At 67.0% G+C, this 55,173-nt stretch carries 54 protein-coding genes; 35 read left to right on the top strand and 19 right to left on the bottom strand.

Going from position 1 to position 55,173, the window contains the following annotated elements:
* Window positions 1-67 precede the first annotated feature (67 nt).
* Window positions 68-868, bottom strand: a complete 801-nt coding sequence (locus RQI28_RS13015; RefSeq protein ID WP_311222324.1) for an SDR family oxidoreductase — start codon at window positions 866-868, stop codon at window positions 68-70.
* 161 nt (window positions 869-1,029) lie between these two features.
* On the opposite strand from RQI28_RS13015, the gene RQI28_RS13020 reads away from it, so the two are divergent.
* A complete protein-coding gene (locus tag RQI28_RS13020) occupies window positions 1,030-1,554 on the top strand; it encodes a winged helix DNA-binding protein (RefSeq protein WP_311222325.1) in 525 nt (174 codons plus the stop codon).
* A gap of 113 nt (window positions 1,555-1,667) precedes the next feature.
* On the top strand, window positions 1,668-3,104 hold the full coding sequence (gene pyk, locus RQI28_RS13025; RefSeq protein WP_311222326.1) for a pyruvate kinase: 1,437 nt from the start codon (window positions 1,668-1,670) through the stop codon (window positions 3,102-3,104).
* Here the strand turns inward: pyk and RQI28_RS13030 are convergent.
* Entirely contained in the window at window positions 3,082-3,852 is a 771-nt protein-coding gene (locus tag RQI28_RS13030; protein WP_311222327.1) for a phosphatase PAP2 family protein, read from the bottom strand. The two genes, pyk and RQI28_RS13030, sit on opposite strands and share 23 nt — an antisense overlap.
* A 75-nt stretch (window positions 3,853-3,927) precedes the next feature.
* On the opposite strand from RQI28_RS13030, the gene RQI28_RS13035 reads away from it, so the two are divergent.
* The 9 genes from RQI28_RS13035 (at window position 3,928) to RQI28_RS13075 (ending at window position 14,877) form a co-directional block, all read left to right on the top strand.
* Window positions 3,928-4,620, top strand: coding sequence for a response regulator transcription factor (locus RQI28_RS13035; RefSeq protein WP_311222328.1), 693 nt, complete (start codon window positions 3,928-3,930; stop codon window positions 4,618-4,620).
* Between the two features lie 5 nt (window positions 4,621-4,625).
* Window positions 4,626-6,038 carry a histidine kinase dimerization/phospho-acceptor domain-containing protein gene (locus RQI28_RS13040; RefSeq protein ID WP_311222329.1) on the top strand — a complete coding sequence of 471 codons (1,413 nt, stop codon included), beginning with the start codon at window positions 4,626-4,628 and terminating at the stop codon, window positions 6,036-6,038.
* Window positions 6,039-6,129: 91 nt separating this feature from the next.
* Window positions 6,130-7,194, top strand: a complete 1,065-nt coding sequence (gene fba / locus RQI28_RS13045; protein ID WP_311222330.1) for a class II fructose-bisphosphate aldolase — start codon at window positions 6,130-6,132, stop codon at window positions 7,192-7,194.
* Window positions 7,195-7,445: 251 nt separating this feature from the next.
* The gene (locus RQI28_RS13050; RefSeq protein WP_311222331.1) at window positions 7,446-9,050 is read left to right on the top strand and encodes a Re/Si-specific NAD(P)(+) transhydrogenase subunit alpha; all 1,605 of its coding nucleotides are present in this window, start codon (window positions 7,446-7,448) and stop codon (window positions 9,048-9,050) included.
* Between the two features lie 41 nt (window positions 9,051-9,091).
* Entirely contained in the window at window positions 9,092-10,513 is a 1,422-nt protein-coding gene (gene pntB / locus RQI28_RS13055) for a Re/Si-specific NAD(P)(+) transhydrogenase subunit beta (RefSeq protein ID WP_311222332.1), read from the top strand.
* A gap of 141 nt (window positions 10,514-10,654) precedes the next feature.
* The gene (locus RQI28_RS13060; protein WP_311222333.1) at window positions 10,655-11,200 is read left to right on the top strand and encodes a phenylacetic acid degradation protein; all 546 of its coding nucleotides are present in this window, start codon (window positions 10,655-10,657) and stop codon (window positions 11,198-11,200) included.
* Between the two features lie 202 nt (window positions 11,201-11,402).
* Complete coding sequence (locus RQI28_RS13065) at window positions 11,403-12,122, top strand: hypothetical protein (RefSeq protein WP_311222334.1); 720 nt, start codon at window positions 11,403-11,405, stop codon at window positions 12,120-12,122.
* A 159-nt stretch (window positions 12,123-12,281) separates the two neighbouring features.
* Window positions 12,282-13,964 (top strand): long-chain-fatty-acid--CoA ligase, encoded by a 1,683-nt coding sequence (locus RQI28_RS13070; protein WP_311222335.1) that lies wholly within the window; start codon window positions 12,282-12,284, stop codon window positions 13,962-13,964.
* A gap of 151 nt (window positions 13,965-14,115) precedes the next feature.
* Window positions 14,116-14,877, top strand: coding sequence for a 5'-methylthioadenosine/adenosylhomocysteine nucleosidase (locus tag RQI28_RS13075; protein WP_311222336.1), 762 nt, complete (start codon window positions 14,116-14,118; stop codon window positions 14,875-14,877).
* A 183-nt stretch (window positions 14,878-15,060) separates the two neighbouring features.
* Here RQI28_RS13075 and corA read toward each other — a convergent pair whose 3' ends face one another.
* The 4 genes from corA to tsaB form a co-directional block, all read right to left on the bottom strand.
* Window positions 15,061-16,050 carry a magnesium/cobalt transporter CorA gene (gene corA / locus RQI28_RS13080; protein ID WP_311222337.1) on the bottom strand — a complete coding sequence of 330 codons (990 nt, stop codon included), beginning with the start codon at window positions 16,048-16,050 and terminating at the stop codon, window positions 15,061-15,063.
* Between the two features lie 214 nt (window positions 16,051-16,264).
* The gene (locus tag RQI28_RS13085; protein ID WP_311222338.1) at window positions 16,265-17,041 is read right to left on the bottom strand and encodes a uracil-DNA glycosylase family protein; all 777 of its coding nucleotides are present in this window, start codon (window positions 17,039-17,041) and stop codon (window positions 16,265-16,267) included.
* The gene (gene rimI, locus RQI28_RS13090) at window positions 17,038-17,523 is read right to left on the bottom strand and encodes a ribosomal protein S18-alanine N-acetyltransferase (RefSeq protein WP_311222339.1); all 486 of its coding nucleotides are present in this window, start codon (window positions 17,521-17,523) and stop codon (window positions 17,038-17,040) included. The genes RQI28_RS13085 and rimI overlap by 4 nt, the downstream gene beginning before the upstream one ends.
* Window positions 17,520-18,257 (bottom strand): tRNA (adenosine(37)-N6)-threonylcarbamoyltransferase complex dimerization subunit type 1 TsaB, encoded by a 738-nt coding sequence (tsaB, locus tag RQI28_RS13095; RefSeq protein WP_311222340.1) that lies wholly within the window; start codon window positions 18,255-18,257, stop codon window positions 17,520-17,522. Before tsaB ends, rimI begins: the two co-directional genes overlap by 4 nt.
* 126 nt (window positions 18,258-18,383) lie before the next feature.
* Here tsaB and dacB point away from each other — a divergent pair, with 126 nt between their 5' ends.
* The 3 genes from dacB to RQI28_RS13110 all read left to right on the top strand — a co-directional run bounded on the left by dacB (window position 18,384) and on the right by RQI28_RS13110 (window position 21,857).
* Window positions 18,384-19,883: a D-alanyl-D-alanine carboxypeptidase/D-alanyl-D-alanine-endopeptidase gene (gene dacB, locus RQI28_RS13100; RefSeq protein WP_311222341.1), complete on the top strand. Its 1,500-nt coding sequence runs from the start codon at window positions 18,384-18,386 to the stop codon at window positions 19,881-19,883.
* A 112-nt stretch (window positions 19,884-19,995) separates the two neighbouring features.
* Window positions 19,996-21,147, top strand: coding sequence for an SGNH/GDSL hydrolase family protein (locus RQI28_RS13105; RefSeq protein WP_311222342.1), 1,152 nt, complete (start codon window positions 19,996-19,998; stop codon window positions 21,145-21,147).
* 35 nt (window positions 21,148-21,182) lie between these two features.
* Entirely contained in the window at window positions 21,183-21,857 is a 675-nt protein-coding gene (locus RQI28_RS13110) for an OmpW family outer membrane protein (RefSeq protein WP_311222343.1), read from the top strand.
* Window positions 21,858-21,982: 125 nt separating this feature from the next.
* Here the strand turns inward: RQI28_RS13110 and RQI28_RS13115 are convergent, their stop codons facing one another.
* The 4 genes from RQI28_RS13115 to purE form a co-directional block, all read right to left on the bottom strand.
* Window positions 21,983-22,936 (bottom strand): SGNH/GDSL hydrolase family protein, encoded by a 954-nt coding sequence (locus RQI28_RS13115; RefSeq protein WP_311222344.1) that lies wholly within the window; start codon window positions 22,934-22,936, stop codon window positions 21,983-21,985.
* A 274-nt stretch (window positions 22,937-23,210) separates the two neighbouring features.
* Entirely contained in the window at window positions 23,211-24,224 is a 1,014-nt protein-coding gene (locus RQI28_RS13120; protein WP_311222345.1) for an L-threonylcarbamoyladenylate synthase, read from the bottom strand.
* Window positions 24,225-24,235: 11 nt separating this feature from the next.
* Window positions 24,236-25,399, bottom strand: a complete 1,164-nt coding sequence (locus RQI28_RS13125) for a 5-(carboxyamino)imidazole ribonucleotide synthase (protein WP_311222346.1) — start codon at window positions 25,397-25,399, stop codon at window positions 24,236-24,238.
* On the bottom strand, window positions 25,396-25,893 hold the full coding sequence (gene purE / locus RQI28_RS13130) for a 5-(carboxyamino)imidazole ribonucleotide mutase (RefSeq protein WP_311222347.1): 498 nt from the start codon (window positions 25,891-25,893) through the stop codon (window positions 25,396-25,398). The genes RQI28_RS13125 and purE overlap by 4 nt, the downstream gene beginning before the upstream one ends.
* A gap of 104 nt (window positions 25,894-25,997) precedes the next feature.
* Between purE and trxA the strand changes: the two genes are divergently transcribed.
* Together trxA and RQI28_RS13140 are read left to right on the top strand one after the other, a co-directional pair.
* On the top strand, window positions 25,998-26,903 hold the full coding sequence (gene trxA / locus RQI28_RS13135; RefSeq protein WP_311222348.1) for a thioredoxin: 906 nt from the start codon (window positions 25,998-26,000) through the stop codon (window positions 26,901-26,903).
* Window positions 26,904-26,910: 7 nt separating this feature from the next.
* Complete coding sequence (locus RQI28_RS13140) at window positions 26,911-27,747, top strand: YbaY family lipoprotein (protein ID WP_311222349.1); 837 nt, start codon at window positions 26,911-26,913, stop codon at window positions 27,745-27,747.
* Window positions 27,748-27,802: 55 nt separating this feature from the next.
* Here the strand turns inward: RQI28_RS13140 and RQI28_RS13145 are convergent, their stop codons facing one another.
* On the bottom strand, window positions 27,803-28,726 hold the full coding sequence (locus RQI28_RS13145) for a phosphoribosylaminoimidazolesuccinocarboxamide synthase (RefSeq protein ID WP_311222350.1): 924 nt from the start codon (window positions 28,724-28,726) through the stop codon (window positions 27,803-27,805).
* A gap of 404 nt (window positions 28,727-29,130) precedes the next feature.
* On the opposite strand from RQI28_RS13145, the gene hpf reads away from it, so the two are divergent.
* The 3 genes from hpf to hprK all read left to right on the top strand — a co-directional run bounded on the left by hpf (window position 29,131) and on the right by hprK (window position 31,123).
* Window positions 29,131-29,487: a ribosome hibernation-promoting factor, HPF/YfiA family gene (gene hpf / locus RQI28_RS13150; RefSeq protein ID WP_311222351.1), complete on the top strand. Its 357-nt coding sequence runs from the start codon at window positions 29,131-29,133 to the stop codon at window positions 29,485-29,487.
* A 165-nt stretch (window positions 29,488-29,652) separates the two neighbouring features.
* A complete protein-coding gene (locus RQI28_RS13155) occupies window positions 29,653-30,120 on the top strand; it encodes a PTS sugar transporter subunit IIA (protein WP_311222352.1) in 468 nt (155 codons plus the stop codon).
* 49 nt (window positions 30,121-30,169) lie between these two features.
* The gene (hprK, locus tag RQI28_RS13160; protein ID WP_311222353.1) at window positions 30,170-31,123 is read left to right on the top strand and encodes an HPr(Ser) kinase/phosphatase; all 954 of its coding nucleotides are present in this window, start codon (window positions 30,170-30,172) and stop codon (window positions 31,121-31,123) included.
* Window positions 31,124-31,149: 26 nt separating this feature from the next.
* On the opposite strand, the gene fur is transcribed toward hprK, so the two are convergent.
* Window positions 31,150-31,590, bottom strand: coding sequence for a ferric iron uptake transcriptional regulator (gene fur / locus RQI28_RS13165; RefSeq protein WP_311222354.1), 441 nt, complete (start codon window positions 31,588-31,590; stop codon window positions 31,150-31,152).
* Window positions 31,591-31,715: 125 nt separating this feature from the next.
* Between fur and RQI28_RS13170 the strand changes: the two genes are divergently transcribed.
* From RQI28_RS13170 to holA, 7 genes are all read left to right on the top strand, one after another.
* On the top strand, window positions 31,716-32,264 hold the full coding sequence (locus RQI28_RS13170) for an outer membrane protein assembly factor BamE (RefSeq protein WP_311222355.1): 549 nt from the start codon (window positions 31,716-31,718) through the stop codon (window positions 32,262-32,264).
* Window positions 32,265-32,347: 83 nt separating this feature from the next.
* Window positions 32,348-33,169: a 4-hydroxy-tetrahydrodipicolinate reductase gene (gene dapB, locus RQI28_RS13175; protein WP_311222356.1), complete on the top strand. Its 822-nt coding sequence runs from the start codon at window positions 32,348-32,350 to the stop codon at window positions 33,167-33,169.
* Between the two features lie 30 nt (window positions 33,170-33,199).
* The gene (locus RQI28_RS13180; protein ID WP_311222357.1) at window positions 33,200-33,901 is read left to right on the top strand and encodes a MotA/TolQ/ExbB proton channel family protein; all 702 of its coding nucleotides are present in this window, start codon (window positions 33,200-33,202) and stop codon (window positions 33,899-33,901) included.
* A 27-nt stretch (window positions 33,902-33,928) separates the two neighbouring features.
* A complete protein-coding gene (locus RQI28_RS13185) occupies window positions 33,929-34,351 on the top strand; it encodes a biopolymer transporter ExbD (RefSeq protein ID WP_311222358.1) in 423 nt (140 codons plus the stop codon).
* Between the two features lie 115 nt (window positions 34,352-34,466).
* Window positions 34,467-37,160: a leucine--tRNA ligase gene (leuS, locus tag RQI28_RS13190; protein WP_311222359.1), complete on the top strand. Its 2,694-nt coding sequence runs from the start codon at window positions 34,467-34,469 to the stop codon at window positions 37,158-37,160.
* A gap of 12 nt (window positions 37,161-37,172) precedes the next feature.
* A complete protein-coding gene (lptE, locus tag RQI28_RS13195) occupies window positions 37,173-37,673 on the top strand; it encodes an LPS assembly lipoprotein LptE (protein WP_311222360.1) in 501 nt (166 codons plus the stop codon).
* Between the two features lie 104 nt (window positions 37,674-37,777).
* Window positions 37,778-38,830: a DNA polymerase III subunit delta gene (gene holA, locus RQI28_RS13200; RefSeq protein ID WP_311222361.1), complete on the top strand. Its 1,053-nt coding sequence runs from the start codon at window positions 37,778-37,780 to the stop codon at window positions 38,828-38,830.
* 3 nt (window positions 38,831-38,833) lie between these two features.
* On the opposite strand, the gene RQI28_RS13205 is transcribed toward holA, so the two are convergent.
* The 7 genes from RQI28_RS13205 to hemB all read right to left on the bottom strand — a co-directional run bounded on the left by RQI28_RS13205 (window position 38,834) and on the right by hemB (window position 46,803).
* Complete coding sequence (locus RQI28_RS13205) at window positions 38,834-39,124, bottom strand: hypothetical protein (RefSeq protein ID WP_311222362.1); 291 nt, start codon at window positions 39,122-39,124, stop codon at window positions 38,834-38,836.
* A gap of 54 nt (window positions 39,125-39,178) precedes the next feature.
* Complete coding sequence (locus RQI28_RS13210; RefSeq protein ID WP_311222382.1) at window positions 39,179-40,723, bottom strand: DHA2 family efflux MFS transporter permease subunit; 1,545 nt, start codon at window positions 40,721-40,723, stop codon at window positions 39,179-39,181.
* Between the two features lie 100 nt (window positions 40,724-40,823).
* Complete coding sequence (locus RQI28_RS13215; RefSeq protein WP_311222363.1) at window positions 40,824-42,056, bottom strand: efflux RND transporter periplasmic adaptor subunit; 1,233 nt, start codon at window positions 42,054-42,056, stop codon at window positions 40,824-40,826.
* Between the two features lie 152 nt (window positions 42,057-42,208).
* Window positions 42,209-43,777 carry an efflux transporter outer membrane subunit gene (locus RQI28_RS13220; protein WP_311222364.1) on the bottom strand — a complete coding sequence of 523 codons (1,569 nt, stop codon included), beginning with the start codon at window positions 43,775-43,777 and terminating at the stop codon, window positions 42,209-42,211.
* Between the two features lie 33 nt (window positions 43,778-43,810).
* Window positions 43,811-44,317, bottom strand: coding sequence for a MarR family transcriptional regulator (locus RQI28_RS13225; RefSeq protein WP_311222365.1), 507 nt, complete (start codon window positions 44,315-44,317; stop codon window positions 43,811-43,813).
* A 127-nt stretch (window positions 44,318-44,444) separates the two neighbouring features.
* Window positions 44,445-45,710, bottom strand: coding sequence for a magnesium transporter CorA family protein (locus tag RQI28_RS13230; protein WP_311222366.1), 1,266 nt, complete (start codon window positions 45,708-45,710; stop codon window positions 44,445-44,447).
* A gap of 85 nt (window positions 45,711-45,795) precedes the next feature.
* A complete protein-coding gene (gene hemB / locus RQI28_RS13235; protein ID WP_311222367.1) occupies window positions 45,796-46,803 on the bottom strand; it encodes a porphobilinogen synthase in 1,008 nt (335 codons plus the stop codon).
* Window positions 46,804-46,870: 67 nt separating this feature from the next.
* Between hemB and RQI28_RS13240 the strand changes: the two genes are divergently transcribed.
* The 9 genes from RQI28_RS13240 to RQI28_RS13280 all read left to right on the top strand — a co-directional run.
* Window positions 46,871-47,299, top strand: a complete 429-nt coding sequence (locus tag RQI28_RS13240; RefSeq protein ID WP_311222383.1) for a CopD family protein — start codon at window positions 46,871-46,873, stop codon at window positions 47,297-47,299.
* A gap of 33 nt (window positions 47,300-47,332) precedes the next feature.
* Window positions 47,333-48,472: a VanZ family protein gene (locus tag RQI28_RS13245; protein ID WP_311222368.1), complete on the top strand. Its 1,140-nt coding sequence runs from the start codon at window positions 47,333-47,335 to the stop codon at window positions 48,470-48,472.
* A 9-nt stretch (window positions 48,473-48,481) separates the two neighbouring features.
* Window positions 48,482-48,850, top strand: coding sequence for a (2Fe-2S) ferredoxin domain-containing protein (locus RQI28_RS13250; protein WP_311222369.1), 369 nt, complete (start codon window positions 48,482-48,484; stop codon window positions 48,848-48,850).
* A 95-nt stretch (window positions 48,851-48,945) separates the two neighbouring features.
* Window positions 48,946-49,593, top strand: a complete 648-nt coding sequence (locus RQI28_RS13255; protein WP_311222370.1) for a serine aminopeptidase domain-containing protein — start codon at window positions 48,946-48,948, stop codon at window positions 49,591-49,593.
* A gap of 106 nt (window positions 49,594-49,699) precedes the next feature.
* A complete protein-coding gene (locus RQI28_RS13260; RefSeq protein WP_311222371.1) occupies window positions 49,700-50,869 on the top strand; it encodes a D-alanyl-D-alanine carboxypeptidase family protein in 1,170 nt (389 codons plus the stop codon).
* Between the two features lie 304 nt (window positions 50,870-51,173).
* On the top strand, window positions 51,174-51,551 hold the full coding sequence (gene rpsL / locus RQI28_RS13265; RefSeq protein WP_008905797.1) for a 30S ribosomal protein S12: 378 nt from the start codon (window positions 51,174-51,176) through the stop codon (window positions 51,549-51,551).
* 170 nt (window positions 51,552-51,721) lie between these two features.
* Window positions 51,722-52,195: a 30S ribosomal protein S7 gene (rpsG, locus tag RQI28_RS13270; protein WP_056668881.1), complete on the top strand. Its 474-nt coding sequence runs from the start codon at window positions 51,722-51,724 to the stop codon at window positions 52,193-52,195.
* A gap of 86 nt (window positions 52,196-52,281) precedes the next feature.
* On the top strand, window positions 52,282-54,384 hold the full coding sequence (gene fusA / locus RQI28_RS13275; protein ID WP_311222372.1) for an elongation factor G: 2,103 nt from the start codon (window positions 52,282-52,284) through the stop codon (window positions 54,382-54,384).
* A gap of 223 nt (window positions 54,385-54,607) precedes the next feature.
* Window positions 54,608-55,173: GTP-binding protein (locus RQI28_RS13280; RefSeq protein WP_311222373.1), on the top strand; the 566-nt coding region annotated here is incomplete at its 3' end.

Here is a 55,173-nt window from a genome sequence, read left to right on the forward strand (position 1 = left end):
CTGAAGGAAGGGGCAGATGGGGAATGAAGCGCGCCAAGTCCGCGCGAGGGGAAGGCGCGGGGACGTGTCAGGCGACCTGGTAACGCGGGGCGGGTTTGCCGGCCTGGCTGGCTGCGAACAGGGCGCTGCGGGCGGCGTCGTACGTGTCCCACAGACCGGCGTCGGCCACAGACGGCCAGGTGACCGATTCGCCCTGGTCCAGCCCGGCGAGCGCCGCATCGACCATGTGTTCGGTCGTCATGACGCCGTCGGGGCTGAGCGCGGACAGCGGCACGCCGGACAGATCCCACAACTCGGTGGCGGTCGATGCGGGCAGGACGACCTGGACCTTCACGCCGGTGTCGGCCAGTTCCTGCTGCAAGCCGCGGCTGTATTGCAAAACGAAGGCCTTGGTGCCGCTGTAGACCGCGCTGATGGGCAACGCGTGGATGCCCAGAACCGAAGCGATGTTGATGATCAGTCCCTGCTTGCGGGCGGAGAAAGCCGGCACCACGGCCTGGGTCAGGCGCGTGAGGGCGGTGATGTTGAGAGCGATCTGCGCCGCCGCGTCTTGCGCCGTCCTTTGCAACACGGGGCCCAGGCGGGCGATGCCGGCGTTGTTGACCAGCACCTGCAGATCGCCGTGGGTGGAGAGGATCGCTTCGACGCGCGCCAAGTCTTCGGGGCTGCTCAGGTCGGCTACCACCGGCCGGGCCTGAACGCCATGGGTCTTGATCAGCCGGGCGCAGAGGGCATCGAGGCGGTCGGCGCGGCGGGCCACCAGAATAAGATCGTAGCCACGGGCGGCAAGGCGGTCGGCATACACGGCGCCGATGCCGGCGGAAGCCCCGCTGATCAATGCGACTTTTTTGGATGGGGTCTGGCTCATAAGGGGCTCTCCGATAAAATTGAGGGCTCAACTAAATTGGTTGAGGGCTCAAATGTAGGGTTTTGCGCAGCCCTGTCGTGAATAGTGCAGCACTCAACCATTTGGAGAGTATGGGAATTACCAGCCAGTCTGTAGAGGTTTCCTCCCCGTCGAGTCCCGCCTTGGCGGACATCTCGATTCCGCCTGGCGTGCAGGTCTGCACCAACACGGCTGTGCGCCTGGCGGCTCGCCGGCTCGGCCAGCTGTACGACGAAGCGCTCGCGCCGCTGAACCTGAAGGCCACCCAGTTGGCGCTGCTCGTCGAGATTGGCAAGTTCACCCGCGCCGAAGGCCAGGCGCCCGCCTTGCAAGACCTGGCCAACCGGCTGGCCATTCAGCTGTCGGCACTGACCCATGCGTTGCGGCCGCTGGTGCGCGATGGCCTAGTGGAACTGCGCCAGGACGCGCTGGACAGGCGTACCAAACGGGCTGTGCTGACGCCCACCGGCACCAGCTTGCTGTCGCAGGCGGTGGTGCGCTGGGCCGAGGCCAACCAGCGGGTCGAGGCCGTGCTGGGCCCGGCGTCGGCGGCTAATCTGCGGGCGCTGGCCGACCAGGTGTCGTCCGACGATTTTCTGGCGGCCTACCGTGCCGATGGGCCTGCGCCGCCGCCATCCGTGGCGGACGATTCCGGCGCCGACTTCTGAGCGCCGCCCTCGCCCAGACCATGGGCTGCCCCGTGCTTTCGGTAACTCCCATGTAACCGGGCTCGTGCAAGAATTGAAACCCGATTACATCGCCCAAAGAAAGAGACATAGCCATGCAGATTCGCCGCGCTACCAAGATCGTTGCCACCCTCGGGCCGGCGTCCAGCGACCCGCAATTGCTCGAGCAGATGATCCGCGCCGGCGTCAACGTGGTGCGGCTGAACTTCAGCCACGGCAAGGCGCAGGACCACATCGACCGCGCCACGGCAGTGCGCGAGGCCGCCCAGCGGGCCGGGCGTGAAGTGGCCATCATGGCCGACCTGCAGGGCCCGAAGATCCGCGTGGGCAAGTTCGCCGAAGGCCGCGTCATGCTGCAGCCGGGCCAGCCTTTCATCCTCGACGCCTCTCGCATCGAGCCGGGTGACCAGAACGGCGTGGGGCTGGACTACAAGGAGCTGCCGCGCGACGTGAAGGCGGGCGACGTGCTGCTGCTCAACGACGGCCTGATCGTGATGGTGGTGACGGCGGTGCGTGGCGAGGAGGTGCACACCACGGTCAAGATCGGCGGCGAGCTGTCCAACAACAAGGGCATCAACAAGCAGGGCGGCGGCCTGACGGCGCCGGCGCTGACGGCCAAGGACATGGACGACATCAAGACCGCCATGAGCTTTCAGGCCGACTACGTGGCCGTAAGTTTTCCGAAAAACGCCACCGACATGGAAATGGCGCGTCAGCTGTGCAACGTGGCTGCGGCCGAATACCGCCACAAGCCGGGCCTGATCGCGAAGATCGAGCGCGCCGAAGCGGTGCCGCTGCTGGAAGAAATTTTGCGCGTGTCCGACGGCATCATGGTGGCGCGGGGCGATCTGGCGGTGGAAGTGGGCAACGCGGCCGTGCCCGCGCTGCAAAAGAAGATGATCCGCATGGCGCGCGACATGGACAAGGTCGTCATCACCGCCACGCAGATGATGGAGAGCATGATCACCAACGCCGTGCCCACCCGCGCCGAGGTGAGCGACGTGGCCAACGCCGTGCTGGACGGCACCGACGCCGTGATGCTGAGCGCAGAGACTGCCGCCGGCAAGTACCCGCTGGAGACGGTGGAAGAAATGGCCAAGATCTGCGCCGCCGCCGAGGCTGCCGAAGACCCCGAGCGCGATTCCGACTTCATCGGCCAGACCCTGGGCCGCATCGACCAGTCCATCGCCATGGGCGCGCTGTTCACGGCGCACCACCTGGGCGCCAAGGCGCTGGTGGCGCTGACCGACAGCGGCTCGACCGCGCTCTGGATGAGCCGCCACCGCATCCACATTCCGATCTATGCGCTGACCCCGAAGGTGGCCACGCAGCGCAAGATGGCCATGTACCGCAACGTGCGCCCGCTGCTGATGGACACCAGCGTGGACCGCGACACGGCGCTGGAGCAGGCCGAGGGGCACCTCAAGACCCGCAACATCGTGCAGCAGGGCGACCTCTACGTCATCACCTGCGGCGAGCCCATGGGCGCGCCGGGCGGCACCAACATGCTCAAGATCTGCCGGGCCAACTGACCGTGAGCGGGCCGGCCGCCGCCGGCACCGCTCTGCTGCAGCGCCGGCGCACGGCATCCACCGCCCAGCAGGTGGTCCAGCACAGCCAGGCCGTCCAGAGGTTGTGGCTCATGAAGTGCGCACCGCGCATTTGCTGCACCCAGCCCAGCGCCAGGCCGCCCAGCAGCGCGGCGACGAGGCAGGCGCGCGCCAGGCGGGGCGCGTCGTGCCGCCAGGCGAAGTACAGCGACAGAAAGGCGAAGCCCGCCGAGGCATGGCCACCAGGAAAGCAATGCCCGCTGCCACCGTCGCGCAGGCCCCAGCTCCAGTGCGACACATGGCGCGCCACGCCGCCGAACTGCGCCAGGTCCCACGGGCAGCTGGTGTGGCTGAACGCCTTGCCGGCGGAGACGACGGCCAGCGACAGCAGCAGCGCCACCGCCAGTGCCAGGCGGCGCGGCAGGTCGATGCGGCGCAGCGGACCCCAGGGCAGCCAGACGCCCACGATCAGCGCCGTCGCTGCCGCCCAGGCGGCCAGCCGCAGGTCGTCGTGCAGCAGCCGCGACAGCACCCAGTAGTCGCGCAGCGCAAACCCTGCGGCCGTGCCGGACCAGTGCGCCAGCCACAAGTCGAGAGAGGTCATGTCCCACAGCGCCAGCAGCACGGCGGCAACAGGAATGGCGAGCAGTGCGGTGTCGCTGCGCCAGGTGCGGGGCGCAAGGCCGGCGGCGGCAGAGGCCGACGAAATGGGCTGGAGAGGACGGGTCATGGTCGCGCACCTTAACGGCGCGTTCTTAACGCCGTCTTATGGGAGCGAAGACCACCGTGGGCCCACAATCGCCGCATGCGAATCCTGGTGGTCGAAGACGATGCCGGCATTGCCGGTGGCCTGCGCGCCACGCTGCAGCAGCGTGGCTACGCGATAGACGTGTGCGGCAGCGTGGCCGCCGCATGGAGCGCGCTGCGCATGGAGCCCTTCGCGGCGGTGCTGCTCGACCTGGGCCTGCCCGACCTGGACGGCGGCGAACTGCTGCAGCGCCTGCGCGCCAGCCCCGCGCCGCTGGCGGGCGAGCCGGCGCTGCCAGACCCGGCCACGCCGGTGATGATCCTGACCGCGCGCGACCAGGTACACCAGCGCATTGCCGGGCTGGACCTGGGCGCCGACGACTACCTGGCCAAGCCCTTCGACGTGGACGAACTGGAGGCAAGGCTGCGCGCCCTGCTGCGCCGCTCGGCCGGCCGTGCATCGCCCACGATTCGCCATGGCGAGCTGGAGGTGGATCCGGCCGCGCGCACGGTGCGACGGGCCGGCGCACTGGTGGAGATGTCGCCGCGCGAGTTTTCGGTGCTGCGCGTGTTGCTGGAGTCGCGCGGGCGCGTGCTGTCGCGCCAGCAGATCGAAGAGCGCCTGTACAGCTGGCAGACCGCGGTGGAGAGCAACGCCATCGAAGTCCACATCCACCACCTGCGCCGCAAGCTGGGCAACGACCGCATCGTCACCATGCGCGGCGTGGGTTATTTCATTCCTGCCGAGTGACGCGCATGCCTTCTGTCTCGCCCAGCACCGAAACATCCGCGCCGCCCGCAGCCCTGCTGCGCCGCCAGCCGTCCCTGACCTGGCGGTTGCTGTACTGGACGCTGGGCGCGCTGGTGCTGGTCTGGGCCAGCTTCGTCGCCATGGCCTACCAGACCGGCGTGCACGAGGCGGACGAGCTGACCGACGGTCACCTGGCCAGCGTGGCGGCCCTGCTGCTGAACCTCGCGCCCGGCTCGGTGGTGGATTCCGCACGCGCCACGCAGCGGACCGACATGCCGTGGCTGAAGGCGCACGACTACCAGCAGTCGCTCAGCGTGTCGCAGTGGGACGCCACCGGGCGCCTGCTCACCCACACCGGCAGCGCGCCGCTGCCTCCGTTCGAGGCGCCCGAGGGCTTTGCCGACCTGCAACTGGGCCAGCCTTCCGCGCCGGCCTGGCGCGCCTTCTCGCAATGGGACGCGGCCCGCGAGCGCAAGATCATGGTGCTACTGGATCTGCAGGAGCGCGACGACCTGGCCGACGACATCGCCGGGCAGATGGTCGAGCCGGGACTGTGGCTGCTGCCCGTGGTGGCGCTGGCCCTGGGGCTGGCCGTGCGACGCGGGCTGCGGCCGCTGTATTCGCTGTCGGGTGACGTGGCCGCGCTGGACGTGGCCGGCGCGCAGCGCCTGGCCGCACGCACGCCGCTGCGCGAATTCGCGCCGGTGGTGGCCTCCATCAACACGCTGCTCGACCGGCAGCAGGCGGTGCTGGAGCGAGAGCGCCGGCTGGCCAATGAGGTGGCGCACGAATTGCGCACTCCGCTGTCCTCGATCGTACTGAACGCCAATGCGTTGGCCGGCGGCCTGCCGGCCGACCAGCACGCCCAGGCGCTGGACCGCATCGCCAAGGACGCGCTGCGCGCCGGGCATGTGCTGAACCAGTTGCTGGCGCTTGCGCGCACCAGCCGCACCCGGCTGCAGGAATCGGAAACCGTGGACCTGGCGGCGCTGGCCCGCAGCGTGGGCGCCGACTACGCGCAGGCTGCCTGGGAGCACGGCGGCAGCATTGCCGTGACGGCCGAATCGAATGTCACGGTGCGGGGCAACGCGGTGCTCCTAGAACTGGCCCTGCGCAACCTGGTGGAAAACGCCCTGCGCCACACGCCCGCTGGCACACGCATCGAAGTGCAGGCCGGTCCGGCGGCCCTCCGCGCTGAAGCGGGCATGGCTGCGTGGCTGCAGGTGTGCGACGACGGCAGCCGTGCGGGCGCCGCGCCCTGCGCGCCGCCGGTGGACAGCCTGCATCTGGGCCACGAAATCGTCGCCCGCGTCGCACAGGTGCATGGCGGGCAGTTCGGGCCGGCTGCGGCCCCCGCGCCCTTCACCACCTGCTGGCGCATGACATTGGCGAATTCCGCTGACATTGCGGCCGGATAAAATCACGGGTTACCAAGCGGTTACGAAGCCTTGCGGCATCGTGGCCCCGGCCCCGCGGCCCTTCCTTCACCCCCTTTGAATGGACCCACCCATGCCTCTCGTCTCGATGCGCGAACTGCTCGACCATGCCGCTGAAAACAGCTACGGCATTCCCGCCTTCAACGTGAACAACCTGGAACAGGTCCAGGCCGTGATGGAAGCCGCCAAGGAAACCGGTGCGCCGGTGATCCTGCAGGCCAGCGCCGGCGCACGCAAATATGCCGGCGAAGCGTTCATCAAGCATCTGATTCAGGCTGCGGTCGAGGCCTACCCGAACATTCCGCTGGTCATGCACCAAGACCACGGCCAGAGCCCCCTCATCTGCCAGGGCGCCATCGACCTGGGCTTCGGCTCGGTGATGATGGACGGCTCGCTGCGTGAAGACGGCAAGACCCCGGCCGACTTCGACTACAACGTCGACGTGACCCGCCGCGTGGTGGAAATGGCGCACAAGGTCGGCGTGACGGTCGAAGGCGAGCTCGGCTGCCTGGGCAACCTGGAAACCGGCGAAGCTGGCGAGGAAGACGGCATTGGCGCCGACGTGAAGCTCGACCACAGCCAGATGCTGACCGACCCGGAAGAAGCCGCTACTTTCGTCAAGGCCACCCAGCTGGACGCGCTGGCCATCGCCATCGGCACCAGCCACGGCGCCTACAAGTTCAGCCGCAAGCCCACCGGCGACATCCTGGCCATCAGCCGCGTGAAAGAAATTCACCAGCGCATTCCCAACACCCACCTGGTGATGCACGGCTCCTCGTCGGTGCCGGCCGAGCTGCTGGCGATCATCAATCAGTACGGCGGCAAGATGAAGGAAACCTACGGCGTGCCGGTGGAGGAGATCCAGGAAGCTATCAAGCACGGCGTGCGCAAGATCAACATCGACACCGATATCCGCCTGGCGATGACCGGCGCGGTGCGCAAGTTCCTGTTCGAGAACCCCGACAAGTTCGACGCACGCGAGTGGCTCAAGCCCGCCCGCGAAGCCGCCAAGCAGGTCTGCAAGCAGCGCTATATCGAGTTCGGCTGCGAAGGCCAGGGTGCCAAGGTCCGGGGCCACAACCTGCAGGTGATGGCCCAGCGCTACGCCAAGGGCGAACTCTCCCAGGTCGTCAACTGAGAACCTTTTTGCGATCTCCCTGCGAGATCGCAAACCAGTTCTGAGGGCACATGCGCCTTCTCTTGCAAACCGGCAGCCTTCGCGCTGCCGGTTTTGCTTTGTGGGACATTCCCCATGTCCCGTGGGTGCGCAATCGTGCAGGATGCGTCTCCATGCAAGCTCATCGCCCGGCAACGCCGTACGAAGAGCGTGCGCTTTGTGCCGCCCCCATACCGCCCCGTACGGGAGGGCCACATTCCAGGAGACCTTCCATGCAAGCGAGCACCACCCCCACAGCGCAGCGCATAGGCGTCGCGCGGGAAACCTTTGCCGGCGAAAAGCGGGTGGCCACGGTGCCCGATGCGGTCGAAAAGCTCGTTCAACTGGGTTTCTCGGTGGCCATCGAGACCGGTGCGGGCGATGCGGCCCAGTTCAGCGATGACGCCTACCGCGCCGCTGGCGCCGAGGTTTTGCCCGACGCCGCTGCCCTGTGGGCGGCATCGGACATCGTCCTGAAGGTGCGCCCGCCCAGCGCCGACGAGGTGGGGCTGATGCGTGCAGGCGGCACGTTGATCGGTTTCGTCTGGCCGGCGCAGCACCCGGCGCTGATGGCGCAACTGGCCGAGAAGGGCGCCACGGTGCTGGCCATCGACTGCCTGCCGCGCACGCTGAGCCGCGCGCAGAAAATGGATGCGCTGACCTCCACGGCGAGTGTGTCCGGCTACCGCGCCGTGATCGAGGCGGCCAACGCCTTCGGCCGCTACTTCAACGGCCAGATCACTGCCGCCGGCAAGGTGCCGCCGGCCAAGGTGTTCATTGCCGGTGCCGGCGTGGCCGGGCTGGCCGCCATCGGCACGGCAGCGAACCTGGGCGCCATCGTGCGCGCCAACGACACGCGTGCCGAGGTGGCCGACCAGGTCAAGTCGCTGGGTGGCGAGTTCGTCAAGGTCGACTACGAGGAAGACGGCGCGGGCGGCGGTGGCTACGCCAAGGTGATGAGCGAGGGCTTCCAGGCCGCGCAGCGCCAGATGTATGCGCAGCAGGCCCGGGAGGCGGACATCATCATCACCACGGCGCTGATCCCCGGCAAACCCGCACCCCAACTCATCACGGCTGAGATGGTGCAGTCCATGAAGCCCGGCAGCGTCATCGTGGACATGGCAGCCGAACAAGGCGGCAACTGCGAGCTCACGGTGCCTGGCGAGGCCGTGGTGCGCCACGGCGTGACGCTCATCGGCTACACCGATCTGCCTTCCCGCCTGGCCCGCCAGTCGTCCACGCTGTATGCCACCAACCTGCTGCGCCTGGTCGAGGAGCTGTGCAAAGCCAAGGATGGCCAGGCCGTGGTCAACATGGAGGACGACGCGATCCGCGGCCTCACGGTCATCAAGGACGGTACCGTGACCTGGCCAGCGCCGCCGCTCAAGGCCGCCCCCGTGCCAGCGCCCAAGCCGGCCACGCCCGTGGCGGACAAGAAGGCCGGCCACGGCCATGGCAGCAGCGCCCCGCTGCCAGCCAAGACGCTGGCCATCCTCTTTGCATGCGCAGCACTGGCCTTCTGGTTCATCGGCGCCTACGCGCCCGCCGCGTTCCTGGGCCACTTCACGGTGTTCGTGCTGGCCTGCTTCATCGGCTACATGGTGGTGTGGAACGTCAAGCCCGCGCTGCACACGCCGCTGATGAGCGTCACCAACGCCATATCCAGCATCATCGCCATTGGTGCGCTGGTACAGATCTCGCCGCCGCAGGCCGGGGTGAACGGGCGACCTGACGGACTGATCCTGTGGCTGGCCTTTGCCGCATTGGTGCTCACGGCCATCAACATGTTCGGCGGCTTCGCGGTCACGCGGCGCATGCTGGCCATGTTCCGCAAATAACGACAAGAAACGACAAGAACAAAGAGAGGGAGACCCGCACCATGTCCCAAAGTCTTGCTACGGTGGCCTATCTCGGCGCTGCCATTTTGTTCATCCTGAGTCTGGGCGGGCTTTCCAACCCTGAGACGTCGCGCCGCGGCAACCTGTTTGGCATGGTGGGCATGGCGCTGGCCGTGCTGGCCACGGTGTTCGGCCCGCGTGTCGGCCCCTCCGGCGTCGCCTGGATCGTCGGGGCTCTGGTGATCGGCGGCGGCATCGGCCTGTATGCCGCCAGGGCCGTGAAGATGACGCAGATGCCCGAGCTGGTCGCACTCATGCACAGCCTGGTCGGCCTGGCGGCCTGCCTGGTGGGTTTTGCCAGCTACGTGGACACGTCGGCTCCGCTTCAGGGCGCCGAAAAGACCATCCATGCGTTGGAGGTCTACGTCGGCATCCTGATTGGCGCGGTGACCTTCTCGGGTTCGTTGATCGCCTTCGGCAAGCTCAATGGCCGCATCGGCGGCAAACCATTGCTGCTGCCCGCGCGCCACTGGATCAACTTGGCCGCGCTGCTGACGGTGGTGTGGTTCGGCCGCGCCTTCCTGCAGGCCGACACCGTGGCCGATGGCATGGTGCCGCTCGCGGTGATGACGGCCATCGCGCTGCTGTTCGGCGTGCACATGGTCTTGGCCATCGGCGGGGCTGACATGCCGGTGGTGGTTTCCATGCTCAACAGCTATTCGGGCTGGGCGGCGGCGGCCACGGGCTTCATGCTCGGCAACGACCTGCTGATCGTCACCGGCGCGCTGGTCGGCTCGTCGGGCGCCATCCTCAGCTACATCATGTGCACCGCGATGAACCGCAATTTCATCAGCGTGATCGCGGGCGGCTTCGGCACGGGCGGCGGCTCAGCGGCCAAGAAGGGTCAGGCCGGCGATAGCGCCGAGCCGCAGGGCGAAGTCCAGCCCGTGAGTGCCGCCGACACCGCGGCGCTGCTGCGCGAGGCCCAGAGCGTCGTCATCGTGCCCGGCTACGGCATGGCCGTGGCCCAGGCGCAGCACACCGTCAACGACATCACCCGCACCTTGCGCGACCGAGGCGTGAGCGTGCGCTTCGCCATCCACCCCGTGGCCGGCCGCATGCCGGGCCACATGAACGTGCTGCTGGCCGAGGCCAAGGTGCCCTATGACATCGTGATGGAGATGGACGAGATCAACGACGACTTCCCCGAGACCGACGTGGCCATCGTCATCGGCGCCAACGACATCGTGAACCCCGCCGCGCAGGACGACCCGGCCAGCCCCATCGCCGGCATGCCGGTGCTGGAGGTCTGGAAGGCGAAGACCTCCATCGTCATGAAGCGCAGCATGGCGTCCGGCTACGCCGGCGTGGACAACCCGCTGTTCTACAAGGACAACAACCGCATGCTCTTCGGCGATGCCAAGAAGATGCTGGACGAAGTGCTCGCCACGCTCAAAGCCTGAGCGGCACCATTTGTTGAGGACTTTGGTGCCGGTCTGCACGCCAGCACCACCAATGTCCGCCTCCCCTGCGCCGCAACCTGCATAATTTTCGGGGCGGCATGGCCGCTACCCATCAACCAACAGATGAAGAGAGGGCGCGCCATGGGGGTCATTCTGCAAATCCTGGGTTTGGTCATCACCTTCACCATGGCCATGGAGGCGCTGCGGCGCTTTGGCATCGACGTGGGGTGGCTCAATCCGCTCACCTTCTTTCACCGGCGTGCCTGGAAGAAGAAGGTCAACACGCCGCCGCTGTATGCCCTGGACCACCCCGTGGACGTGGTCGCGGTGCTGGCGCTGGCGACGGTGCAGACCACGGGCCTGGTCACCGCACAGCAAAAGAGCGGCGTGCAGGCGCTGCTGAGCCAGCACCTGGGTCTGTCCGATGCCGACGCCAGCGGACTGTGCGTTGCGAGTGCCCACATGCTGCGCAACCGTCCGCTGGCCGTGTCCGAACTGCCTGCGGTGCTGGAGCGCAGCGCCGACCGTTTCACTGACTACCACCTGCAGACGCTCAAGACCATCCTGCGGTCTGCCGCCCTGATCGAGCCGCCCGTCAATGCAGCGCAGCAGGAGCTCATGGACGCCGTAGATGCATATTTCGACAACAAGAAGGCCGCCCAACAGCCGTGGGCCTCGGGCCGCTGATTGGCGAGGCACGAGCCCGGTGGCGCAGGAAACGCCCCGGGCTTTTCAGCTCCGGCGTGGTGGCGGCGGGATCAGGTAACCTTCCGGCCCATCGAGCGAACATGCCGGCGGAACCGCTCTGCCCGTATCCACCGCTGCCCGTGCCACCTGTGTGCCATGCGGCTGTGGCCCGCAAAAGCTCCGACCAACGAGGATCGTTTTCATGCCCCTGTCTTTCCGTGCCGGCCGCGCCGCGCTGACCCTGATTGCCGCACTGACCCTGGCCGCCTGCGCGCCGCTGCAGCCCGACCTTCCGCGCGTGGGCCGTGCCCAGCTCGAGTTGCCGCCGGGCGCAGCGTGGGAGCCGCTGGGCGGCGGCAACGAAGTCATCGACGTGCTGCCTGACGACACCTCCAACGACATTCCACTCAGCATGGTGGCCCTGGGCCTGCGCGGTCCGGCCAAAGAGTTGCTGGCCGTGATGCTGGTGCAGACCAACAGCTCCAACTACCTTCGCGACACCACCTTCTGGACGGCGCCGTGCCCGCGCCAAGAAGGCGTGGAGGTGCAGGACGCCACGCAAGGCAGCCCCGTTCGCGTCGACTGCCTGCGCTACAAGCGCCGGGCCGACACCGCCAACTACCTGGGCGAGAACCGGCCGGGCGTTGCCGCGTGGATGGCGCGCCACAAGATCGAGCTGCCCAAGCCGTACTCGCACACCTTGTTCCGCTATGCCGGCACGGGCGGCGCCTACATCGCGGTAGACGTGGTGGCCGACCAACGCCTGCTGCGCCCTGACACGCGCACCAACGAAGAATTTCTGCACGCCGGACGGCCCGCGCTGGCCTGGGGCGAGCGCCTGGCCGAGGCTGCGCGCCTGAGCACCGGCATGATGGACGGCCGCTTCGTCGTGCCGCCCTTCCCCTACACGGTGCCCCGGTAAGCAGATCCCCCGGTGGGGCGCGTGACTACCATGACCTCTGGGCTGGGCGCGGCCGGAACACCCGGCCAGCGCTAGCGAAAGTACCGACGCGCCCAAGCGGCGGGCGCAGAGACAATGCGCAGGTTCCTTTGTGACTAGAAGTAAATTGGAGAGACAAGCATGACCGACCGACCGTGGCTCGCCGCCTATCCGCAAGGGGTGCCCGCCGACATCGACGCATCCCAATACCCATCGCTGGTTGCGTTGATGGATGAGGCCTTCCGCCAGTACGCAGACCGCGTTGCCTACAGCTTCATGGGCCGTGACGTGACCTACGCCGAGACCGACGCGCAAAGCCGCGACTTGGCCGCGTATCTGCAGGGGCTGGGCCTGGTCAAGGGCGACCGTGTCGCGCTGATGATGCCCAACGTGCCGCAATACCCCGTGGCCGTGGCCGCCGTGCTGCGCGCCGGCTTTGTGGTGGTCAACGTGAACCCGCTCTACACGCCACGCGAACTGGAACACCAGCTCAAGGATTCAGGCGCCAAGGCCATCGTCATCATTGAGAACTTCGCCCACGTGCTGCAGGCCTGCATCGCACAGACGCAGGTCAAGCACGTGGTGCTGGCGACCATGGGCGACCGGCTGGGGTTCCTCAAGGGCCTGGTCGTCAACTACGTGGTGCGCAACGTCAAGAAGCTGGTGCCTGAGTTCCAGCTGCCCGGCGCGGTGCGCTTCAACGACGCACTGGCCAAGGGTGCAGGCGGCCCGAAGCTGGTGGTGCCCGCCATCCAGCCGGATGACGTGGCCCTGCTGCAGTACACGGGCGGCACCACCGGTGTGTCGAAGGGCGCCGTGCTGCTGCACCGCAACGTGATCGCCAACGTGCTGCAGTCCGAAGCCTGGAACGCCCCCGTGATGGCCAAGGTACCGGCGGGCGAGCAGCCCACCAGCGTGTGCGCGCTGCCGCTCTATCACATCTTCGCGTTCACCGTGAACATGATGCTGTCGCTGCGCACGGGCGGCAAGACCATCCTCATCCCCAACCCGCGCGACCTGGCCGCTGTGCTCAAGGAGCTGTCGAAGCACACCTTCCACAGCTTTCCTGCCGTCAACACGCTGTTCAACGGGCTGGCCAACCATCCTGATTTCAACATCGTGAACTGGAAGAACCTGCGCGTGTCCGTCGGCGGCGGCATGGCGGTGCAGGGCGCCGTGGCCAAGCTGTGGCTGGAAAAGACCGGCTGCCCGATCTGCGAAGGCTACGGCCTGTCGGAGACCAGCCCCTCGGCCAGCTGCAACCCGGTGACGGCGACGCAGTTCACCGGCACCATCGGCGTGCCGATTCCCAGCACGCTCATGAAGCTGATCGACGACGAAGGCAACGACGTTGTCGGCGTCGGCCGGCCGGGCGAGATCGCCATCAAGGGCCCGCAGGTCATGGCCGGCTACTGGCAGCGGCCGGACGAAACAGCCAAGGTGATGACGGCGGACGGCTACTTCCGCTCCGGCGACATCGGCGTGATGGACGAGCGCGGCTACTTCAAGATCGTGGACCGCAAGAAGGACATGGTGCTGGTCAGCGGCTTCAACGTCTACCCCAACGAGGTGGAAGAAGTCGTCGCCATGCTGCCCGGCGTGCTGGAATGCGCCGTGGTGGGCGTGCCCGACGAGAAGACCGGCGAGGCCGTCAAGCTGGTCATCGTCAAGAAAGACCCGACGCTCACGGAAGCCCAGGTCAAGGAATTCTGCAAGGCCAACCTCACCGGCTACAAGCAACCGCGCGTGATCGAGTTCCGCACCGATCTGCCCAAGACGCCGGTCGGCAAGATCCTGCGGCGCGAGCTGCGCGACAAGAAGTGACCATCCCCCTGAGCGGCTGGGCCGCGCCCCCGTTCTCTTGTGGCGCTACGCGCATCGGGACGGTGGGCGACGCCAGCGCCGGCACAGTGTCTTGGCGGACTTTGCGCAGCGTCCGCTGGCGTGGTGTGCGCTGGGTTCACAGTTATCACCCATGACCACGGCCATCCTCAGCGCATTGCCCGATGAACAGGCGGGGCTGGCCGCCGCGCTGGGGCATGCCCGCCGCACCGTCCACGCCGGGCGCATGTTCTGGCAGGGCTCTTTGCACGGGCATGACGTGGTGCTGGCGCTGTCGGGCATCGGCAAGGTGGCCGCGGCCACCACGGCCACGGCCCTCATCGAACGCTTCGGCGTAGCGCGCATCGTCTTCACCGGCGTGGCCGGTGGCCTGGGTGAAGAAGTAGCGGTGGGCGACGTGGTGGTGGCGCACGACTTCGTGCAGCACGACATGGACGCATCGCCGCTTTTTCCGCGCTGGGAAGTGCCCGGCTACGGCCGCACGCGCTGGGGCTGCGACGCCGCACTCACTGCACTGCTGGCCCATGCCGTCGATGCCTGCCTGCAGCGCATGCCGGCGCCGCTGAATGCGGGCGGCAACGACCACCTGGCCTTGCGTGCACCACGCCGGCACACCGGCCTGGTGGCCAGCGGCGACGTCTTCGTGGGCACCGCGGCCGGCGCACACACCCTGCGCACATCGCTGGCCCAGGCCGGCCACGAGGTGCTGGCCGTGGAAATGGAAGGCGCCGCCGTGGCCCAGGTCTGCGCTGACTACGGCGTGCCCTTTGCCGCCATGCGCACCATCTCCGACCGCGCCGACGACACCGCCCACGTCGACTTCGCCCGCTTCGTCACCGAAGTCGCCAGCCGCTACGCCGACGAGGCCATCGGCGAATTCATGCAAGTGCTATAAATATAATAGCTGCTTGCGCTTGATGGATAAGCGCTAGAGGCCGATTTGGCTATAAAACTGCCGGGCTTCGACCACTCTCATCACAAGGCATGCCTTCGCCAGCAGACGCCGCAGAACCGGCTTCGCCGGGCTGAAGGCGTCGTCCCCCTCCGGGGGAAGGCGCGCCAGCGCCTCAGGGGGGCGTCACTTCAACCAGCCGCGCTTGCGGAAGTACCACATCGGCCCCACCGCGCTGAAGACCATCAACCCCAGCACATACGGATAGCCGGCCGCGCCCAGCAGCTGCAGTTCCGGGAACTGCATGTTCATGCCGTACACGCTCGCGATCAGCGTGGGCGGCAGCAGCGCGACGCTGGCCACCGAGAAGATCTTGATGATCTTGTTCTGGTTGATGTTGATGAAGCCGACCGTGGCGTCCATCAGGAAGTTGATCTTGTCGAACAGAAACGCCGTGTGGTTGTCCAGCGATTCGATGTCGCGCAGGATCTGCCGGGCTTCTTCGAACTGCTCGGCGTTGAGCATCTTGCTGCGCATCATGAAGCTCACCGCGCGGCGCGTGTCCATCACGTTGCGGCGAATGCGGCTGTTCAGGTCTTCCTGCCGGGCAATGGCGGCCAGCACCTCGCCGGCGCGTGCGTCGGTCACGTCGCCGGCCAGCACCTGGTTGCTGACGTCCTTGAGCTCGTCGTAGATGTTTTCCAGCGTGTCGGCGGAATATTCGGCGTCGGCGTCGAAGAGCTTGAGCAGCACTTCCTTGGCGTCTTCGATCAGCCCGGGCGCCCGGCGCGCACGCATGCGCAGCAGGCGAAAGACCGGCACGTCTTCGTCGTGGATGGAAAACAGCACGCCTTTGCTCTTGAGCGTGTCGTTGACCAGGTTCAGGATGAAAGCCACGCGGACTGAGCGTGGGTCCTCGTCGTCGTCGATCAGAAAGTCGCTGCGAATGTGCAGCTCGCCGTTGTCTTCTTCGTAGAAGCGGGCGGATTCCTCGATGTCCTCGTCCATCGCGTCTTCGGGGATGGACAGGCCGTAGTGCTGCTTGATCCAGCGTTTTTCTTCCAGCGTGGGCGACTCCAGATCGACCCAGATGGGCTGGAACTGCGCGAGTTCTTCCAGGGATTCGATTTCTTCCTGGACCAGCCGGCCGTTGGCGAGCGAAAAGATGTTGAGCATGGGCTCACTCCCGGTGTGTTCTTTGGCGTCTGCGAAGGGGGCGGGGTACGCTTTCAACCCCGCGGCAGGTGGCCGGCCAGGAGCTGAAAGCTACCAACTAGGGTAGGTTTCCATGAGGGCGTTCTCTATTTCTCTGAAGTGAAGCAAAGCGGCGAATTATGGCACCGCCCACGCGCCTTTTGCCGGCCGCGCGGGTGGCCCGCAACGGGTGATTTCAGGCCGCGCCGCGCACCAGGGCCAGCGCCCGGCACAGGTCGGCCCAGGCGCCGGCCTTGGCGTCAGGGGCGCGCAGCAGGTAAGCCGGGTCGTAGCTCACCACGGCCGGCACGCGTAGGTCGCCCGGGCCTTCCAGCGACTGCACGCCCGCGCGCAGGCGGCCCAGCGGTTCGCGGCTGCCCAGCACCGCGCGTGCGGCGCCCAGGCCCAGCACCAGCACCAGCGCAGGGCGCAACTGCTCCAGGGCCTGCGCCATGCCGTCGGCCGGCTCGGCGTGGCCTTCGGCAGGAATGGCCGCAGCCCGTGCCAGCGTGGCGATGTGGGTGCGCGGTTGCCGGTGCAACTGCATCGCGCGCAGCATGTTGTCCAGCAATCGGCCCGCATCGCCTTGCAGCGGCTGGCCGGGCGTGGCGCTTTCCACCACCACCAGCCAGCCCGCGCCCAGCCCGGCCGGTGTGGCGGCAGGGTCGGCCTGCGGATAGGCGGCTGTGGGCGCATGCCAGACCAGGCCCTGGGTGGAGCCCGCGGCGGCAGCCGCCGGTGCGGGGGCTGCGGGCGGCGGCGCGGGGTGTGGCGCCGCCGTTCGCGCAGCGGGGGCAGCCACTGCGGCGACCGGCGCCGGAGCGGGCGTGAAGCGCGGTGCCGCACCCGCAACCGGTGCGGCTGCGATGGGGGGCGCCACGGCCTCGGCATGCACCGCTGGCAGAGGGGCCCAGACGGCGATCCCCATTTCCTGCAGCATGGCGCGTTGGCGGGCGTCGAGGTCCAGGCTCATAGTTTCAGGCTCATCACGATGGCGTCCTCGCGCTGGTCGGCGTGGGCGGGGTAATAACGTTTGCGCTCGCCCACCACTTGGTAGCCGTGGGCTTCATAGATCTGCCGGGCGCGCAGGTTGCTCACACGCACTTCCAGCCACAGCCATTGCGCCTGCTGCCCGCGCGACCACAGTGCCAGCGCGTCGAGCATTACCCGCGCCCAGCCCTGGTGCTGGAAGGTGGGCGCCACGGTGATGTTGAGCAGATGAATCTCGTCCACGCCGCGCATGGCGACGAAGTAGCCGATCAGCGTGTCGCCCGCCATCAGCAGCTGCGTCTGGTAGCCGGCGGCCATGGCGTCGATGAAGTTGCCGCGCGTCCAGGGGTGGGTGTAGGCGGCCGCTTCGACCTTCAGCAGCGTGTCCAGATGCTGCACCGACAGTGCCTCGAAGCGCGCCTCGACGGCGGGCCTGGCCGCGGTAGGGCGTGGCAGGGCGCTCATGTCGGCAATCCGTTGCCAGGTACTGCAGCTGCTGGGGCCGCTGCCGCACGCTTGATGGCGGCGCGTTCTTCGGTGGTTTGTGCCACCTTGTCGCGGATGTAGCGCGGCAGCGCCGCCTGAGCGGGCAATGCGGCGCCGCCCTGCAGCAGCGCCGGCGCCAGCCGCAGCAGGGCGGCGGCCGTGGGCAGCGCATGCACGTGCGGCGCGCCCGGCGCCAGGCGCTCGCCATACGCCGCCAGGGCATTGCCAGCCACCGTGAAACCGTCAGGCACCACCAGCGCTTGCGGTGCGCACAGGGTGAAGTCGGCCGGCGCCAGCCAGTGGCCGCCTGCCTGCCATTCGAATGCGGCGGCGTAGACCTCGTCCATGCGCGCGTCCAGCACGGCCAGCACCTGCGTGCAGCCATGGTCGGCGCGGGCCTGCTCGGCCACCGCCAGCAGGGTGTCGACCGGCAGCACCGGCACAGCCAGGCCGCCCCGTGCACCGAAAGCCAGCCCCTGCGCCACCGCGCACGCGGTACGCAGTCCGGTGAACGAGCCCGGGCCACGGCCGAAGACGACTGCATCCAGCATGTCGAAGCTCAGCCCAACATCGGCCATCAACGACCGGATCGCAGGAATCAACGTGGCCGACGCCTGGGCGCCGCCCGGCCCCCGGTGTTCGCGCACCTGCGCGCCGCGCTGGACGGCGATGGACAAGGTGTCGGTGCTGGTGTCGAAGGCAAGCAGGTGCATGGGGGAAGGGGCTGGCCCCGTTCTCGGAATGACGAAAGCGGGCGGAAAGGCTGGGAAGGCAGCCGCCGATTATCGGCGTGCAGCCAGGGGCCAAGGCATCAAGAGGCGAACGCTAGACTTTGCCGCATGGTTTCCTTCTTTTGCAAACATTCGATGCGCCACGTGCGCCCTGCCGCAGCGTGCGCCATCGTGGTTCTGGCGGGCTGGGGTGCTCCCAACGCTTTTGGCCAGACTGCCACACCGGGCGCCGCCGCCGCTGCTCCTGCCGCTCTGCCCCCTGCAGTGGACGCCGCCCTGCAGCGCGCCAAGGTACCCCGAGAGGCCTTTTCTGCCCTGGTGGTGGAAGCCGACGGCCGCGTGCTGCCGCGCCTGGCCTACCGCGCGCAGGTGCCATCCAACCCCGCGTCGGTCATGAAGCTGGTCACCACCTACGCCGCGCTCGACCTGCTGGGCCCGGCATTCACCTGGGAAACACCCGTGTACCTGGACGCCGCGCCCCAGGGCGGCAGCCTGCGCGGCAACGTCTACATCAAGGGCCAGGGCGATCCCAAGTTGGTGGTCGAGCGGCTGTGGCTGCTGATGCAGCGGCTGCGCGCCCAGGGTGTGCAGGTGATCGTGGGCGACATCGTGCTCGACCGCAGCGCGTTCGACGTGCCGCCGCACGATGCGGGCCTGTTCGACGGCGAGCCGCTGCGGCCCTACAACGCCGCGCCCGACGCGCTGCTGGTCAACTACAAGAGCCTCGTCATGACCTTCCTGCCCGACGTGGCGGCGGGTGTGGCCCGGGTGGTCTACGAGCCACCGCTCGCCTCCATCCAACTGCAGGCCACCGTGCCGCTGGCGGCACCGGGCGCAGCCTGCGGCGACTGGCGCGCGGGCCTGCAGGCCGAACTGACCGATGCCACGCGCGTGGCCTTCCAGGGCGTGTACCCGGCCGCCTGCGCCGAGCGGCAGTGGGCCGTTGCGCCGGCCGACCCGAATGGTTACGCCGCCCGCGCCATCGAAGGCATGTGGCGCGAACTCGGCGGGCGGCTCACCGGCAGCGTGCGCGACGGCCGGGTGCCTGCCGGCCTGCAGCCAGCCTTCAGCACCCGTTCGCCCGCGCTGGCCGAGGTGGTGCGCGACATCAACAAATACAGCAACAACGTGATGACCCAGCAGCTGTTTCTGACGCTGGCGCTGCAGCGCAACGGCGTCGGCAGCTTCGACGGCGCACGGGGCGTGGTGGGCCAGTGGTGGCGCCAGCGCTTGGGCTCAGGCGCAGATGCGCCGGTGATGGACAACGGCGCGGGCTTGAGCCGTGACGGGCGCATCAGCGCGCTGGCACTCGCTCGAATGCTGCAGGTGGCCTGGGCGTCCCCCGCCATGCCCGAACTCATGGCGTCGCTGCCCATCGTGGGTGTGGACGGCACGCTGCGGCGCACGCAGGGCCGGGCGACGGGCAGCGCCCATCTGAAGACCGGCACGCTGCGCGACGTGACGGCCATGGCCGGTTACGTGCATGCCGCCAGCGGCAAGCGGTACGTGCTGGTGGCGTTCATCAACCACGCCAACGCCCCCGCGGCCCGCCCCGCCATCGAGGCGCTGGTGGAATGGGCGGCTGCCGACGCGGGCCGGCCGGATTGAAACGGCAAGCGCAGGTTCCTCGGTGATTACCCGCTCAGTGGCTGAAAGCGGCCCGGCTTACGATGCGGGTTGAAAAAAAGAACGGTCGTTCTATTAATAACAGGAGCTTTTGATGAAACCTCGCATGCAATGGGCGGCCCGTGCGGCCGTGGCCTCGGCAGTTGCCGCCTTGTTGTCCGCCTGCGGCGGCGGCGGATCCGACACCGCGCCAGCGGCCACCGTCACGTCCGTGCGCGTCATGGGCGACAGCCTGGCCGACAGCGGCACCTTCGGGCTCAAGTTCACCGTACAGGGCACGGCCGCTACCGGCGCCGGCTCCACCCCCATCTGGCCCGAGCGCGTTGCGGCCACGTACAGCCAGACGCTGTGCCCGCACTACGTTTCCACCGGCGCGAGCTTCAACGTCAACGCGGCCTGCACCAACTATGCAGTCGGCGGTGGCCGCATCAACAACTTCACTGCGCCCACCTCGCCGGTGTCGATCACCCGCCAGATCCAGGACTCCGGCGCCGTGGGCTACACCGGCAATGAACTGGTGCTGATCGACGGTGGCGGCAACGATGCTGCCGACCTGATCGGCGCCTACCTGCGGGTGCCGCGCGACGGCGGCGCCGCTTACCGCGCCGTGCTCAGCAGCGTGCTGGACGCGGCGACCGTCAACACCGCGTTCGCCGCCGGCGCGACGGGCCTGGCGCAGGTGGGCGGGCTGTACATGCAGACCCTGGCCACGCAGTTCTCCACCACCATCAAGACGAATGCGCTCGACAAGGGCGCCAAGCGAGTGGCCGTGGTCAACATGCCCGGCGTCACGCTCACGCCGCGCTTCCGTACGGTGCTCGTCTCCGTGTCGGCGGCCAGCGGCGCGGCGGCTGCGGCACAGGCCGAAGCGCTGTTCGACGGCTGGGTGCAGGCCTTCAATGCGCGGCTCGCCAGCAGCGTGGCCGGCGAAAGCCGCATCGTGATCGCCGACCTGTACACCTCGTTCAAGGACCAGGCGACCAACCCGGCGCAGTACCAGCTCACCAACGTGACCACGGCCGCCTGCCCGGCCACCGGCGTCGGCAGCGATGGCCTGCCCACCTACACCTTCGCCACCTGCACTGCAGCGGCCTTGTCGGCGACCACGCCGCCAGCAGGTGCCACCGGCGGCGCGAACTGGTGGCAGACCTACGGCTTTGCCGATGGCTTCCATCCCACGCCTTACGGCCACCAACTGGTTGGCCAACTGGTGTCGCGTTCCCTGGCGCAGGCCGGCTGGCTTTGAGCGGCCGTTGCAATCCCCATCAGGAGTTTTCTGCCATGAAGAAGGACATCGTCTGGGCCGGCGCGGCCCTCGCCACGCTCATGTTCGGCACCGCTGCACATGCGCAGGTGGCCGGCACGTTGAGTGTGCGCATTGGCGCCACCCACATCGCGCCGCAGGTCAGCAGCGGCAACCTGAGCGCGCCCAGCTTTCCCGGCACCAAGGTGGACGTCGAATCCTCCACGGCCCTGACCGGCGCCCTGAACTACATGCTGACCGACCACTGGGCGGTGGACCTGCCCATCGGCCTGCCGTTCAAGCATTCGTTCTACGGCGACGGTGCCATCGCAGGGGTGGGCAAGGTGGGTGAAACCAAGGTGCTGCCCGCCACCCTCTTCGCGCAGTACCGCTTCGGCGAAGCCAACGCCAACTTCCGTCCTTACCTGGGCCTGGGTGTGACGTACGCTAAGTTCTTCAAGGAACGCACCACAGCCACACTGAATGCGATGACGGGTGGCACCCCCGCCAACCCCACCACGGCCAAGATCGACGACCGATTCGGCCTGACACCCCAGGTCGGCTTCGTGTGGAATTTCAACGAGCGCTGGTTTGTCGATGCGTCCTATTACAAGAGCTTTTTGAAGACCCGCACGCACCTGTCCACCGGCCAGAGCGTGGCGATTCGCCTGAACCCGAACGTGTTCGCAGTGGGCGTCGGCTACCGGTTCTGAGACAGGAGCACAGCCTGGGCGCGCTGCGTGCGCGGGAGCAGCCTTTAAAACAAAAAGCCGACCCTCAAGGTCGGCTTTTTTCCTGGTGTCCAGGAAAGGCTGTGCCCTTCCTGGCCTGCGCTGAATTACCAGCGAGCGCGCAGCCGGTCGTAGGCGTAGTTGCCGAACTGGCGATGGCCCGATGGAGTGATGTAGACCTTGTCGGCAAACAGGTACCGTTCCTGGTCGGCGCCTGCCAGCAGGGTGGAGGTGTTGCACCGTGCCGAATTCACTTCGCCCGTGCCGATGCCGATGCCCGCGCCGGCATCTACCGACGTGCAGACCGGCGTGATGGCGTTGTCGAAGCTGTAGCCGGACGGAGAGCCTTCCATCAGGTTCACGAAGTAGGCCGAATCCACATACAGCACCGTGTTACCCAGGTCGACGATGTCGACCAGCAAGCCCTGGTTGAAGCTGCTGCTGGCGCGGCTGAGCAGCGCTTCGCGGTCCAGTTGCTTTGCCCAGGGGGAGCGGCCCACGTCGTAGGTGCCGGTCACCACGATGTGGCGGGCGCCTGCGTCGGAGAGGCGGCGCACCTGCTTGGCCAACTCCTGGCCAGCCACGCGCGTGGCTGCCGCATACTCGTCTTCGGTCTGCGTGCCAGCCAGCACGGCGCGCATGCCGACGATCACGTCGCTGACACCGCCGTTGATGATGACCAGGTCGTCTGTCAAAAAGGTGCCGCTCGCCAGGAAGGCGTCCACCTGCTGCTTGACTGTGAGCGCGTTGCTGTTGCCTGCCGCGTCGGGCGAGGCAATGACGCGGGCGTTGCCGCGCGCATAGCCCAGGCCGCCAGCGGACACCGGGGCGATCGTCTGGCCGTAGCGCGAAGCCAGCTGCGCGGCCCAGTTGTTCACCGAGCCGTCGTTGACGGTGTATTTGGAGCCGCTCTGGCCGACGTCGGTCAAGCCGTCACCGAAAGCGATGAACCGCGTCGGCGAGATGGCCGATTCGGTGGTGCTCGATCCGCAGGCCGCGAGCAATGCGGCCGACGCGCAAGCGGCGACCACAAGGGTGCGGCGCATCCAGTTTGCTGCCATGTTGTATTTCTCCAGATCCAGAATTAGTGGGCCGAGTTTAAGGCAACGCCGAATAAGCACCTCGCGGGCCGCGCATCGCTGCTTGGGTCGATCTACTGCGTTGCAAATCCTCGCAATTAGCTTCGGCTATTGCTGTGGTTTGCGCCTTGTATCTCATCCCAAATCAGCGCGCGCGACATCGCGAGCACTCATTCAGCGTCGCCCTGACGATGACGCCCGGCAGGACTTGCAACCAATCAGATACACACGGTTGCTGTTCGGTAAAGATTCGGCATCAGGCCGAGGCGGCCGCCCGCTGCAGACGGTCGCGCACGCCTTCCCAGTCGGGTGTGGCGGGCGGGGTTTCGATCCAGATCAGCTTCACGCCGGCATCGTCGAAGCCGCGCAGCGCCGCAAACAGCTGCTGCGCCGTGGCCGTGGCGTCATCCGGCATGCGGCGCATGACGATCTTGGCCGAGCGCGTGCGCAGCGCCGTGCGGGCGTAGACGGCCAAGTGCGCGGCGTCTGCGCCCAGCACGTCCAGGCCCGACTGCAGCGCGCGCGCATCCATCAGCCGCACGCGGGCAGCGGGTGCGTAGTGGGCCTCCAGCGTGCCTGACGCCCGTGGGGTCAGCGCGGGTAGCTCTTCTTTTGATAGCGGCTCGATTCCGCAGGCAGCGGCCACCTGCGCGCGCGTGATGGCGCCCGGGCGCAGCAGCACGGGCACGCCGCGCGTGCAGTCGATGATGGTCGATTCGATCCCCACCTCGCAGGGGCCGCCGTCCAGCACCAGCAGCGCATCGCCGAATTCTTCGTGCACATGGCGTGCCGTGGTGGGGCTGACGCGGCCGAAGCGATTGGCGCTGGGCGCGGCCACGCCCCACACGGGCGCACCGGGCAGGCCTGCGTTCGTCGACGCGCAGGCCCGCAGCACGGCCTGCGCCACGGGGTGCGCGGGGCACCGCAGGCCCACGCTGTCCTGCCCGCCAGTAGCGGCAGTGGCTACGCCGGACAAGCGCGGCAGGATGAGCGTGAGCGGCCCTGGCCAGAACGCGTCGACCAGCGCCTGGGCAAACGGCGGCATGTCCCTGGCAAAGCGGGCAATGCCGGCAGCGTCGGCCACGTGCACGATCAGCGGGTGGTCGCTGGGCCGGCCCTTGGCCGTGAAGATCTGCGCCACGGCGGCGTCGCTGGCGGCGTCGGCCGCCAGGCCGTAGACCGTCTCGGTCGGCAGGCCCAGCAGCGCGCCGCTGCGCAGGGCGCTGGCGGCGGCGGCGATGGAGTCGGGAAGCTGGCCGTCGAGGATCATGGGCAGGTGCTTTAGAAAGCCTCGATGCCCAACAGCGCCGCGGCCTGCAGCGCCTTGGCGCGGGCGGCTTCAGCCGTGGCGGCCGTGACGTTCAGGTGGCCCATCTTGCGGCCTGGCTTGGCGCCCTGCTTGCCGTACAGGTGCAGGTGCGTGCCCGGCAGGGCCAGCACGGCGGCCCAGGACGGGGTCTGCGCGAGCGGCCCTTGGGCGAACCACAGGTCGCCCAGCAGGTTCAGCATGACGGCCGGGCTGTGCTGGCGCGGCTGCGTCAGCGGCAGGCCGGCCATGGCGCGCACCTGGAGCTCGAACTGCGACACGTCGCAGGCGTTCTGGCTGTAGTGGCCGCTGTTGTGCGGGCGCGGGGCAATCTCGTTGACCACCAGTGCGCCGTCGTCGAGCACGAAGAATTCCACGCACAGCACGCCCACGTATTGCAGGCCTGATGCTATCGATTTCGCAGCTGCTACCGCTTGTGCAGCAAGCGCTGGAGGCACATTTTGCTCATAAACCTCGGTCACGGCCAGAATGCCGCCCCGGTGCAGGTTGCGCTGCACGGGCAGGTGCACGCAGGTGCCGTCGGCACCGCGTGCCACGATCACCGAGCATTCCAGCGCCAGCGGCAGCATCTTTTCCAGCACGCACGGCACGCCGCCCATCGCGGCCCAGGCGGCCGACAGCTCGTCGCGCGTCTTCACGCGTGCCTGGCCCTTGCCGTCGTAGCCCAGCCGCGCTGTCTTGAGGATGCCGGGCAGCAGGACGTCATCGGCGGCGCCCAGTTGTTCGACCGACTCGATCACCGCGTACGGCGCGCAGGGCACGCCGCAGCGGTCGAAATGGGCCTTTTCTGCGGCGCGGTCCTGCGCGATGGCGACGGCGTCGGCGGCGGGCGCCACCGGGCGTTCGGCGCCCAGGGTGCGCAGCGCCTGGGCCGGCACGTTCTCGAATTCGGTGGTGATGGCGTCGCTCAAGCCCGCCAGCCGGGCCAGGCCGTCCGGGTCTTCGTACGCCGTCTGGATGTGGTGGTGGCTCACCAGGCCGGCCGGGCTGTTCGCGTCGGCGTCCAGCACGGCGGTGAAGTAGCCCATGGCCTGCGCGGCGTGCACGAACATGCGGCCTAGCTGGCCGCCGCCCACCACGCCGAGTGTGGATCCGGGTAGCAAGACGGGGTGCGTCATGCGGCCACCGGCGGCAGGGTCATGCCGCGCGCCACTTCGGTCTGCTCGGCCCGGAAGGCGTCAAGCTTCGCGCGCAAGGCGGGGTCTTCATTGGCCAGCAGCGCCACGGCGAACAGCGCTGCATTGGCTGCGCCGGCCGCGCCGATGGCGAAGGTCGCCACCGGAATGCCCTTGGGCATCTGCACGATGCTGTGCAGTGAATCCACGCCTTGCAGATGGCGGCTGGCCACCGGCACGCCCAGCACGGGCACCGTGGTCTTGGCCGCGATCATGCCCGGCAGGTGGGCTGCACCGCCCGCGCCGGCGATGATGGCTTTGAGGCCCAGGCCGGCGGCGGCTTCGGCATAGGCGAACATGTCGTCGGGCATGCGGTGGGCGGATACGACCCGCGCCTCGTGGGCGATATCGAATTGCTGGAGAATCTGCACTGCGTGCTGCATGGTCTCCCAATCGCTGGAAGAGCCCATGACTACGCCGATCTGGAGGGGTTTCATGTGGATTGCGCGCGCCGGCCTGATGCGGCGCGCCGAAGTGGAACCCGCGATTTTACTTTTGTGCGCGCGCCCCGGGCCGCGCGCACGCCAATGGGCCTGAACCAATGATCGATGTCACCGTAGAAAATTTTGAAGCCGAGGTGATCGCCGCCTCGATGGAAGTGCCCGTGCTGGTGGACTTCTGGGCGCCCTGGTGCGGCCCGTGCAAGTCGCTCGGCCCCATCCTGGAAAAGCTGGAGGCCGACTACGCCGGCCGCTTCAAGCTGGCCAAGATCGACTCCGACCAGGAGCAGCAGATCGCCGCCATGTTCGGCATTCGCAGCATTCCCACCTGTGTGCTGCTGATGAACGGCCAGCCCGTGGACGGCTTCACCGGCGCCCAGCCTGAAGGCCAGGTGCGCGCCTTCCTCGACAAGCACCTGCCCCCGGCCGACGAAGCCCTGCAGGCGCTGGAAGAAGAACCCGAAGCCGTCGCCCCGCAAGAAGACCCCGACGCGGTGCTGGACAAGCTGCGGCAAGCCGTCGCCACCAATCCAGAGAACGACGACGCGCGCTTCGACTACGTCAAGCTGCTGCTGCAACTGGGCCGCGATGACGACGCGAAGGTCGCCTTCGCACCGGTGATCGCCAAGGCGGGCGTGTCGCGCAAGCTGGGCGCGCTGAAGGTCTGGATGGATGCTATTGATTCAATAGCTATTGGCGCTGATCCAACAAGCCCTGGGGCCGGATTTGATGCAAAGATTGCCGCCAACAAGCGCGACTTCGACGCCCGCTTCGGCCGCGCCCAATCGCTGATCGCCCAGCAGCGCTGGACCGACGCCATGGACGAGCTGCTCGAAATCCTCATGCGCGACAAAGCCTGGAACGACGAGGCGGCCCGCAAGACCTACGTGGCGGTGCTGGAGATCATCGAGCCACCCAAGGTGAAGGTCGCCGAAGGCCAGATCCCGCCGCAAGACCCGGTGCTGGCCACTTACCGCCGCCGCCTCTCCAGCGTCGTGCTGAGCTAAGGCGCTATTGGCGTTCTGCCTGCGCAGCCCCGGCTCCCTCGTCGCGCTCTGCATGGCGGCGGCGCTGGCCGGCTGCGCCACGAAAGCGCCGGACATCGAAGTCACGGGTTCAGTCATCTCGCGCGAGCGGCTCTACGTGCCGCCCGATGCCGTGTTCGACGCCGCGCTGGTCGATGTCTCCCGCCCCGAGGACCCGCCCGTGGTGCTGGCCCGCCAGCGCATCGACCCGGCCGGGCCGCTGCCTTACGCCTTGCGGCTGTCGTTCTACCAATCACAGCTGCACCCCCAGGGCCGCTACGAGGTGCGCGCGGCCGTGCGGCGCCAGGGTGGCATCCTGCTCGACACGCCCGGCGTGCACCCGGTGCTGTTCGACCCGGCGTTCCGGCGTGTGGACGTGATTTTGGCGCCGGTGCTGCTGAATCGATCCAACGTGGCCGCGGCGGTGCCCTTGCGGCAAACCTACTGGAAGCTGGTGGAAATCCAAGGCGAAGAGCCGGTCGGCGCACCCGCCGAGGGCCAGCCTGCCGCGCACCTGGTGCTGCAGCGCGAGTCCGACCGAGCCGTGGGCAGCGACGGCTGCAACCGGTTCATCGCGCAGTTCGCGCAGCAAGATGGCGGGCAACTGCGCTTTCAGGTGCGCGATGCATCGATGCGGCTGTGCCTGCAGGGCGGTGCCTCCAGCCCCGTCTTTTTGCAGACGCTGGGCCAGGTCGCGGGCTACGTGCAGGAAGGGCGGCAACTGGTGCTGCGCGACCATGAAGCCAAGCCGCTGTTGCGCTTCACGGCGCAAGAATGGGGCGAGCGCCGGATCGACGAAGACGAGCCGCCGATGCTGCCTCAGTGATCGTGTGGGTGACCGCAGCGCGCGCCGGCCGGACGCGGCGCCATCGAGCGGGTTCTTAGCTGGCCGTCAGGCGCTCCAGCGCCTCGCGGTACTTGGCGGCGGTCTTTTCGACCACCTCGCGCGGCAGGCGCGGCGCCGGGGCGGTCTTGTTCCAGGGCTTGCCGTTCACCTGGGCCTGTTCCAGCCAATCGCGCACGAACTGCTTGTCGTAGCTGGCCGGGTTTTCGCCGGCGGCCAGAGCGCTGTCGTAGCCCTCGACGGGCCAGTAGCGCGAGCTGTCTGGTGTGAGCACCTCATCCATCAACACCAAGTCGCCGGAAGGCGTCAGGCCGAATTCAAACTTGGTGTCGGCAATGATCATGCCCTTTTCCAGCGCGATCGCCGCAGCGGCCTGGTACAGCTCGATGCTGATGTCGCGAATGCGCGTGGCCAGGTCGATGCCGATCATCTCCACCGTGCGCTCGAAGGTGATGTTCTCGTCATGCTCGCCCATCGCGGCCTTGGCGGCCGGCGTGTAGATGGGCTGGGGCAGCTTGGCCGCGTTGGTCAGGCCTTCGGGCAGAGGCACGCCGCACACCGAGCGTGACTCCTGGTATTCCTTCCAGCCGCTGCCGGCCAGGTAACCGCGCACCACGGCCTCCACCGGAATCGGCTGCAGGCGCTGCACCAGCATCGAACGGCCACGCACCTGCGGCACTTCGGCCGGGGTGACGGCGTCTTCGGGCGCATCGCCTGTCAGGTGGTTGGGAACGATATGGCCCAGCTTGTCGAACCAGAACAGCGCCATCTGCGTCAGCAGCTCGCCCTTGCCTGGAATGGGCTCGCCCATGATCACGTCGAAAGCCGACAGGCGATCGCTCGCCACCATCAGGATGCGGTCGTCGCCCACGGCGTAGTTGTCGCGCACCTTGCCGCGCGCCAGCAGCGGCAGCGAAGTCAGGGCAGAGGTGTGCAGGGCGGAAGCGCTGGGGGTGGTCATGGCGGCAGAAAAAAGAGGGCGACAGGGTTGGAGCAGAGAGCAAAACGCCAGCCAACAGCTTCGGCAGGCGAGCGAATTCTAGCGGCGGGCCTGCACGCGAAGCGAGGGACGAAAGCGGGTAGGAGGGGATGAAGGCCGCAGGGCTCGCAGGGCGCGGGCTTTGATTTGTGCGATGAGTGGCCGGCAGCGGCAGGCCGGTCAACTCAGGCATTGTGAAGCTTTTTTGGCGGTCCGGCACCTTTGCGCCTTTACCCGCAAAAGCCTATCGGGAACCGGTTTGCTTTTCGCGGCAGGCCGGCGCATAGTGAATTCCAGCGAGCGATGAATGCATTCGAGTTCGGCAGGCTGCCCTTGACCGGCACGGGCAGCCATGTTCTTCAACGGTAATTACAGGAGACCTGTCTATGAACCTGACGATCAGCGGCCATCATCTGGAAGTGACCCCCGCACTGCGCAGCTACGTGACATCCAAGCTCGAACGGATCACGCGCCATTTCGACCAGGTAGTCGATGTAAAGGTGCTACTGAGCCTGGATAACCAGAAGGAAAAAGACAAGCGGCAACGCGCCGAATGCAATGTGCATGTGAAAGGAAGTGACCTGTTTGCGGAGAGTAGCCATTCCGACCTGTATGCCGCCGTGGACGAGTTGGTCGACAAGCTGGACCGTCAGGTTGTGCGCTACAAGGACCGTCTGCAAAACCACAGCCATGCGCCGCTCAAGCGTGCTGCCATCCACGCTGAGGCTGCTGTCACGGCCTGAGCCCTGATCGGTATCTGTTTTACGTATCACTGACTGAGCGCGCCGGGTGGATTCGGCGCCATGACCGCCCCCGCCGGGGCGGTTTTCCTTTTTGTAGCCTGTAGTTACACTCCTAGGGTTTTCGACAGGCCCGCGTGCGGGACGTGCATAATCGTTTTTCCTACTATGAATCGTCTCGCCTCCATACTGCCTCCGGCTCAAGTGCTCGTGAGCGTCGATGCCACCAGCAAAAAGCGCGCTTTCGAAGAGGCGGGGCTGCTTTTCGAGAGCCAGCACGACCTGTCGCGCGCCCTCATCACCGACAGCCTTTTTGCGCGCGAACGGCTGGGCTCCACCGGCTTGGGGCATGGCGTGGCCATTCCGCATGGCCGCATCAAGGGCCTGAAGTCGCCCATGGCTGCGGTGTTCCAACTGGCCAACCCTATAGGCTTTGACGCGCCCGACGAGCAACCTGTAGGCTTGCTCATCTTTTTGCTGGTGCCAGAGGCGGCCACGCAGAAACACCTGGAAATCCTCTCCGAGATTGCAGAATTGCTGAGCGACAGCGCCCTGCGCGAGCGCATCAAGTCCAGCACCGACGCCACCGAACTGCATTCGCTGATCGCCAATTGGCAATCCGCACAGACAGCCTGAGCGGCCGGCGCAGCGCCTTTTTTCTTCTGATTCCAGCCGACCGCCTGTAGTGAAGCCGAACGTCGTCAGTGCCGATGTCCTCTTCGAGGAATTCCGTGGTCCGCTGAAGTGGGAGTGGCTGGCTGGCCTAGGAGCATCCGAGCGCCGTTTCGACGAAGTGGCCGTGAAGTCAGCCCGTTCGGGCGCCGATTTGGTCGGTTACCTCAATTACATCCATCCGTACCGGCTGCAGATTCTGGGCGAGCGCGAGATCGCCTATCTGACCAATGCCACGCCGGAAGACTGCAAGCGCCGCATCGCGCGCATCGTCACGCTGGAGCCACCGGTGCTGGTGCTGGCCGACGGCCAGAACGCGCCCGACGCGCTGCTGTCCATGTGCGAGCGCGCGCAGATTCCGATGTTCGCCACGCACGAGTCGTCGGCCTTTGTCATCGACGTGCTGCGCGCTTACCTGTCCAAGCATTTCGCCGACCGCACCACGATGCACGGCGTGTTCATGGACATCCTGGGCCTGGGCGTTCTCATCACCGGCGAATCGGGCCTGGGCAAGAGCGAGCTGGGGCTGGAACTCATCTCGCGCGGCAACGGTCTGGTGGCGGACGATGCGGTCGACCTGTTTCGCATCAACCAGACCACCATCGAAGGCAAGTGCCCAGACCTGCTGCAGAACCTGCTGGAAGTGCGCGGCATTGGGCTATTGGACATTCGCGCCATCTTTGGCGAGACGGCGGTGCGACGCAAGATGCGCCTGAAGCTCATCGTGCATTTGGTGCGCAAGGAAACGCTGGAACGTGAGTACGAGCGCCTGCCGTACGAGCCGCTGACGCAGGACGTGCTGGGCGTGCCCGTGCTGAAGGTGGTGATTCAGGTGGTGGCCGGCCGCAACATCGCCGTGCTGGTGGAGGCGGCCGTGCGCAACACCATTCTCAATCTGCGCGGCATCGACACCTATCAGGAATTCGTGGAGCGCCACCGCCGCGCCATGGAGCGCGACGGCTCCTGAGTTCTGCCCGCTTGGGCCGGGCAGGGTCAGCGGTGGTGGAGCGAGCTTGTGCCCAGCTTGGCGCAGGTGGCGCACTGGCCGTACAGCGCCATCGAGTGGTCGTGCACCACCCAGCCCTTGGCCTTGGCCACCAGTTGCTGGCGCTTTTCGATCTCGGGGTCGTAGAACTCCTCGACCTTGCCGCAGACGGTGCAGATGAAGTGGTCGTGGTGCTGGCCTTCGTTCAGCTCATACACCGCCTTGCCGCTCTCGAAATTGCTGCGGTTCAGGATGCCGGCCTGCTCGAACTGGGTCAGCACGCGGTACACCGTGGCCAGACCGATGTCCGAGCGCTCTTCCAGCAGCACGCGGAACACGTCTTCCGCCGTCATGTGGCGCTGCGCGCCTTTCTGAAAGATCTCCAGGATCTTCAGGCGTGGAAGGGTGGCCTTCAGACCGGTGCTTTTGAGTTCGTCGATATTCGTCATGACAGGAGTCTTTCGTGTGCCGCAGGGCGTGCCAGCGCCTGGGTCAATGGCCTTCGCCGCAGGGCGTGACAGGCGCTGAAAACCAGCCGCTACAATGGGCCGATCATATCGCTATGGCCCTCTCCATGTCTGTTTACGTCCGTCGCGGCGCCCGTTGGGTTGCCATCCTGTTGACCGGCGCCAGCCTTGCGGCCTGCGGCACCTTCGACAGTGTCAGCAACCGTGTGTCGGGCGTGATCACGCCCTACAAGGTCGACGTGGTGCAAGGCAATTTCGTCTCGCGCGAACAGGTGCAGGCACTGCAGCCCGGCATGGGCCGCCAGCAGGTCAAGGAAATCCTGGGCACGCCCCTGGTCACCAGCCTGTTCCACGGCGATCGCTGGGAATACGTCTTCACGCTCAAGCGCCCTGACGTCGAGGTGCAGACGCGCAAGCTCACCGTCTTCTTCAAGGGCGATGTGATGGACCGCGTGGAGGGCGACGAAATGCCCACCGAAGCGGAATTCGTGGCCACGCTGGGCTCGAAACGTTCGAAGTCGAAGGTGCCCGAACTGGAGGCGACCGAGGCGCAACTCGCCCGCTTCCCCAAGCCGCCGCCGCTGCCCGAGCCCGCTTCCAGCCCCGTTCCGCCACCGGCTTCGAGCTACCCACCGCTCGAATCCACGGTGCGCTGAGGTCCTCCTGATTCTGCCTTCGCGGGGCCGCCCGTGCCGATGAGCCGGCCGGTTGCCGCAAAGACTGCTATTTTCTGCTTGCCATGACCGCACCTTCCACCGCTCCTTGCCGCGTCGCCATTGCCGGCGCTTCTGGCCGCATGGGCCGCATGCTCATCGAAGCGCTGCGTGCCACCGACGACTGCGTGCTGGCCGGCGCGCTTGACGTGGCCGCGAGCCCCGCCATTGGCTCCGACGCCACTGCGTTCCTGGGCCAGGCCAGCGGCGTGGCCATCACCGACGATGCGCGAGAAGGCCTCAAGAACGCCGACGTGCTGATCGACTTCACCCGGCCCGAAGGCACGCTGGCCCATCTGGCGCTGTGCGCCGAGTTGGGTGTGAGGATTGTCATCGGCACCACGGGCTTCACCGACGCGCAGAAGGCCGAGATCGCCCGATTCGCGCAAAAGACCGCCGTGGTCTTCGCGCCCAACATGAGCGTGGGCGTGAACGTCACGCTCAAGCTGCTGGAGATGGCGGCCAAGGCGCTTTCCACCGGCTACGACATCGAGATCATCGAAGCGCACCACCGCCACAAGGTGGACGCCCCCTCGGGCACCGCGCTCAAGATGGGCGAAGTGGTGGCCGCCGCCCTGGGGCGCGACCTCAAGGACTGCGCCGTCTATGCCCGTGAAGGCGTGACCGGCGAGCGCGACCCATCCACCATCGGCTTTTCGGCCATCCGCGGCGGCGACATCGTGGGCGACCACACCGTGCTGTTTGCCGGTACGGGCGAGCGCATCGAGATCTCGCACAAGTCGTCCAGCCGCGCTGGCTACGCGCAGGGCAGCCTGCGCGCCGTGCGCTTCTTGCAGTCGCAGCGCACGGGCCTCTTCGACATGCTCGACGTGCTGGGCCTGAACTAAGCCAACTCTCCCAAGGACTGAAAGCCGCCCATGGACCTGCTGCACTGGTGGCGCGAGGGCGATGCGGTCACACGCGGCACGGCGCTGGTGCTGCTGGCCATGTCGGTGTCCAGCTGGGTCGTCATTTGCTGGAAGGCCTGGCTGCTGCGCAGCGCCCGGCGCGAGGTGCTGCGGGGCACGGCCGCGTTTTGGCAGGCGCCGTCGCTTGCCGTGGCGCAGCAGCGTTTGGAGTCTTTTGATGCTCTAGCGCTTGTCCTGCCTATGGTTGTAGCTATTAAAAATATAGCAAACGATATGCCAGGAGTGCATGCGAACACGCTTGCCACCCGGGGCAGCCGGTCGCAGCAGCTCACGCGGCTGCTGCGCGACGCACTGCACGGCGTGCTGCGCCGCCTGCAGTTCGGCCAGGTGCTGCTGGCCACGGTGGGCGCCACTGCGCCATTCGTCGGGCTGCTGGGCACGGTGTGGGGCATCTTTCATGCGCTCACCGCCATTGCCGGCGCCGGGCAGATCACCATCGAACGCGTGGCCGGCCCGGTGGGCGAGGCGCTGGTGATGACGGCCGCAGGCCTGGCCGTGGCGTTGCCGGCCGTGCTGGCCTACAACGTGTTCGGTCGCATCATCGGTGGTGTGGAGGCCGAGCTGGAAGGCTTTGCGCACGACCTGCGCGAGCTGCTGCTGGACACGGCGGACTCGCCCGCTGCCGCCAGCCCATCGGCTGCGCGCTGCTGACCACCGCATTACGACAAGGCACCCGGCATGGCATTCGGCCGCATCGAACGCACCCCCGGGCCGCGCCCCTTCAGCGACATCAACGTGACCCCGCTGGTCGACGTGATGCTGGTGCTGGTCGTCATCTTCTTGCTCACCGCACCGCTGCTGGCCAGCTCCATCCGCCTCGATCTGCCGCGTGCGGACGGCACCGCCAGCGGCGCGGCGCCCCAGTCGCTGACGTTGGTGCTCGACCGCACCGGCCAGGTGTTCGTGAACGACCAGGAACTGGACGCTGACGCCCTGGCGCAGCGCCTGGCGCAGACCGCGCAGGAGCGCCCCGGCACCGAAATCCAGCTGCGGGCCGATGCTGCCGTGCCCTATGGCCGCGTGGTCGAGGTGATGGGCGCGGCGCACGCGGCCGGGCTCACGCGCATCGGCTTCGTCGCCGAGCCGCGCGCGGGACGATAGCGACTGTTTCGCACCGACCGTACCCGGCGGCGCATCGCGCCTAAAATCGCCGGCTGATTCGCGGATTCCCGCCTTCCCTCTTTCCAGCAGCCGCGCCCGTGCGGCCCGCCTACCCATGCAAGACAAGTACCATCACGCCGAAGTCGAGCGCGCAGCGCACAGCCACTGGACGGCCTCCGACGCCTACCGGGTGACCGAAGACGCGGGCAAGCCAAAGTTCTATGCCTGCTCGATGCTGCCGTACCCCAGCGGCAAGCTGCACATGGGCCACGTGCGCAACTACACCATCAACGACATGCTGGCGCGCCAGCTGCGCATGAAGGGCATGAACGTGCTGATGCCCATGGGCTGGGACGCCTTCGGCCTGCCGGCCGAGAACGCGGCGCTGAAGAACGGCGTGCCGCCGGCGAAGTGGACGTACGAAAACATCGCGTACATGAAAAAGCAGATGCAGGCGATGGGCCTGGCCATCGACTGGTCGCGCGAGGTCGCAACTTGCGATCCGAGCTACTACCGCTGGAACCAGTGGCTCTTCTTGAAGATGCTGGAAAAAGGCATCGCCTACCGCAAAACCCAGGTCGTCAACTGGGACCCGGTCGACCAGACCGTGCTGGCCAATGAACAGGTGATCGACGGGCGCGGCTGGCGCACCGGCGCGCTGGTGGAAAAGCGCGAAATTCCGGGCTACTACCTGAAGATCACCGACTACGCCGAAGAACTGCTGGGCAACGTGCGTGGCGACCAGTTGCCCGGCTGGCCTGAGCGCGTGAAGCTGATGCAGGAGAACTGGATCGGCAAGAGCGAAGGCGTGCGCTTCGCCTTCCCGCACGACATTCGCGGTGAAGACGGCACGCTCATCGGTGACGGCCGCATGTACGTCTTCACCACGCGCGCCGACACCATCATGGGCGTGACCTTCTGCGCCGTGGCGCCCGAGCACCCGCTGGCCGCACACGCCGCCCGCGGCAACCCTGAACTCGCCGCGTTCATCGAAGAGTGCAAGGCCGGCGGCACCACCGAGGCCGAGCTCGCCACCCAGGAAAAGAAGGGCCTGCGCACGGGCCTGTTCGTCACTCACCCGCTGACCGAAGAGCCGGTGGAAGTGTGGGTGGGCAACTACGTGCTGATGAGCTACGGCGACGGCGCCGTGATGGGCGTGCCCGCGCACGACGAGCGCGACTTTGCGTTCGCGCAGAAATACGGCATCGACGTCAAGCAGGTCGTGCTGGTCGATGGTGAGACCTACGACTACCACCGCTGGCAGGACTGGTACGGAGACAAGCAACGCGGCGTCACCATCAATTCGGACAGCTACAGCGGCCTGTCGCACAAAGAGGCCGTGGCTGCCGTCGCCCATGCGCTGAACGAGAAGGGCCTGGGCGACCTGAAGACCACCTGGCGCCTGCGCGACTGGGGCGTTTCGCGCCAGCGCTACTGGGGCACGCCGATCCCGATCATCCATTGCGACGAGCACGGCGCCGTGCCGGTGCCCGAAAAAGACCTGCCCGTCGTGCTGCCGCAGGACTGCATTCCCGATGGCTCGGGCAACCCGCTGATCAAGCACGAAGGCTTCCACGCCGGCGTGACCTGCCCGATCTGCGGCAAGGCCGCGCGCCGCGAAACCGACACCATGGACACCTTCGTGGATTCGTCCTGGTACTTCATGCGCTATTGCGACCCGAAGAACGAAGACGCCATGGTGGCGGACGGTGCCAAGTACTGGATGCCGATGGACCAGTACATCGGCGGCATCGAACACGCCATTCTTCACCTGCTGTACGCACGCTTCTGGACGAAGGTGATGCGCGACCTGGGCCTGGTCAGCGTGGACGAGCCTTTCACCAAGCTGCTCACCCAGGGCATGGTGCTCAACCACATCTATTCGCGCCGGACCGCCAAGGGCGGCAAGGACTACTTCTGGCCGCATGACGTGGAGCATGTGCTGGATGAGACCGGCAAGATCGTGGGCGCGAAGCTCAAGAACGCGGCTGCCAGCAGCGAAGGCGAATTGCCCGTGGGCACGGCCATCGACTATGAGGGCGTGGGCACCATGTCCAAGTCCAAGAACAACGGCGTCGATCCGCAGGATTTGATCGAGAAGTACGGCGCCGACACCGCGCGCCTGTACACCATGTTCACTGCGCCGCCCGAAGCCACGCTGGAATGGAACGACGCCGCCGTCGAAGGCAGCTACCGCTTCCTGCGCCGGGTGTGGAACTTCGGCGTGAAGCTGGGCGCGCTGGACAAGGACGCGGCCCTGGCCAGCGTGGCCGGCGCCAGCACCCTGCAGGACGTCGCCTTCGGCAAGGAGGCGAAAGCGCTGCGGCTGGAGATCCACACCGTCCTTAAGCAGGTGGATTACGACTACCAGCGCATGCAGTACAACACCGTTGTCTCCGGCGCCATGAAGATGATCAACGCGCTGGAAGACTTCAAAGCGCTGGACAGCGCAGGCGCGCAGGTCGCGCTGATCGAAGGCTTCGGCATCTTGCTGCGCGTGCTGTACCCGGCCACGCCGCACATCACGCACGGCCTGTGGAGCGATCTGGGCTACGCCGGCGCGCTCGGCGATCTGCTCGACGCGCCCTGGCCCAAGGTCGATGACGGCGCGCTGGTGCAGGACGAGCTGGAGCTGATGCTGCAGGTCAACGGTAAGCTGCGCGGCTCCATCCACGTGCCCGCGTCGGCCGACAAGGCCGCCATTGAGCAGGCCGCCGTCGCCAGCGACGCCTTCCGCCAGTTTGCCCCGGACGCTGCGCCCAAGAAGGTGATCGTGGTGCCGGGCCGGCTGGTCAACATCGTGATCTGAGAGGCTTCATTCATGCAAAGACGCACTCTCCTGGCCGGCTTGGCCGCCACCACGCTCACCGCCTGCGGCTTTCGCCTGCGCGGGGCGCCGGACTTCAGCTTCCGCTCGCTGTACGTGCAGGCGCAGCCTGGCTCGGCCATCGGGCGCGAGTTGCGCCGCACGCTGCAGGGCTCGGGCGGCAACCTGACGCTGCTGACCGAGCCCACCCAGCTGACGCAGGCCGAGGCGATTCTCGACATTCTCTCCGAGCAGCAGGAGCGCTCGGTGGTGGGCGTGAACGCTTCGGGCCAGGTGCGCGAGCTGCAACTGCGCCTGCGCATGCGCTTTCGCCTGCGCAACCAGCAGGGCGTGGAGCTGATCCCCGATACCGAACTGATGCAGCAGCGCGACGTCAGCTACAACGAGTCGGTGGCGCTGTCGAAAGAAGGCGAAGAGGCCCTGCTGTTCCGCAACATGCAGACCGACCTGGTGCAGCAGCTCATGCGCCGCCTCGCAGCCGTCAAGACCATTTGATCGCCGGTTTGATTGCCACGATTGTTTGCTATTAATATGATAGCTGCTCGCGCTTATTGCATAAGCGCTGCAGGCACTTTTGACCTGAAAGTGGGGCGCTGGCCATGCAAATCGCGCTGAACCAGCTGGCCGCGCAGCTGCAAAAGGGCGTGCGCTCGCTCTACACGCTGCACGGCGACGAGCCGCTCTTGCAGCAAGAGGCTGCGGACGCCATTCGCGCGGCGGCGCGCACGCAGGGCTACACCGAGCGCAGCAGCTACACCGTGGCCGGCGCGCACTTCGACTGGAGCGCCGTGCTGGCGGCGGGCGGCTCGCTTTCGCTCTTTGCCGACAAGCAGATCGTGGAGATCCGCATTCCGTCGGGCAAGCCCGGCAAGGACGGCAGCACCGCGCTGCAGCAGATCGCCGCCTTGGCACAGGGTAACGACAGCACGCTCACGCTGGTGCTGCTGCCGCGCCTGGACAAGGCCACGCGCACGGGGGCCTGGTTCGCCGCGCTGGAATCGCACGGCGCCACGGTGCAGATCGACCCGGTGGAGCGCGCCGCATTGCCGCAGTGGATCGCCCAGCGCCTGGGCGCGCAGGGCCAGCGCGTGGCGTCGGGCGACGAGGGCCAGCGCACGCTGCAATTCTTTGCCGACCGGGTGGAGGGCAACCTGCTGGCCGCCCACCAGGAAATCGCCAAGCTGGCTTTGCTGCACCCGTCGGGCGAGCTGTCATGGGCACAGGTCGAGTCGGCCGTGCTGAACGTGGCGCGCTACGACGTATTCAAGCTGTCCGAGGCCGTGCTGTCGGGCCAGGTGCTGCGCGTGCAGCGCATGCTCGACGGCCTGCAGGCCGAGGGCGAGGCCGAGGTGCTGGTGCACTGGGCGCTGGCCGAAGACATTCGCGCCTTGAAGCGCGTAAAAGACGCCGTGAACGCCGGCAAGCCCCTGCCCATGGCACTGCGCGAAAACCGCGTGTGGGGCCCGAAAGAGCGGCTCTTCGAGCGCATCGTGCCGCGCTTTTCCGACGCCGCCGCCGCGCGGCTGCTGCAGTCGGCCCACACGGTGGACGGCATCGTCAAGGGCCTGAAGTCGCCCGACTGGCCCACCGACGGCTGGCAGGCGCTGCAACGCCTGGCGCTGCAGCTGTGCAAGGCCTGCGCGGCGCGCTGATGCTTACGCGGGGTCGGCGGCCAGCACGCCGCCCGCCTTGTCGGCCCACATCTGCAGGCTGTCCACCAGATCCTTCTGGCTGAACGAGCAGCTTTCTTCCGCAAACAGCGCGCCCGATTCCAGCCGGTCCAGCAAGCCCAGCAGCACCTCGTCGTAACGCGCCGGCAGCGCTGCGCGCAAGGCAGCGAACGCACGGGTCTGGTCGCTGAAGGCATGCGGGCGCAGATCGCCCTGGCGCAGGCGCCTCAGCGCATCGCTGAAGGTAGAGAGTTCGGTGGCGGCAGGGGTGGTCATGCTGCAGTGTTCAAGTCGTCGAAAACGGCGAGATTACCCCGCCCGGCCCGGTGCTCAATGCGCCCCGGCCGCCGCATCCGCACTGCCGGCGCTGGCGCGCACCGGGTGGGCCAGCCACACCAGTGGAATCAGCAGCAGAAAGAGCACGGCCGACGCATAGAAGATGTCGTTGGCCGCCAGCATGAAGGCCTGCTGGTTCACCATGCGCTCCACCTGCGCCAGCGCCTGTTCGGGCGACAGGCCGCCTGCCTGCAGCCCCTGCAACGTTTGCGTGACGGCGATGCCGCCCTGCTGCAGGCCCTCGGTCAGCTGCGCATGGTGCAGCGTGGCGCGGCGCTCCCACAGCGTGGTCGACACCGACGTGCCGATGGCCCCCGCCGTGATCCGCATGAAGTTCGACAGGCCCGACGCCGACGGTATGCGCGCCGGTGCGATCTCCGACAGGGTGATGGTCACCAGCGGAATGAAGAAGAACGCCATGGCCACGCCCTGGATCAGGGTGGGCACCATGATGGTCATCAGGTCGGCCTGGGTGTTGAAGCGCGAACGCATCCACAGCACCAGCGCGAAGACCAGGAAGGCGAACGTGGCGAAGCGGCGCGGGTCCACCTTGGCGATGTTCTTGCCCACCACGGGCGAGAGCACCAGCGCCAGCAGCCCCACCGGCGCCAGCACCTCGCCGGCCTGCGTGGCGGTGTAGCCCATGTACTGTTGCAGCCACAGCGGCAGCAGCACCACGTTGCCGAAGAAGAGGCCGTAGCCGACCGAGGTGGCCAGCGCGCCGGCCCAGAAGTTGCGAATCTTGAAGAGCGTCAAATCGACCACCGGATGGTCTTCGCCGCGCTCCCAGATCATGAATGCGATGAAACCCACCACCGCCACCACGCCGCAGGCGACGACCCAGGGCGAGGCGAACCAGTCGTGCTCCTTGCCGATGTCCAGCATCACCTGCATGGCCGCCACCCAGATCACCAGCAGCGCCAGGCCGATGGAGTCGATGGGCAGCGTGCGACGCTCGGATTCACGGTGGCGGAAGATGCCCCAGGTGACCACCACGGCGGCGATGCCCACCGGCACGTTGATGTAGAAGATCCACGGCCAGCTCATGTTGTCGGTGATCCAGCCGCCCAGCAGCGGCCCCATCACCGGCGCGACCAGCGTGGTCATGGACCACATCGCCATCGCCAGCCCGGCCAGCGCCTTGGGGTAGCTCGACAGCAGCAGCGACTGCGACAGCGGAATCATCGGGCCCGCCACGAAGCCCTGCAGCGCGCGGAAGGCGATCAGCGTGGCCATGTTGGGCGCGATGCCGCACAGCAGCGACGCCAGCACGAACAGCGTGACGCTGGCCACGAACAGGCGCACCTGCCCGAAGCGCTGCGACAGCCAGCCCGTCAGCGGCACGGCGATGGCGTTGGCCACGGCAAAGCTGGTGATCACCCAGGTGCCCTGCGTGGGGCTCACGCCCAGGTCGCCCGCAATGGCGGGCAGGGACACGTTGGCGATCGACGTGTCCAGCACGTTCATGAAGGTGGCGGCCGAGAGGGCCAGCGTGCCCCACAGGCGCGCGCTGCCTTCCAGCGGGGCCGATGCTGCCATGGGTGCGGCAGCCGGCGCGGCACGGGGTGCCGGGGCGGAGGGGGTTGCGGTCGTCATGCGCGCCTTGCGTGATCGTGATCGTGATCTGGGTCGTGGTCGATCAATGCGCTGCCGTCTTGCCGGCGTTCGCCGCGACGATGCGCGCCACCTCGGCCGTCGCGCCATCGTCGAGCCCGGCATACACCGCCGTCTGCGCCACGGCGCCCGTGCGCGGCGCGTCGGCCAGCAGGGCGCCATCGCGCTGCTGCGTGTTCACGGTCACGTCCATCGACAGGCCCACGCGCAGCGGGTGCTGCTGCACCTCGGCGGCATTCAGCGCAATGCGCACGGGCACGCGCTGCACCACCTTGATCCAGTTGCCGGTGGCGTTCTGCGCGGGCAGCAGCGCAAAGGCCGAACCCGTGCCCACGCCCAGGCCTGCGATGGTGCCGGTGTATTCCACCTTCTTGCCGTACAGGTCGGCCGTCAGCGTGGCGCTCTGGCCCAGGCGCAGGTTGCGCAACTGGTTTTCCTTGAAGTTCGCGTCCACCCACACCTGGCCCAGCGGCACCATGGTCATCAGCGGCGTGCCGGCGGCCACGCGCTGGCCCAGTTGCACGGTGCGGCGAGCGATGTAGCCGTCCACCGGGGCGGGCAGGGCGGTGCGGCGCTCGGCCAGGTAGGCTTCGCGCACGCGGGCGGCGGCGGCCAGCACGCTGGGGTGCTGGTCCACGGCCAGGCCCTGGGTGAGCGACTGGTTGCTGGTGAGCTGTTCGCGCGCGGCCACCACGCCGGCCTGGGCGCCGGCCAGCGCCGTGCGGGCCGATTCGAGCTGGCTCTGCGCATGGTTCAGCTCTTCCTTGCTCACGGCGCCGTTGCCCGACAGCGAATGGCGGCGGCGCAAATCATCTTGCGCACGGGCCACGTCGGACTGCGCACGCGCCACGTCGGCATCCCGCAGGCGGATCTGCGCGGCCAGCGAGCCGTTGTTGACGTAGAGCGTGCGCACTTGCCGCACCGCCTGCGCCAGGTTGGCTTCAGCCTGCTCCAGCGCCACGCGGGCGTCGGCCGGGTCCAGCTTGACCAGCGGCGAGCCGGCCTTCACGAAGTCGGTGTCGTCGGCCAGGATGGACATGACGGTGCCGCCGGTCTGCGGCGTGATCTGGATGACGTTGCCCTGCACGTAGGCGTTGTCGGTGCTCTCGTAATGGCTGGCGACCAGCCAGTCGTACACGCCCCAGCCGGCGCCGGCCAGCACGACCACGGCGGCCAAAGTGATGAGGGCCTTGCGGCGGCCGGCCTTCTTGTCGGCGGGAGCTGTGGGGGTGGCGGGAGAGGTTTGCGGTGCGTTCATGGTGCGACTCGAAAAGAAGGGGGTTTCAGCGCAATGCCAGTCAGTCGGTGAAGAAGAAAACCCGTTCGGGCTGAGCCTGTCGAAGCCGGGGCAGGGAGTGAAAGCCCTTCGACAAGCTCAGGGCGAACGGGTTGGGTTGACCGGCATGGGGTTCAACGGCCGGCAGCAGCGGCGGTCACAGCCTGGCCCGGCGGCGCCGCCGTGTCCTGCCAGCCGCCGCCCAGGGCGCGCATCAGCGCCACCTGCGTGTCGAGCCGGCGCGCGGCCAGGTCCACGGCCTGGCGGCGCTGGGCCAGCACGCTGGTCTCGGCCGTCAGCACGTTCAGGTAGTTGCCCAGGCCGGCTTCGTAGCGCTGGCGGGCGATGGCCCAGGCGCTTTCTGCGGCCTGCTGCGCCTGGCGCTGCTCGGCCAGCTGGCGGTCAATGGCGCCGGCCGAGGCAATCTGGTCGGCCGCGTCATGCACGGCGTCCAGCAGCGCGGCGTTGTAGCTTTCCACGGCGGCGTCCAGGTCGGCCGACTGGCCGCGCAGGTTGGCGCGCAGGCGGCCCGAATCGAAGATCGGCAAGCGAATGGCCGGGCCCGCGCCCCATTCCTTGCTGCCGGCCTGCACGAAGCGGTCCAGCCCGATGGACGAGAGGCCGACGAAGGCCGTCAGGTTCACGTTCGGGTAGAACTGCGCGCGCGCCACGGCCACGTTCTGCGCGCCTGCCTCCACACGCCAGCGGGCGGCGGCCACGTCGGGCCGGCGGCCCAGCAGGTCGGCGGGCAGCTGGGTGGGTGTTGCTATCGAATGAATAGCTGCCAGCGGTTGTGTATCAAGCGCTAGAGCACTATTTGGCTCTGCAACCAGCGCGCCCAGGGCGTTGCGGGTCAGGGCGATCTGTTCGCGCAGCACTTCGATCTGCTGGCGCGCCTCGGGCAGGCCGCCTTCGCTCTGGCGCTGCTCCAGCTGCGTGTCCAGTCCGGCGGCCACGCGGTCTTGCACCAGCCGCAGGGTTTCGCCACGCTGCGCCAGGGCGCGCTCGGCCACCGCCAGCTGCGCCTGCTGGCGGGCCAGCTGGATGTAGTTGCGCGCCACGTTGGCGGCCAGCAGCAGCCGCGCCGATTGCGCCTCGGCCTGCGCGGCGTTGGCCGTGCCCAGGGCGGACTGCAAGGCCGCGCGGTGTTCGCCGAAGAAGTCGATCTCCCAACTGCCCATGAGCCGCGCCGTGCCGCTGTTGAGGGTGCCGCCCGCCAGCGGCGGCGGGTAGGGGCCGTTGGCGCTGTAGCGCTGGCGGTTCACGTCCAGGCTGGCGTTCAGGTGCGGGCCGGTGGCGGCGCGGGCGGTGTCGGTGAAGGCGTTCGCGCGGGCGACGCGGGCTTCGGCCAGCTTCAGGGTGGGACTGTTCGCGAGGGCCCGGTCGATCAGCGCGTCGAGCTGCGCATCGCCGAAGCCGCGCCACCAGTCGGCGGGCACGGCGGCGTCCACCTGCAGCGTGCCAGGGGCCGGGGCGGCGCCGGATTGTCCCAACCCCAGCGACGCCGCATCGCGCATTTGCGCGGAGGGCGCGATGCCGGACATGTCGGCACAGCCCGTCAGCCCGGGCAGGGCGGCGATGGCCAGCGCCAGCGTGGCGAAGTAGAGCGCGGCGCCTTGCAGGCGGCCGGGCTCCCGGGGCGCGGGAGCCGGGCCGCGGGTGTCGGCCGGGGCGTTGTCGAGGGATGTGAGCTGGTTTTTCATGGTGTTTTGTGCTCTGGGTTCAGTAGGCAGGGGTCAGGCGCCGAGGGGCGGCTCCAGTGATCGCGCGTTGGCATACAGGCGCGCCAGATAGCTGCGCAGTTGCGTTTCCTCGTCGGCGCTGAAGCCTTGCAGCAGCGATCGCTGCAGGCCTTGCAGCACGGCAGGCAACTGCTGCGCGGCGGCGCGGCCTTCGTCGGTCAGTTCCAGGTTGACCACGCGGCGGTCTTCCACCGACCTTTCGCGGCGCACCAGGCCCTTGGCTTCCAGGCGGTCGAGCAGGCGTGTCATGCCGCCGGCGTCCAGCTGGCAGACGCGGGCGAGTGCGGCGACGGTGCCGGGCTGGTCGAGCAGCAAGCGCAAGAGCGGCTTCCACTGCGCATCAGTCAGGCCCAGCGGTTCGACCTGGCGGTCGATGTGGGAGCCCAGCAGCGTCACGATGCGGCGCATCTGGTAGCCCAGGTGCTGTTCCACAGGGTGCGGCACAGCGCCCTGTCGGTCCAGTTCGAGGGCTACGGAGTCGTCGGCGAAAGAAGCAGTCATGGCCGCAATATTAATTGACTAGGCAATTAATGTTTTGACAGCCTTTGTCATGTCTGACTTCTGGGTGGGGTTATCCCTATGTATCCGGGCCAGGACCAGCCGGGCGGCGCCGTTGAGCGCCCGTCGGTCAGTGCTTGCCGGTGCGCACCAGGTAGCGCTTGCGCCAGAAGAGGGCGATCAGCGCGACGGCGGTGACGGTCATGGCGCCCATGGCCCACCAGAAGCCATCCTGCATGTGGATGAGCGGAATGAATTCGAAATTCATGCCGAAGATGCCGGCGATGAGGTTCAGCGGCAGGAACACGGCCGTCAGCGCGGTGAGGGTGCGCATGATGTCGTTGGTGCGGTTGCTTTGCACGCTGAAGTGCATCTGCACGGCGGTTTCGGTACTCTGTTCGAGCCGGCGCACGTGGTGCACCACGCGCTCGATGTGTTCCAGCACGTCGCGGCTGCGCACCTTCAGCAGGTCCAGCTCGCGCAGCGCGGGCACGGTGTCGGGCAGCGCCCAGGTCTCCAGCGTGTCCACCCAGTCCTGCACGGCGGCGCGCTGGTCTTCGCAGATCTCGTCGAGCTGGTGCAGCGTGAGCCGCGCGTCCAACAGCGCGTTCCAGTTGGCAAAGCGCGTGCGGGGCTTGAGCAGCTCGGCCTGCCAGTGGTCGAGCTGGCGCGAGAGTTCGCGGCGCAGGTCGAGGTAGTTGTCCACGATCAGGTTGACCACGCGCAGCATCAAATCGGCCGGGCTGGCGGGCAGGCGGCCGTTGACGACCGGGCCGTTGCGCAGCTCGCGCGCCACGGTCTCGGCCGGCGTGACGGCAGCGACGGCTGCGGCCGTGGTGTGCGCCATGGCAGGGTCGGGCGTGGCCGCCGATGCTGCGGCGTGCGATTGCAGGCCGGGTTGCGGTGGCGCCAGCAAGCGCGCGGCATAGGCGTCGCGCACGGTGCAGTCGACCGGGTGCACGGTCAGCAGCACCTGGTCAAACACGGCGAAGCCGACGGGGCTGGTGTCGATGCGCCGCAGCACCGGCGGGCCGCCGCGCCGCAGTGTGGCTGCGTCGCTATCCGCACCCATGCCTGCGTTGGGCAGTACAGCCGTGTCGCACTGCGTGGCAGTCAGCCGGCGAAAGACCAGCAGGTCGTATTGCGAGGTGTAGTCGTAGTGCGATGGCAGCTGCGCGTTCAGCAGGTCGGACACATGCAGGTCCACCAACTGCAGCCCGGCCGTGGCCTGCAGCGCGGCTTGCAGCCTCGGCAGCTCGGCGCTGAAAGAGGGGCGCGTGCAGGAGATCCACACGAAGCCCTGCGCGGGCGGGGCCGAGGGCAGCTGGCTCAGCTCGCGCGCGCTGCCGGGCTGGATGTGGAAGACGCGGATCGCGCCGGAGGATTCTTCAGTCAAATCGGGCTCCAGCGCTTGATCATCAAGCGCCAATAGCTATTATTTTAATAGCGTCGTGCTTGTTGAGTGCTTTTTTGCGCGCAGATCAGGCCCGCAGCAGGCGGGCAGCGTCGCGGGCGAAATAGGTCAGGATGCCGTCGGCCCCGGCGCGCTTGAAGGCCATCAGGCTTTCCATCATCACCGCGTCGTGGTCGAGCCAGCCGTTGGCGGCAGCGGCTTTCAGCATGGCGTATTCGCCGCTGACCTGGTAGGCGAAGGTGGGCACGCGAAATTCGTCCTTCACGCGGCGCACCACGTCCAGGTAGGGCATGCCGGGTTTCACCATCACCATGTCGGCGCCTTCGGCGATGTCCAGCGCGACTTCGCGCAGGGCTTCGTCGCTGTTGCCCGGGTCCATCTGGTAGACGTTCTTGTCGGCTTTCCCCAGGGCGCCACGCGTGCCCACGGCGTCGCGGAACGGGCCGTAGAAGGCGCTGGCGTACTTGGCGCTGTAGGCCATGATGCGGGTGTGGACGTGGCCCTGCACTTCCAGCGCGTCGCGAATGGCGCCGATGCGCCCGTCCATCATGTCGCTGGGCGCAACGATGTCCACGCCGGCCTCGGCATGCGTCAGCACCTGGCCGACCAAGATCTCCACCGTGTCGTCGTTGATGATGTAGCCGGTGGCATCCAGCAGGCCGTCCTGGCCGTGGCTGGTGTAGGGGTCGAGCGCCACGTCGGTCAGCACGCCCAGGTCGGGGAATTCCTTTTTCAACGCCCGAATCACGCGCGGAATCAACCCGTCGGGGTTCAGCGCTTCCTTGCCGTCGGGGGTTTTCAGCGCGGCGTCGATGGACGGGAACAGCGCCAGCACGGGAATGCCGAGCTTGACGCAGTCTTCGGCCACGGGCAGCAGCAAATCGAGGCTCAGCCGGTCCACTCCGGGCATCGACGTCACGGGCTGGCGAAGGTTCGTACCTTCGTGCACGAACACCGGGTAGATGAAGTCGTGCGGCGTGAGCACGTTCTCGCGCACCAGGTTGCGGGTGAAGGCATCGCGGCGCAGTCGGCGCGGGCGGTGGGCGGGGAAGGGGGTGGGGCTGGACAGATGCATGGCCGAAATTGTGCGCCACATTGACTCACCCGGCTGGCGCCGCATGCAGCGCCCGTACACTGCCCGCATGCTCTGGGTCAAAGCCTTTCACATCGTATTCGTGGCCAGTTGGTTCGCCGGCCTTTTCTACCTTCCGCGCATCTTCGTGAACCTGGCCATAGTGCCGGCCGGTTCGCCCGCCGAGCGCGACCGGCTGCTGCTGATGGCGCGCAAGCTGCTGCGCTTTTCCACCCTGCTGGCCGTGCCCGCGCTGGGGCTGGGGCTTTGGCTCTATCTTGGTTATGGCATCGGCCGCGGCCCGGGCAACGGCTGGATGCACGCCAAGCTGGCCGTGGTGGTGCTGGCTGTGGGCTACCACCACGCCTGCGCGGTGCTGCTGCGCAAGCTGGCCGCGGGCACCAGCCAGCGCAGCCACCGCTGGTTTCGCTGGTTCAACGAGGTGCCGGTGCTGCTGCTGGTGGCTGCGGTGGTGCTGGTCGTCGTCAAGCCATTCTGAATTTTTGATCGGCTTCACGACGGAACGCCCGCCGTGCACAAGACTTCTGCCTGGCCGCTGGCGCTGCTGTATGCAGCGCTGATCGTCTTTGCCAGCCTGTTCCCGTTCGAGGGCTGGCGTGAGCAGGGCATCTCGCCGTGGGTGTTCTTCTCCGCGAAGATGCCGCCGCCGTATTGGACGTGGTTCGACGTCAACATCAACGTGGGCGGCTACGCGCCGCTGGGCTTTTTGCTGGCGCTGGCCTTGCTGCGCAGCGGCTGGTCGCGCGCGGCCATCGTGCTGGCCACGCTGGCCGGCGCATTGCTGTCGCTGGCCATGGAGTTTTTTCAGATCTACCTGCCGCGCCGCGTGCCGTCCAACATGGACCTGGCGCTGAATACCGCGGGCGCGCTGCTGGGCGCGTTGGTGGCCGGCATGCTGGAGCGGCTGGGCGCCATCGACCGCTGGAGCCGGCTGCGCGCGCGCTGGTTCGTGGAGGACGCACGGGGGGCGCTGGTGCTGCTGGCGCTGTGGCCCATGGGGCTGCTGTTCCCGGCGGCCGTGCCTTTCGGGCTGGGGCAGATGTGGGAGCGGATGGAACTGGCGCTGTCCGAATGGCTGGAAGACACGCCGTTCCTGGACTGGATGCCCGTGCGCACCGAGCCGCTGGAGGCGCTGTCGCCCGGGGCTGAACTGCTGGCGGTGCTGCTGGGCGTGCTCATTCCGTGCCTGCTGGGCTACTGCGTGATCCGGCACCTGGGCCGGCGCGCCGCCTTTGCGGTGGGCACCGTCGCCGTGGGCGTGGGGGCGACGGCACTGTCCGCTGCCATGAGCTGGGGGCCGACCCACGCCTGGGAATGGATCACGCTGCCCGCGCACGTGGGCCTGTGGGCGGGGCTGGCGGCCGCGCTGCTGCTCGTCGCCGTGCCGCGCCGGGCCTGCGCGGCCCTGCTGCTGCTGGCGCTGGCGCTGCACTTGAATCTGTTGAACCAGGCGCCCACCAGCGCCTACTTTGCCGAAACGCTGCAGGCCTGGGAGCAGGGCCGGTTCATCCGGTTCTTCGGGCTGGGGCAGTGGCTGGGCTGGCTGTGGCCCTACGCCGCGCTCATCTACGTGGTGCAGCGCGTGTCGCGCCGCGACCGTGAGGCCGGAGCACTGCCGCAGCCACAACCGCCGCAACAGGGTGCGTCCTAAAATGCCTCCATGAGCGACACCCCCACCCCACAGGCTGACGCGCCCGGCACGCCCAGCTACTACGAGCGCCACATCTTCTTTTGCCTGAACGACCGCGGCAAGGGCGAAGAAAGCTGTGCGCAATATGGCGCGCAGGCCGCCTTCGACCGCTGCAAGTCGCTGGTGAAGTCCGCCAAGCTGTCCGGCCCCGGCAAGGTGCGCGTGAACAAGGCCGGCTGCCTGGACCGCTGCGCCGGCGGCCCCATCGCCGTGGTGTACCCCGAGGGCACCTGGTACACCTATGTGGACAACAGCGACATCGACGAGATCGTCGAGTCGCACCTGAAGAACGGCCAGGTCGTCGAGCGCCTGCTGACGCCGCCGGACGTGGGCCGCTGACAACAACGCCGCTCCCATCCGACAGTTTTTAAGTGTTTTAAGCCTCTAGCGCTTATCCATCAAGCGCTGGCAGCTATTAATTTGGTAGCAACGCTGTGAATGCCCAGACCGAACGCCTGACCCTGGACGGCCCCGCCGGCGCCATCGAGGCCGTGCGCGACGCCGCCGCCGTGCCCGAGGGCGGCACCGCGCGTGGCATCGCCGTCATCGCCCATCCGCACCCGCTCTTCGGCGGCACCATGGACAACAAGGTGGTGCAGACCCTGGCACGCGCCTTCGTCGCCAGCGGCTGGACGGCGGTGCGCTTCAACTTCCGCGGCGTGGGCGCCACGGCGGGCACGCACGACGAAGGCCGGGGCGAGCTGGACGACCTGCTGGCCGTGGTGCGCCAGGTGGCGCCGCAGGGTCCGCTGGCGCTGGCCGGCTTTTCGTTCGGCGCCTTCGTCACCAGCCATGCGCTGGAGCGCCTGTGGGCCGAGCGCCAGGGCGACATCCAGCGTGCCGTGCTGATCGGCACCGCCGCGAGCCGCTTCACCGTGGCGCCAGTGCCGGCCGATGCGCACCAGCGCACGCTGGTCGTGCACGGCGAGGCAGACGACACCGTGCCGCTGGCCGCGGTGATGGACTGGGCGCGCCCGCAGATACTGCCCGTTACCGTCGTGCCCGGAGGCGGCCATTTCTTTCACGGACAATTGCCGCTGCTGAAAAACCTGGTGACCCGCCACCTGCAGGCTGACCTGTAGAGCTGCGCATTCGCGCGGCTGCGGCGCCTGCGCCGGCCTGGCGATTCGCCGCCTCTTTCTGTCCTTTCTTCTTCACTCTTTTTTTTCCGAACAAGTGCCTGTGTCCATGAAGTCTTTTCTGCCCTCGCTGCGAACCCTTGTCTGCGCCGCACTGATCGCGCCTGCCGCCCTGTGGGCCCAGGTGCAGGCGCCCCAGCCGCCCGAGATCGCCGCACGCAACTACCTGCTGCTGGACGTAACGGCCGGCCAGGTGCTGGCCGCCAAGGACATCGACGCGCCGGTCGAGCAGGCCTCGCTTACCAAGCTGATGACCGGCTACCTGGTGTTCGACGCGCTGCGCGCCAAGAAGATCACGCTGGAGCAGAAGCTGCCGGTGAGCGTGCGCGCCTGGAAGATGCCCGGCTCGCGCATGTTCATCGACCCCAAGATGCAGGTGCCGGTAGAAGACCTCATCAAGGGCATGATCGTGCAGTCGGGCAACGATGCCACCATGGCGCTGGCCGAGGGCGTGGGCGGCACGGCCGAGAACTTCGTCAAGCTGATGAACGACCAGGCGCAGGCGCTGGGCATGAAGGGCACGGCGTACAAAAACCCCGAAGGTCTGACCGAGCCCGGCCACACCACCACCGCGCGTGACCTGGGCGTGCTGGCCAGCCGGCTGATCAAGGACTTTCCGGAGTACATGCACTACTACTCCACCAAGCAATACGCCTATCCGGGCACGCCGGTGTCCAACGGCACCAACCGCAACTCGCTGCTGTTTCGCGACCCCACGGTGGACGGCCTGAAGACCGGCCACACGGCAGCGGCCGGCTACTGCCTGGTGTCCACGTCCAAGCGGGACTTTCCCAACGTCGGCCAGCGCCGCCTGATCTCCATCGTGCTGGGCGCCGCCAGCGAAAACGCCCGCGCCAACGAAAGCCAGAAGCTGCTGAACTGGGGCTACACCGCCTTCGACGCGGTCAAGCTGTTCGATGCCGGCCAGCCCGCCGCCACGCCCGCCGTCTGGAAGGGCACGCAGAACACGCTGAAGATCGGCCGCCCCGACGCCATCGTCGTCACCGTGCCGTCCGGCAGCGCCGGCAAGGTCACCACCCAGATCGTGCGGCAAGACCCGCTGGTCGCGCCCTTCACCAAGGGCCAGGCTGTGGGCACGCTCAAGGTGTCGCTGGGCGACCAGGCTATCGCCGAGGTGCCGCTGGTGGCGCTGGAAGCCGTGGAGCAGGCCGGCATCTTTGGCCGCGCATGGGACGCGATCCGTCTCTGGATCAAATAGCAGGTACATCTCCCCGAGGCGCTACCGCGCCTTCACCCCTTCTCTCGAATGACCATGTGATTCGGGAAGGGGACACCGCCAGCGCGGCGCCCTTGCGTTGCGGTCCTGAAATTGGCGACGCGCTGCCACAGCGGTGCCGCCTCTTGTGCCAAGGGGTTCAGTAGAGAAGTCGCATTGCTTGCCCGCTTTGGGGCTTGCTGCTACATTAGAAGGCTTTTCGGAATTTCCGAAGGGATTCACGTTTTCGTGTTCACGAAGCTGTCACCGGCTTACACGAAGAATTTCACGTTTAGGGACGTATTCAATGCCAACCATCAATCAATTGGTCCGTCAGGGGCGCGAGGTCGAAAAGACCAAGTCCAAGAGCCCCGCGATGGAAAACTCTCCACAGCGCCGCGGCGTGTGCACCCGTGTGTACACCACGACGCCAAAGAAGCCTAACTCCGCTCTGCGGAAGGTCGCCAAGGTGCGCCTGACCAACGGCTTCGAAGTCATCTCCTACATCGGCGGCGAAGGCCACAACCTGCAGGAACACAGCGTCGTGCTGGTTCGCGGCGGCCGTGTGAAGGATTTGCCAGGTGTGCGTTACCACATCGTGCGTGGCTCGCTCGACTTGCAAGGCGTGAAAGACCGCAAGCAGTCGCGCTCCAAGTACGGTGCCAAGAAGCCCAAGGCCAAGTAAGCCCTGCGCTTTTCGCAAAGAATTTTCGGTGCTGTCTCCCGCGTGGCGCGGTGGTGCAGCGTAGTGGCCCCAAACGCAAGTGTTTTGCGCGGGTCGAGTAAGTGGGAGTCCTTCATTGGCTCTCGCGGTGTCTGAAAAGACGCCAACTGAAGCAAAGATAGAGGTGAAAAATGCCACGTCGTCGCGAAGTCCCCAAACGTGAAATCCTGCCGGATCCCAAGTTCGGCAATGTCGAGCTGTCCAAATTCATGAACGTGATCATGGAAGGCGGCAAGAAGGCTGTTGCAGAGCGCATCATTTACGGTGCCCTGGAGCTGATCGAGAAGAAGCATCCTGACAAGGACCCGCTGGAAGCTTTCACCGTTGCCATCAACAACGTGAAGCCCATGGTGGAAGTGAAGTCCCGCCGCGTTGGCGGTGCCAACTACCAGGTTCCTGTCGAAGTGCGCCCTGTGCGTCGTCTGGCGCTGTCGATGCGCTGGATCAAGGAAGCCGCCCGCAAGCGTGGCGAAAAGTCCATGGCCCAACGTCTGGCCAATGAGCTGCTGGAAGCCACGGAAGGCCGTGGCGGTGCGATGAAGCGCCGTGACGAAGTGCACCGCATGGCAGAAGCCAACAAGGCTTTCAGCCACTTCCGCTTCTAAGCTTCGTCCCCATATCTCGAAGGCCGGGAGCCCGATCCGCCAGTTTTGGCGGGCGGGCTCTTAGCCGTTAAAACGAAAGAAACATCATGGCACGCAAGACCCCCATCGAGCGCTACCGCAATATCGGTATCTCGGCCCACATCGACGCTGGCAAGACCACGACGACCGAACGTATCCTGTTCTACACCGGCGTGAGCCACAAGATTGGCGAAGTGCACGATGGTGCTGCGACCATGGACTGGATGGAGCAAGAGCAAGAGCGCGGCATCACGATCACCTCGGCTGCCACTACCTGCTTCTGGAAGGGCATGGACAACTCCTACCCCGAGCACCGCTTCAACATTATCGACACCCCCGGCCACGTGGACTTCACGATTGAAGTCGAGCGCTCTATGCGCGTGTTGGACGGTGCCTGCATGGTGTACTGCGCTGTGGGCGGCGTGCAACCCCAGTCGGAAACCGTCTGGCGCCAGGCCAACAAGTACAAGGTGCCGCGTCTGGCATTCGTCAACAAGATGGACCGTACCGGTGCCAACTTCTTCAAGGTCTACGACCAGATGAAGCTGCGCCTGAAGGCCAATCCTGTGCCCGTCGTGATCCCGATTGGTGCCGAAGAAAACTTCACCGGCGTGGTCGACCTGCTCAAGATGAAGGCCATCATCTGGGACGAGGCCTCGCAAGGCATGAAGTTCAGCTACGAAGAGATCCCGGCTGAACTGCTGGAATCCGCCAAGGAATGGCGCGAGAAGATGGTGGAAGCTGCGGCCGAAGCCTCTGAAGAGCTGATGAACAAGTACCTCGAAGAGGGCGACCTCTCCGAAGACGAGATCAAGCTCGGCCTGCGCACCCGCACCATCGCCACGGAAATCCATCCGATGCTGTGCGGCACCGCGTTCAAGAACAAGGGTGTGCAGCGCATGCTGGACGCCGTGATCGACTACCTGCCAGCGCCTACCGACATCGCTGACGTGACCGGTACCGACGAAGACGAAAACCCCGTGACCCGCAAGGCGAACGACAGCGAGAAGTTCTCGGCACTGGCATTCAAGCTGATGACCGACCCGTTCGTGGGTCAGCTGACCTTCGTGCGCGTCTACTCCGGCGTGCTGACCAAGGGCGACACCGTCTACAACCCGATCAAGGGCAAGAAGGAACGCATCGGCCGTATCGTGCAGATGCACGCCAACGAGCGTCAGGAAGTCGAAGAAATTCGCGCCGGCGACATCGCTGCCTGCGTGGGCCTGAAGGACGTGACGACCGGCGAAACGCTGAGCGACATCGACTCGCAGATCATTCTGGAGCGAATGGTGTTCCCTGAGCCTGTGATCACGCAGGCCGTGGAACCCAAGACCAAAGCCGACCAGGAAAAGATGGGCATCGCCCTGCAACGCCTGGCGGCTGAAGATCCTTCGTTCCGCGTGAAGACCGATGAAGAGTCGGGCCAGACGCTGATCGCCGGCATGGGCGAGCTGCATCTGGAAATCATCGTGGACCGCATGAAGCGTGAGTTCGGCGTGGAAGCCAACGTGGGCAAGCCCCAGGTCGCCTACCGCGAAACCATCCGCAAGACGGTGGAAGAAGCCGAAGGCAAGTTCGTGCGCCAGTCCGGCGGTAAGGGTCAGTACGGCCACGTCGTGCTCAAGATCGAGCCGAACGAAGCCGGTAAGGGCATCGAGTTCGTCGATGCGATCAAGGGCGGTGTGGTTCCACGCGAGTACATCCCTGCGGTGGAAAAGGGCATCAACGAAGCCGTGGGCCAAGGCGTGCTGGCCGGCTACCCGGTGGTCGACGTGAAGGTCACGCTGCACTTCGGTTCGTACCACGATGTGGACTCGAACGAACTGGCGTTCAAGATGGCTGCCATCTTCGGTTTCAAGGAAGGCTGCCGCAAGGCCGGCCCCGTGATTCTCGAACCCATGATGGCCGTGGAAGTGGAAACGCCTGAAGACTACGCCGGTACCGTGATGGGCGATCTGTCCTCGCGTCGCGGTATGGTGCAGGGCATGGACGACATGGTCGGCGGCGGCAAGGCCATCAAGGCCGAAGTGCCCCTGTCCGAAATGTTCGGCTACTCGACCTCGCTGCGCTCCGCAACGCAAGGCCGTGCCACGTACACGATGGAATTCAAGCACTACAGCGAAGCACCTCGCAACGTGTCGGAAGCCATCATGGCTTCGCGCGCCAAGTAATTGGCATGTCGGGAGGGAGTCGCTTCAGCGGCTCCTTCTCCGCTGGTTAGAGTGAAATTGGCCTCTAGCGCTTATTCAGTAAGCGCTAGTAGCTATAAAAATAGTAGCAAGATTCTTGCAATCTGCGACCCGGTGCCGTCCTGTTGCCCTGTGCGGGACGAATCAGCAATCGGGTGCAGACGTTAAACCCCAACACAGGCATTGCTCTTTGGAGAAAAGAAAAATGGCAAAAGGTAAGTTCGAACGTACCAAGCCCCACGTCAACGTGGGCACCATCGGCCACGTGGATCATGGCAAGACGACGCTGACCGCAGCGATCGCCACCGTGCTGTCCGCCAAGTTCGGCGGCGAAGCCAAGGCCTACGACCAGATCGACGCAGCACCTGAAGAAAAGGCTCGCGGCATCACGATCAACACCGCCCACGTGGAATACGAAACGGCTAACCGCCACTACGCCCACGTCGACTGCCCAGGCCACGCCGACTATGTGAAGAACATGATCACCGGCGCTGCCCAGATGGACGGCGCTATTTTGGTGTGCTCGGCCGCTGACGGCCCAATGCCCCAGACCCGCGAACACATCCTGCTGGCCCGCCAAGTGGGCGTGCCTTACATCATCGTGTTCCTGAACAAGTGCGACATGGTCGACGACGAAGAGCTGCTCGAACTCGTCGAAATGGAAGTGCGCGAACTCCTGGACAAGTACAACTTCCCAGGCGACGACACCCCGATCATTCGCGGCTCCGCCAAGCTCGCTCTCGAAGGCGACAAGGGTGCCCTGGGTGAAGA

It is taken from the genome of Acidovorax sp. WCS2018Noco2-16, from assembly GCF_031843945.1.
Taxonomy (GTDB): Bacteria; Pseudomonadota; Gammaproteobacteria; order Burkholderiales; family Burkholderiaceae_C; genus Paracidovorax.

Excerpts from the sequence above, each read along its gene's own strand:
- RQI28_RS13015 (WP_311222324.1), bottom strand. The coding sequence starts at position 868 with ATGAGCCAGACCCCATCCAAAAAAGTCGCATTGATCAGCGGGGCTTCC.
- pyk (WP_311222326.1), top strand. The coding sequence starts at position 1,668 with ATGCAGATTCGCCGCGCTACCAAGATCGTTGCCACCCTCGGGCCGGCG.
- RQI28_RS13030 (WP_311222327.1), bottom strand. The coding sequence starts at position 3,852 with ATGACCCGTCCTCTCCAGCCCATTTCGTCGGCCTCTGCCGCCGCCGGC.
- RQI28_RS13035 (WP_311222328.1), top strand. The coding sequence starts at position 3,928 with ATGCGAATCCTGGTGGTCGAAGACGATGCCGGCATTGCCGGTGGCCTG.
- RQI28_RS13040 (WP_311222329.1), top strand. The coding sequence starts at position 4,626 with ATGCCTTCTGTCTCGCCCAGCACCGAAACATCCGCGCCGCCCGCAGCC.
- fba (WP_311222330.1), top strand. The coding sequence starts at position 6,130 with ATGCCTCTCGTCTCGATGCGCGAACTGCTCGACCATGCCGCTGAAAAC.
- RQI28_RS13050 (WP_311222331.1), top strand. The coding sequence starts at position 7,446 with ATGCAAGCGAGCACCACCCCCACAGCGCAGCGCATAGGCGTCGCGCGG.
- pntB (WP_311222332.1), top strand. The coding sequence starts at position 9,092 with ATGTCCCAAAGTCTTGCTACGGTGGCCTATCTCGGCGCTGCCATTTTG.
- RQI28_RS13060 (WP_311222333.1), top strand. The coding sequence starts at position 10,655 with ATGGGGGTCATTCTGCAAATCCTGGGTTTGGTCATCACCTTCACCATG.
- RQI28_RS13065 (WP_311222334.1), top strand. The coding sequence starts at position 11,403 with ATGCCCCTGTCTTTCCGTGCCGGCCGCGCCGCGCTGACCCTGATTGCC.
- RQI28_RS13070 (WP_311222335.1), top strand. The coding sequence starts at position 12,282 with ATGACCGACCGACCGTGGCTCGCCGCCTATCCGCAAGGGGTGCCCGCC.
- RQI28_RS13075 (WP_311222336.1), top strand. The coding sequence starts at position 14,116 with ATGACCACGGCCATCCTCAGCGCATTGCCCGATGAACAGGCGGGGCTG.
- corA (WP_311222337.1), bottom strand. The coding sequence starts at position 16,050 with ATGCTCAACATCTTTTCGCTCGCCAACGGCCGGCTGGTCCAGGAAGAA.
- RQI28_RS13085 (WP_311222338.1), bottom strand. The coding sequence starts at position 17,041 with ATGAGCCTGGACCTCGACGCCCGCCAACGCGCCATGCTGCAGGAAATG.
- rimI (WP_311222339.1), bottom strand. The coding sequence starts at position 17,523 with ATGAGCGCCCTGCCACGCCCTACCGCGGCCAGGCCCGCCGTCGAGGCG.
- tsaB (WP_311222340.1), bottom strand. The coding sequence starts at position 18,257 with ATGCACCTGCTTGCCTTCGACACCAGCACCGACACCTTGTCCATCGCC.
- dacB (WP_311222341.1), top strand. The coding sequence starts at position 18,384 with ATGGTTTCCTTCTTTTGCAAACATTCGATGCGCCACGTGCGCCCTGCC.
- RQI28_RS13105 (WP_311222342.1), top strand. The coding sequence starts at position 19,996 with ATGAAACCTCGCATGCAATGGGCGGCCCGTGCGGCCGTGGCCTCGGCA.
- RQI28_RS13110 (WP_311222343.1), top strand. The coding sequence starts at position 21,183 with ATGAAGAAGGACATCGTCTGGGCCGGCGCGGCCCTCGCCACGCTCATG.
- RQI28_RS13115 (WP_311222344.1), bottom strand. The coding sequence starts at position 22,936 with ATGGCAGCAAACTGGATGCGCCGCACCCTTGTGGTCGCCGCTTGCGCG.
- RQI28_RS13120 (WP_311222345.1), bottom strand. The coding sequence starts at position 24,224 with ATGATCCTCGACGGCCAGCTTCCCGACTCCATCGCCGCCGCCGCCAGC.
- RQI28_RS13125 (WP_311222346.1), bottom strand. The coding sequence starts at position 25,399 with ATGACGCACCCCGTCTTGCTACCCGGATCCACACTCGGCGTGGTGGGC.
- purE (WP_311222347.1), bottom strand. The coding sequence starts at position 25,893 with ATGAAACCCCTCCAGATCGGCGTAGTCATGGGCTCTTCCAGCGATTGG.
- trxA (WP_311222348.1), top strand. The coding sequence starts at position 25,998 with ATGATCGATGTCACCGTAGAAAATTTTGAAGCCGAGGTGATCGCCGCC.
- RQI28_RS13145 (WP_311222350.1), bottom strand. The coding sequence starts at position 28,726 with ATGACCACCCCCAGCGCTTCCGCCCTGCACACCTCTGCCCTGACTTCG.
- hpf (WP_311222351.1), top strand. The coding sequence starts at position 29,131 with ATGAACCTGACGATCAGCGGCCATCATCTGGAAGTGACCCCCGCACTG.
- RQI28_RS13155 (WP_311222352.1), top strand. The coding sequence starts at position 29,653 with ATGAATCGTCTCGCCTCCATACTGCCTCCGGCTCAAGTGCTCGTGAGC.
- fur (WP_311222354.1), bottom strand. The coding sequence starts at position 31,590 with ATGACGAATATCGACGAACTCAAAAGCACCGGTCTGAAGGCCACCCTT.
- RQI28_RS13170 (WP_311222355.1), top strand. The coding sequence starts at position 31,716 with ATGTCTGTTTACGTCCGTCGCGGCGCCCGTTGGGTTGCCATCCTGTTG.
- dapB (WP_311222356.1), top strand. The coding sequence starts at position 32,348 with ATGACCGCACCTTCCACCGCTCCTTGCCGCGTCGCCATTGCCGGCGCT.
- RQI28_RS13180 (WP_311222357.1), top strand. The coding sequence starts at position 33,200 with ATGGACCTGCTGCACTGGTGGCGCGAGGGCGATGCGGTCACACGCGGC.
- RQI28_RS13185 (WP_311222358.1), top strand. The coding sequence starts at position 33,929 with ATGGCATTCGGCCGCATCGAACGCACCCCCGGGCCGCGCCCCTTCAGC.
- leuS (WP_311222359.1), top strand. The coding sequence starts at position 34,467 with ATGCAAGACAAGTACCATCACGCCGAAGTCGAGCGCGCAGCGCACAGC.
- lptE (WP_311222360.1), top strand. The coding sequence starts at position 37,173 with ATGCAAAGACGCACTCTCCTGGCCGGCTTGGCCGCCACCACGCTCACC.
- holA (WP_311222361.1), top strand. The coding sequence starts at position 37,778 with ATGCAAATCGCGCTGAACCAGCTGGCCGCGCAGCTGCAAAAGGGCGTG.
- RQI28_RS13205 (WP_311222362.1), bottom strand. The coding sequence starts at position 39,124 with ATGACCACCCCTGCCGCCACCGAACTCTCTACCTTCAGCGATGCGCTG.
- RQI28_RS13210 (WP_311222382.1), bottom strand. The coding sequence starts at position 40,723 with ATGGCAGCATCGGCCCCGCTGGAAGGCAGCGCGCGCCTGTGGGGCACG.
- RQI28_RS13215 (WP_311222363.1), bottom strand. The coding sequence starts at position 42,056 with ATGAACGCACCGCAAACCTCTCCCGCCACCCCCACAGCTCCCGCCGAC.
- RQI28_RS13220 (WP_311222364.1), bottom strand. The coding sequence starts at position 43,777 with ATGAAAAACCAGCTCACATCCCTCGACAACGCCCCGGCCGACACCCGC.
- RQI28_RS13225 (WP_311222365.1), bottom strand. The coding sequence starts at position 44,317 with ATGACTGCTTCTTTCGCCGACGACTCCGTAGCCCTCGAACTGGACCGA.
- hemB (WP_311222367.1), bottom strand. The coding sequence starts at position 46,803 with ATGCATCTGTCCAGCCCCACCCCCTTCCCCGCCCACCGCCCGCGCCGA.
- RQI28_RS13240 (WP_311222383.1), top strand. The coding sequence starts at position 46,871 with ATGCTCTGGGTCAAAGCCTTTCACATCGTATTCGTGGCCAGTTGGTTC.
- RQI28_RS13250 (WP_311222369.1), top strand. The coding sequence starts at position 48,482 with ATGAGCGACACCCCCACCCCACAGGCTGACGCGCCCGGCACGCCCAGC.
- RQI28_RS13260 (WP_311222371.1), top strand. The coding sequence starts at position 49,700 with ATGAAGTCTTTTCTGCCCTCGCTGCGAACCCTTGTCTGCGCCGCACTG.
- rpsL (WP_008905797.1), top strand. The coding sequence starts at position 51,174 with ATGCCAACCATCAATCAATTGGTCCGTCAGGGGCGCGAGGTCGAAAAG.
- rpsG (WP_056668881.1), top strand. The coding sequence starts at position 51,722 with ATGCCACGTCGTCGCGAAGTCCCCAAACGTGAAATCCTGCCGGATCCC.
- fusA (WP_311222372.1), top strand. The coding sequence starts at position 52,282 with ATGGCACGCAAGACCCCCATCGAGCGCTACCGCAATATCGGTATCTCG.